This is a genomic window from Janibacter sp. UYMM211 (genome assembly GCF_040547045.1).
Lineage (GTDB): Bacteria > Actinomycetota > Actinomycetes > Actinomycetales > Dermatophilaceae > Marihabitans > Marihabitans melonis.
The window spans coordinates 443051-498975 of sequence record NZ_JBEPOY010000002.1 but is presented as its reverse complement, the minus strand read 5'-3'; the positions used below and the strand labels follow the sequence as shown (position 1 = coordinate 498975).

Below are 55925 nucleotides of genomic sequence, written 5' to 3'. Positions count from 1 at the left end.
GGTCCTCGAGACGGGCGACCTGGTAGCCCTCCATCGCGGCCTGCAGCGCGCAGATGGGGTCGACCTCGGTGACGATGACGCGGGCGCCCTGGCCGCGCAGCGCCTCGGCGCAGCCCTTGCCGACGTCGCCGTAGCCGCAGACGACCGCGACCTTGCCGGCGATGAGCACGTCGGTGGCGCGGTTGAGGCCGTCGATGACGGAGTGGCGGCAGCCGTACTTGTTGTCGAACTTCGACTTCGTGACGGAGTCGTTGACGTTGATCGCCGGGAAGAGCAGCTCGCCCGCGCGGGCCAGCTCGTAGAGCCGGTGCACGCCGGTCGTCGTCTCCTCGGTGACGCCCTGGATCTCACCGGCGACGGTGGTCCACTTCTGGGCGTCCTGCTCGAGGGTGCGGCGCACGAGCGCCTTGAAGACGGAGAACTCCTCGGAGTCGTCCTCGGTCGTCGGGGGCACCTGACCGGCGGCCTCCCACTCGCGACCCTTGTGGACGAGCATCGTGGCGTCGCCGCCGTCGTCGAGGATCATGTTCGCGCCCTCGCCGGGCCAGGTGAGGATCTGCTCGGTGCAGTCCCAGTACTCCTCGAGGGTCTCGCCCTTCCAGGCGAAGACCGGCACGCCCTGGGGGTCGTCGGCCGTGCCGTGCGGGCCGACGACGACGGCCGCGGCGGCCTCGTCCTGGGTGGAGTAGATGTTGCACGAGGCCCAGCGGACCTCGGCGCCGAGCGCGGTGAGCGTCTCGATGAGCACGGCGGTCTGCACGGTCATGTGCAGCGAGCCGGCGATGCGCGCGCCCGTGAGGGGCTGGCTGTCGCCGTACTCCTCGCGCAGGCTCATCAGGCCGGGCATCTCGTGCTCGGCGAGACGGATCTGGTGGCGGCCGGCCTCGGCGAGGCCCAGGTCGGCGACCTTGTAGTCGAAGGACACGGGTGTGCTCCTTGGGTGTCGGGTACACGGACCCGGCGCGCCCCTCTGGGCTCCACGGGTCATCACCCACGCCGGCCCCTCCAGTGTAGGACCGGCGACGGGGTGCCCCGTCCGCCCGCGGGCGAAGGGGGCTCCCCTTCGCCCGACCCCTCCGACAAAACCCTGCTGGCTGCCTTTCGACGAGCCAGGACCCCTTCGAGACCCTGCTGGGTCGTCAAGACCCAGCCAGCAGGGTTTCGTAGCACCACGGATCCCCGGCGAAGGGGGTGTCGCGCACCATCCGCAGCTCGTCGGCGCCGATCGCGGTGGCCACCCCGCGACGCTGATGCGCCGGGTCGACGGAGAGCGACCACATCTCGAGCAGGGCAGGTGCGTCCTCGTCGCGGGGCGATCCGGTCGTGCACCACCCCACGGGCCGACCGTCGAGGCGGGCGACGAGGGTCCGGGCGCCCGCGGGCGACAGGGAGCGGGCGACGGGTGGCTCCCCCTTCGCCGCGGTTCGAAGAAGGATCGTCACCTCGAGGTGACGATCCTTCTTCGAACGACCGCTGCCGGTGGGGGCCGGCCCCCGTCAGTGGGTGCGGGGCGTCGTCGGCTCGGCGGGGGCGTCGTGGCCGGCGTCCTTGCCCTTGCCCTTGCCGAAGGGCAGGACGTGCATGACGGCGACGATGACCGCGCCCCACGCGACGCCGAGGAGGAAGGAGAAGAAGGTGTTGGTCAGCCAGCCGAGCACACCGCCGAGCGCGCCCGTCGCCTCGTGGACGGCCTCCTCGAGGTGGTGGACCCACTCGTAGGGCGCCGCCCACCAGCCCGACTCCTCGAGCCCGACGAGGATGATGTGCCCGCCGACCCAGAGCATCGCGACGGTGCCGATGACCGAGATCGCGGCGAGGACCTTCGGCATCGCGGCGACGAGACCGCGCCCGAGACGCTCGGAGCTGGGGTTCTTCGCCAGGCGCAGGCCGATGTCGTCCATCTTGACGATGAGCGCGACGACGCCGTAGACGACGAGGGTGATGAGCACCGCGACGACGGTGAGGATCACCGCGCGCGAGACGAAGCCCTCGGAGGCGACCTCCTTGAGCGCGATGATCATGATCTCGGCCGAGAGGATGAAGTCGGTGCGGATCGCGTTCGAGGTGACCGCGGCCTCCTGGGCCGCCGCGTCCTCCCCCTTCGCCGCGACCGGGTCGCCGTGCCCGCCGCCGTGGCCGGAGACCTTCTCCCAGATCTTCTCGGCGCCCTCGTAGCAGAGGTAGGAGCCGCCGAGCATGAGGATCGGGCTGATGATCCACGGCACGAACTGGCTGAGCAGCAGCGCCGCCGGGAGGATGAAGAGGATCTTGTTGCGCAGCGAGCCGATGGCGATCTTCTTGATCATCGGCAGCTCGCGGCTGGGGTCGACGCCCTGGAGGTACTGCGGGGTGACCGCCGTGTCGTCGACGACGACGCCGGCCGACTTCGCCGAGGCACGACCGGCCGCCGCGGCGACGTCGTCGACGCTCGCCGCGGCGAGACGGGCGAGGGCCGCGATGTCGTCGAGCAGGGCGAAGAGGCCGCCGCTCATCGCCGCGCCCCCGGGGTCAGCCGGCGGGCCGGCGAGAGGGGCGCGATGGCGAGCGGGTCCGTGAGCACGCTCGCAGGGTACTGCCGAAGGGGGATCAGCCCGGGGTCTGCGCGGAGGCGATGCTCTCCGGGTCCTCGGTCTGCATCGTCTCGAGCAGCCCGAGCGCGGCGTTCTCGACGACCTCGGTGAGCGCTGGGTGGATCCAGTACTGCCCACGGGCGAGGTCGAGCAGCGAGCTGCCGAGCGCGAGGGTCTGCACGACCGGCTGGATGAGGCTCGACGCCTGCGGCCCCACGACGTGCCCGCCGAGCAGCGCCCCGGTGCGGCGGTCGCCGACGAGCACGCAGCGGCTGGTCCGGTCCTCGAGGGCCCACCCGTACGCGGTCGAGCCGTACTCCTGGACCTTGACGACGACGTCGTGGCCCGCGTCGCGCGCCTCCTGCGTCGTCATCCCGACCGAGGCGACCTGCGGGTGGGTGAAGACGGCGTACGGCACGGCGTCGTGGATGAAGCAGTGGAGGTCCTCGGGGTGGGCGAGGTTGTGCGCGACGACCCGGGCCTCGTGGTTGGCGACGTGCTTGAGCATGTACGGCGACGAGACGTCGCCGAGCGCCCACACGCCCTCGGCCGTCGTGCGGCCGTGCTCGTCGACGACGACCCGGCCGTCCTGGCGCAGGTCGACACCGGCGAGCTCGGCGCCGAGGTCGTCGGTGCTCGGGCGGCGGCCGGTCGCGACGAGTACCTCGTCGACGACGACCTCGGCGCCGTCGGTGAGGGTGGCGTGGATGCCGTCGTCCTCGCGCCGCAGCGCGGCGACGTTCACCCTCGTGCGCACGTCGTAGCGCTCCCGCGCAGCGGCGGTGACGACGGCGCGCACGACGTCGTCGGCCTCGCGCAGCAGGTCCTCGCCGCGCACCGCGAGGGTGACGGCCGACCCGAAGGCCTCGAAGACGTGGGCCATCTCGAGCGCGATGTACCCGCCGCCGACGACGAGCAGGCGCTCGGGGAGCTCCTCGAGACGCATGATCGTGTCCGAGGTGTGGGTCTCGACGTCGCTCTGCGCGATCTCCGGGGGCACGAAGGCGTGCGACCCGGCGGCGATGACGACCTGGTCGGCCGTGACCTCGACCGCCCCCTCGGGCAGGTCGACGACGAGGCGCCGCGGCCCGACGAAGCGGGCGTGCCCGCGGTAGAGGGTCGTGTGCTCCCCGTCGCGGCGGTAGGCCTCGCCGGAGGCGGCGATGGGGTCGATCCGCCCGAAGACCCGGTCACGGATCGCCGGCCAGTCGGCGCCGTCGAAGCGCGTGCGCACCCCGAGGCGCTCCCCCGTCTGCGCGTCGATCGCACGGTCGGCGGGCAGGACGAACATCTTCGTCGGGATGCAGCCGACGTTGAGGCAGGTCCCGCCGAACCACGGTGCGCCCTCGATGATCGCGATGTCGGCGTCGGCGAGCTCGGGCGTGACGAGCGAGTTGCCCGACCCTGACCCGATGATGACGATGTCGTGGTGGGGCATTCAGGCCCTCTCTCCTGTGATGTCGTCCAGACCGGGCACCCGGCCTGGGTCGAGCCCATGACCGAGCGCGAGGTAGGCGGTGGCGAGGTCGAGCATCGCCGCCAGCGAGGCGACCCGCACGAGGTCGGCGCCGGGGCGGGCGTACTGCTCGACGACCCGGACCCCGCTGTGCTCAGCGGCCCGGCGCACCGAGCGGGTGAGGCCGTGGTCGACGCCGTCGACCTCGACACCCTCGGGCTCGCGCAGGAGCACCAGGGCCAGGGGGCGGGCCGGGGCAGCGCCATCGAGGTAGGGGTCGGCGAAGACCCCGCCGCCGGACCCGTCGGGCGAGCCCGCGGCCGGCCCGGACAGGCAGGCGACGATCTCACCCGCGTCGTCGGGCAGCCGGCCCCAGGAGGCCGGCACCCGTGAGGTGCGGTGGAGCATCGCGGCCGCCCGGGAGGCGGCGACGGAGGTCACCGGCCCGTCGGCGAGGACGAGCGGCGAGCGGTCCGCGAGGTCTAGCGCGAGGGTCTTGGCCGGGTTGACGAAGTACTCCGCGTCCGGGCGGGCGCGCTCGGCGACCTCGTCGAGGGTGTCGGCGAGCTCGTCGAAGGGGGTGGCCCCCGCCTCGAGCAGACCGGCCAGCTGGAGGGCGCGCAGCACGGGCACGGCGGCGGCCCAGGCGGCGGTGCGCGAGCGGGCGACCCGGTGGGTGTGGTCGCTGCGGCCGGTGACCTCGACGTGCACGCCGCGGGCTCGGGCGGCGGCGTCGGCGAGCGGGCCGCCCGGCGCACCGACGGTGAGCACGCTCGCGCCGCGGCGGGCGGCCTCGTAGGCCTGGGCGACGGGTCCGTCCGCCGCGCCGCTCAGCGAGATCGCGACGACGAGGTCGAGCGGGCCGATCCAGCCGGGCAGGGCGCTGCCCGCACCCGTCGTCACGAGGACACCGGAGTGCCGGGTCAGCGAGCAGGCGAGGTCGGCAGCCAGCCGGGTGCCCCCGACGGCGACGACGTGCACGGCGCGCGGACGGTCGGCCGCGAGACGCCGCAGCGGCTCGGCGAGGTCGCCGTCGACACGACCGGTGACCTCGCGCACGAGCGCACCTGCCCCGGCGAGCGAGCGCAGGTAGTCCGTGCGGTCCACCTCGTCACGACGACCGGGGTCGTCGAGGAGGGTCTCGTCGAAGGGGTGCACGGCCTGGGGCCTAGGAGCCGTCGGTCCCGGGTCGGCGGGCCTCGTCGACGAGCAGCACGGGGATGCCGTCCTCGACCCGGTAGGCCAGACCGCACGTCGGGTCGACGCAGACGAGCTCGGGCCCGCCAGGCCCCTGCTCGTCGCGCAGCTCGCTGCGGCAGGCGGGGCAGCGCAGGATATCGCGCAGCCAGGGCTCGATGGTGGTGCTCATGGGTCGTGCTCCCTTCGTCGGTCGGGGCGCTCGCCCCGCCGCAGGTCAGGCTCGGACGCGGGCCAGGACCTCGTCACGGATTTGGGTCATGGTCGCCTCGTCGGCGGCCTCGACGTTGAGCCTCAGCAGCGGCTCGGTGTTGCTCGGGCGCAGGTTGAACCACCACATCGGCTCGCCGGCGTCCTCGCGGTGGGTGACCGTCATGCCGTCGAGCTCGTCGATCTCGACCGTGCTGCGCTGCTCGACCCAGGCGCGCACGTCGGCGGCGACCGCGGCCGCGTCGTCGACGGTCGAGTTGATCTCGCCCGAGGCCGGGTAGCGGTCGTAGGGCGCCATGACCTCGCTCAGCGGGGCCGGCGTCTCGCCGAGGGCGGCGAGGACGTGCATCGCCGCGAGCATGCCGGTGTCGGCGAAGAAGAAGTCGCGGAAGTAGTAGTGCGCCGAGTGCTCGCCCCCGAAGACCGCGTCGTGCTCGCTCATCTGCGCCTTGACGAAGGAGTGCCCGACCCGGCCGCGCACGGGCCGGGCGCCGTGCTCGGCGATGATCTCGGGCACGGCCGCCGAGGTGATCGCGTTGTGCACGACGCGCACGTCGGCGGCGGAGCGGCCGGCGGCGACCTCACGGGCGATCTCGCGCGCGGCGATCATCGCGGTGATGGCGCTCGGCGAGACCGGCTCTCCGCGCTCGTCGACGACGAAGCACCGGTCGGCGTCGCCGTCGAAGGCGATGCCGATGTCGGCGCCGTGCTCGCGCACGGCGGCCTGCAGGTCGACGAGGTTCTTCGGCTCGAGCGGGTTGGCCTCGTGGTTGGGGAAGGTGCCGTCGAGGTCGAAGTACATCTCCTCGACGCGCAGGGGCAGCTCGGGCAGCCCCGCCGCGGTGCCCAGGACGGCGGGCACGGTGAGCCCGCCCATGCCGTTCGCCGCGTCGACGACGACGTGGAGCGGGCGCGACCCGGACAGGTCGACGAGCGAGCGCAGGAAGCCGGCGTAGTCGGCGAGCACGTCGCGGTGGCTCATGCGGCCGTGCGGGCCGTCGAAGCCGGACCGGCCGGCGTCGAGGTGCCCCTGGGCGACCTCGCGGATGCGGTCGAGACCGCTGTCCTGGCCGACGGGGCGGGCGCCCGCGCGGCACAGCTTGATGCCGTTGTAGCGGGCCGGGTTGTGGCTCGCGGTGAACATCGCGCCGGGCATGTCGAGCGCACCGCTGGCGTAGTAGAGGCCGTCGGTGCTCGCCAGGCCGATGAGGACGACGTCGACCCCGCGGGCGGTGATACCGGCGGCGAGGGCCTCGACGAGCTCGGGCGAGGAGGGCCGCATGTCGTGGCCGACGACCACCGTGGACGCACCCTCGGCCTGCGCGACGACCTCGGCGAAGGCGGCGCCCAGCGCCCACACGACGTCGACGTTCAGCTGGTCGGGCACCGTGCCCCGGACGTCGTAGGCCTTGACGAAGGCCCGCAGGTCGATGCTCACGTCGACAGCCTAGACGGCGGCCGGAGCGCCTCCGGCACGCGCCTCAGCCCTGGTCGCGCAGGACCCGCAGGTGACCGCGACGGCCCGTCTCGCGCAGACCGCTCGCCTGCTCGCTGGCCTGCGAGGTCGGGCGGGCGGTGGCGGGTGCGGAGGTGGCGACGGGGCCGCGCGACGACGGCGCGGCGCCCGGCCGACGGCGCACGGCCTCGGCGATGGCGACGAGGTCGTCGTGCGAGTCGGGGGCCGGGGCACCGGAGTCCAGGCGCACGACGTCCCACCCGCGCGGTGCGGTGAGCCGGGCGGCGTGGTCGGTGCACAGGTCGTAGGCGTGCGGCTCGGCGTAGGTCGCCAGCGGTCCGAGCACGGCGGTCGAGTCCGCGTACACGTAGGTGAGGGTCGCCGTCGCCGGGAGGGAGCAGGCGGCTCGGGAGCACAGACGGGAGACACTCACGCCGGTCAATGTAGGCCACGACGGCGACAGCCGTGGGCGGCGCGCCGGGCGCACCCGGCGCGGGACCTCCCCGGGGGCGCCCCGGCGACCTAGGGTGGCCCGGTGAGCACGGGCAGGGACCGACGCGGTCGCGGGCGACGCGGACCGCTCGCGTGGCCGGCGGTCCCGGCCATGGTGAGCCGGGCCGTCGCCTTCGACGAGCTCGTCCTCGACTGCGCGCAGCGCTACGAAGGGGTCCTCGGCGCCCGGTGGGCGGACGTCGAGCTCGCCGTCGCGGACGTGCCCCCGACCGACCCCGCACCGTGGGAGGACGGCCCCGCGCTGGCCCGGATCTTCCCCGCCGAGGGCGCGCACCCGCACCGGGTCGTCGTCTACCGCCGTCCGGTCGAGACCCTCGCCGCGCGCGAGGGCGACCTGGCCAGCGTCGTCGAGCTCGTCGTGGCCCGCCAGCTCGCCGAGCTGCTGGGCGTCGACGTCGAGGACATCGACCCCGAGCTCGGCTGAGCCGGGCTCACTGGACGGGCAGCACCTCGACGGTGCGGTCGGCCACCCGGGCGCGCAGGAGCGGCGTCACCGAGAGCACGGGGGTCCCAGGTCCGGTCTCCCCCTTCGTCAGCAGCGACGCGTGCACGTCGCCGGAGACCCGCCGCACCCAGACGGCGTCGACGTCCTCGAGCGGCACGACCGTGCTGCGGTCGCGCTCGAGCGAGACCGTCCTCGTCGTCGCCTCGCCGGCGTACACGCTGACGACCTCGGCCTCGGCGGCGCCGGACGGCGCGGTGAGCTGGACGTGGCGCGGCAGCCCCGCGACGGCGTTCGGCACCACTGCTCCGACGAGGTCGCGCACGGCCGGGGTCGCGGTGCTCCACGACATGTCCTGGCCGCCCGTGCGCGACGCGGAGCCGACGACCTCGGCCGCGGCGACGACCGGCTCGTCGGAGGTGACGGTGTAGGCGACGACGCCGCTCTCGACGTCGACGTCGACGCTGCGGCTGGTGCCGGCGGGCACGGTCGCCACCGCGACCGAGCGGGCCCGGTCGGAGCCGACGGCACGCACCTTGACGACGGCGTCCCGGCTGCCGGGGGCGCCGACGACGACGCGGGCCGACTCCCCCTTCGAGATGGCGCCGAGGACCTGCTCACGGCTCGGGCCGCCGGTCGCGGGCACGACCTCGAGACCGCGCGGCTCGAGGCCGTCGACCCAGTGGTCGACCACCCAGGCGGCGACGGGCCCGCCGGTCGTGCGGACGCGGACGACCTGCGAGGCGCTCGCCCCGGTGATGCCGTCGAGGAGCAGCGCGACCCGCGAGCGCGGCGGCACGGTGACGTCCTGGCCGGCCGGCGGGGTCTGCGGGCGACGCTCGCCGAGACCGGTGACGTCGACGGAGACGGGGTTCTCGCCCGGGTTGCTCACGAGGAGGCGCTCCTGACGGCCCGGCCCCGAGCCGCCCGCGACGAGCCACTGGTCGGCGCTCGTCACCACGCACGGCGCGGTGCTCGCACCGCGCACCTGATCGTTCGACGCGACGACCTCCTCCGCGCCGACGAGACCCGGGGCGTGGTCGCCCGTGCCGGTGATCGTCGCCCCCTGGGCGAGAGACCCGCCACGGGCGACGCGGTCTCGCTCGACGGGTCGGTCGGCCTCGCCGCCGCCGAGCGGGCTCACCTGGAGACGGCCCTGCTCGTCCGGCGGGCGCACGAGCCGGCGCACGAAGTCGTCGGGGGCGACCTGACCGGCGACGACGCCCGACGTGCGCACGTCCTCGACGCCGTCGACGCCTGCGAGCGGCGAGCCCGGGCAGACGAGCTCGGCCTGCGTGGCCGGCACGCTCGCGCGCGGCGCGGCCCCCGTCGGGCCCGCGGGCTCGGGGCGGGTGGCGGCCTGGGCACCGGCGACGGTGCCGCCGGCGAGGACGGCGACGAGGACGAGCCGCAGCGGCTTCACTGCTCCTCCTGCGGGTCGGGTCGGCGCTCGGTGGGCAGGGCGAGGTAGAGACCGACGACGAGCGAGCCGAGGACGAGCCACTTCCAGGCTGCGTGCCCGGTGCGCACGTCGATCTCGACCTCACGGGTGCCGGCGGGCACGGCGTAGGTGGGCACGCTGCTGCGGGTGTCGAGGACGAGCGGCACGCCGTCGCCGGTGACGACCGCGTGCTCGGTCCAGCCGATGGGCTCGCCGACGACGACCCGGCCCTGGCCGGGTACTCGCAGGACCCCGGTGCTCTCGCTGTGGTCGCGCAGCCCGACGAGGTTGCGCGCGCCGTCGGCTCCCCCGACGTAGCGCACCCGCGAGGGCGTCGTCGACCCGGTCGACTCCGGGCGCACGGACCACGTCGTCGTGCCGGCGCTCGTCGACAGCCGACGCAGACCGGGGGTGGCGTCGACGGCGACCTGGTCGTCGCTCGAGGGGTCGTGCATCGTCACGAATCCCACGCCCCACGCCCCGAGCGCGGCGTCGACCGGGGTGCGACCGGACGGCCCGACACCGAGCAGCGCCGCGACGTCGTCGCTCAGCCCCTCGTCGACGAGGGGTGCCGGCAGGTCACGGACGAGATCGGGTGCCTCACGGCCGACGAGGCGGTAGGTGATCGCGCCGTCGTCGGTGCGGCCGAGCGAGAGGGTCCGGCCGGCGAGCGGGCCCTCGGCGGCGTCGACGGCGATCTGCGGCCGGTCGTCGCGCCATGTCGTCAGCTCGTCGCCGAAGCCGGTGTCAGCCACGAGCGCCGCGCTGCCGACCACCCCGCCGGCGAGGACGAGCACGGGCAGCACCTGCAGGGCGCGACGGGCGCGTGAGGTCGCGGCCGGCAGGGCCGCGAGGCCGAGCCCGGCCAGCGAGAGCACCCCGAGCGCGACGATCAGCCCGCCGACGCCCGGCCACGGGTGCACCTCGGCGCCCGCGTCCGCCAGCCCGGCCGGGACCTCGCCGAGGACGACGAAGGGAGACCCGACCGCGGCGGCCGCCCCGAGGACGACGACGAGACCGGCCGCCCAGGGCACCGGGCCGCGGGCGAGGAGGAGACCGAGCAGCGCGAGGAGGGCCACGGGCAGGTACCACCACAACGGGATCTCGCCGGGGCCCCCGGGCGCTGCGGCGGCGAGCCGCCAGGCCTCCGGGAGGGGACCACGGGCGGTGGCCCCCCAGCCGGCGAGCAGCCGCTCGGGCTCGGCGCGCAGGGAGAGCAGCCAGGGGCCGGCGAGCAGGAGCGGGAGCGCGAGGAGGACGACCCCGCGCCCGCGCCGGCCCGGTCGGCCGAGGAGGAGCAGGGCGACGCCGACGAGGAGCACCGGCACGGCGAGGGCGGGCACGAGAGAGCCGAGGACGGCGGCCCACAGCGCGGTGCGCACGGCGTCGCTGATCCCCGGGCCACGGCGGGCGGCCCGGACGAGACCGGCGGCGACCCGCGGCAGCAGGACGACGGCGAGCAGCGGGCCGACCCGGCCCTCGCCCGCGGCGGCCGCGGCGGCGGGGGTGCTGATCCACCCGAGGGCGAGCAGGGCGCGCACCCACCGGGCGGACGTGACGACGCGGGCGCTGCGGTAGGCGACGACGGCACCCAGGGGCAGCGCGGCGAGGACGAAGAGGCTGAGCGCGACGCCTGCGGGCGAGTCGGCGTCACCGCCGCCGGGGACGTGCTCGACGACCCAGCTGGCCGCCGCCAGCAGCAGCAGCGCCGGGCTGCGCTCGAGGTCCGACCCCGCGCCGGCACCGGACCACGCGTCGCGCCAGCTCGCGAGGAGGGACCCCGAGGTCGCCCGGCCGCCGAGCAGCTCTCCGCCGACGAGCCCCGCGTCGAAGCGGTGGCGCAGCTCACCGGTGATCTGGCGACCGGCCCAGGCAGACATCGCGACTGCGGCGAGGAGCAGGAGGGGCACCGGGCTGCGCAGCACCCCGGTGGCCTCGGCGCCGGACGCGGGGGCGCCGACGCCGGCGCCGGGGTGATGACCGCGGATGTCGTCGGCCAGGCGCTGGCGGGCCTGGGCGGCCGGCACGAAGAGGGTCGCGAGCTCGCGCCGGTCGACGGTGGCGCGCCCGCCGCGGCGCCGCAGCGAGGCGAGGGTGCGGGGGTCGAGCGAGCCGCGCACGAGCGCGAGCTCTTCTCGGGCCAGCCCGGGGCGCTTGAGCAGCAGCAGGCCGAGCGCGGTGAGCAGCGCGAGCAGCGCACCGCCGAGCGCCCGGACGGGCGCCGCCCACAGCGGGCCGCGAGCCAGGGCGACGCGGCGGACCTGGGCGCGGTGGCGCAGCCCCGGCCGGCGCTCGACCGGCCACGGGCGGACGGCGAGGACGGCGGTCGGCACGGCGACGACGCGGTGCCCGCACCGCTGCGCTCGCCAGCCGAGGTCGAGATCGCCCCCGAGGTCGCCGAGGGCGGGGTCGTGACCGCCGAGCGCGAGGTACTCGTCGCGGTCGAGGAGCAGACCGTCGAGGGGGCCTGCGAGCACGTCGACGGAGTCGTCGTGCTGGCCCTGGTCGCGCTCGCCGCACACGGGTGTCGGGACGAGGCGCCCGGCCCGGGTCACCTGCAGGCCCTGGCGCACGAGGACACCCTCGTCGGCGACGTCGACGACCTTCGGCGTCGCCATGACCACCCCGCGGCTGACGGCGGCGACGAGCGCGTGGAGGGCGTCGGGGCGGGGCCGGCAGCGGCTCGTGAGGACCCACACGAGGTCACGGCGGTCGGCGTGGGTCGGCAGGCTCTCGACGAGCCCGGGCAGCGAGCGCCGCAGACCACGCCGGGGGTCGAGCCGGGTGGACAGGGCGGGCAGCCCGGCCTCGCGCACCGGGGCGAGGACGGCGTCGACGTCGAGCCCCGAGGGGCTGGCGTCGACGAGGAGCACCGTGTGCTGCTGACGGTCGGCGGCCCCGGGGGCGTCGCCGAGGTGCGACTGGGCCAGGAGGGCCGCGACGGTCTCTGCGGCGTCGTCCGCGGACCGTGCGAGCAGGACGGTCGCGACGGCAGGGGGCGCCTCAGGAGCGCGGCGGGAGGGGGCCGCGGTGGTCTCGGGCGCGTGCTGGGGTGGTGCCGGTGTCACGAGGAGCGCGTCAGACGGCGCGCTTCTTGAGCTTGCGACGCTCGCGCTCGGACAGACCGCCCCAGATGCCGAAGCGCTCGTCGTTAGCCAGGGCGTACTCGAGGCACTCCTGGCGCACCTCGCACCCGACGCACACCTTCTTCGCCTCGCGGGTGGACCCGCCCTTCTCCGGGAAGAAGGCCTCGGGATCCGTCTGAGCGCACAGGGAGCGCTCCTGCCAGGACATCTCCTCGGCCTCGTCGTCCTGGATCGGGTTGAGCATCAGCAGGTCGTGCATCCGGATCCCTCCTCGACATATCGCACCTCGACCCACGCGATCTCGCGCGTGCGATGTCCACGACCTGCTCGCAAGCAGAAAGACATCACCGAAATTACACGCGTGTCATCCACGATTAGTCAAGCCGAAGGGGTTATACGGTCCCCCTGTCCAGGGTCTGCGGCGCGGATCGGGTCGATCCGCGCGGACAGCCGGTCTCCAGGGCCCCGTGCGGTGCTGCGACGTGGTACTGGGCGCCCCGCGCGTCGGGAGAGACTGGACCCATGCACGTCGTCCTCATCGCCCCCTCGCCCACCAGCGCACCGGTCGTCGCCGCCCTCGTCGAGGGTCTCCTCGCGCGCGACGAGAGCACCGCGGTCGACGTCGTCGTCGCGACCGCCGAGGACGTCACCGCGCTCGGCCTGCGCGTGAGCGCGACGAGCGACGCGGTCCTCGACGCGCTCGCGGGTCGTCCCGAGCCCGTCGGCACGACCGTGCAGGACGGCCTGCGGGAGACCGGGTCGGGTCCGGGCTGGCTCGAGCTGCCCGACACCGCCGTGGCGACCCACCTGGCCCGCAGCGCGTGGCTGGCCCGGGGTGCGACGCCGAGCGAGGTCCTCGCCCGTCTCTGCCAGGCCGCGGGCCTGCCCGACCGCGTCCGGGTGCGCCCGGTGACCGACGTGCCCGTCGAGACCCACGTCGTCCTCGACGTGCCGGACGGCGAGGCGCCCCAGAGCGCCGTCCACGTGCGCGAGTGGCGTGAGGGGCTGGGCGGGCGGCCGACCCCCGCCCGTGTCGTCGTCGCCGGCCTCGACCGGGCCCCTGCGGCGCCGGGCGTGCTCGACGCCGTACGCTCCGCCGACGCCGTCGTCGTCGCCCCGGGCGACCCCGTCCTGCAGGTCGGCCCGGTGCTCGGGGTGCCCGGCATGTCCGACGCGCTGCGCGGCACCTCGGCCGACGTCGTCGTGCTCGACCCGCGCCTGGGCCCCGGCACCGCGCTCGTCGGCCTCGAGGTCGCCGGGCTGCCCGCGACCGGGCCGGCCGCCGCCGGCATCTACCGCGACATCGCCGACGTCTGGGTCACCCCGGTGCCCGAGACGGGCTACGCCCGCGCGCTGCGCGTCGTCCCCACCGCCGCGGCGACCCCCTTCGCCCTGGCCGCCGAGGTCCTCGCCCTCCTCTGAGCGCGGCCCCACCTCAGCTTTCCCGCCCAGGGCGGGAAAGTGCGACCTCGGGAAGGAACGGTTCTTGCCCGAGGTCGAAGCTTCCTTCCCGAGGTCACCGGACCACGGGCGAAGGGGATCAGAAGCGGGTCGGGAGGTGGGTCGGCAGCGAGCGGCGGGGGCCGCGGCGCGGGGGCGCTCCCCCGACGGCGCTGATGATCCGGCAGGCGCGGAAGCGGTGCCCGGCGTAGGGGGCGACGAGCTCGGCGAGCTCGTCGTCGTCGCCGATCCGACCGGTGAGCGACCACGTGACGTTGCGGGCGAGGTGGTAGTCGCCGAAGGACACGGCGTCGGCGTCGCCCAGGGCGCGCTGGGCGACCTCGGCGGTCGTCCAGACCCCGACGCCGGGCAGCGCCCGGAGCCGGCGGGTCGCGGCGTCCCGGTCGAGCTCGGCGCACTCCTCGAGCCGGCCGGCGACCTTCGCGGCGTTGACGACGACCCGGCTGCGCGCGCCCTCGACCCCGGCCTGCAGCCAGGCCCACGACGGCACGCTCCCCCACCCCGACGCCGTCGGCGGGCAGATCATGCCCTGCTCCCCTGCCGGCCCCGGCGCCGGCTCGCCGAAGCGCGTGACGAGCTGGCGGTAGGACGAGAAGGCCTCACGACCGGTGACCCGCTGCTCGATGACGGCGGGCACGAAGACCTGGAAGACGAGACGCGACGCGGGCACGCGGTAGCCCGACCACGACGGCCAGCCGGCCGCGACGAGGTCGTGGTGGGGCTCGAAGCCCGTGGGGTCGTCGCGCCCGCCGAGCAGGTCGGGCAGCGCGTCGAGGAACCACTGCGCACCGGCGCCCCACGCGTGAGCGGTGACCTCGTCACCGGGCACGAGGTGAGCCCCGACGGGACCGTCGGGCGTCGTCCAGGCGAGCCACCAGTCGCGCCCGACCCGGCGCGAGGTCGGGTCGCCGGCGCCCCGGCGGAAGGGCCCGAGCACGCGGTCCAGCGACACCGGGGCGTCCAGCCCCGGCGGCTGGTGGCGCCGGGTCGCGGTCATGCTCAGATCTTGCGGAAGGTCAGCAGGACGAAGGTGTAGTCGAGGTCGACCCGGGTCCAGTGCACGGGCCGCTCGTCGTGCGCGAGGAGCTCGTCGCTCAGCTCGCCGACGAGCTCGAGGCCGTGACGGCGGGCGGTCGCGACGAGCTCGCGGATCTCCCCCGGCGAGAAGATGTGCACCTGCGAGCCGTAGATGTGCTTGCCGGTCGTGTCCGGCGGGCTCTGGTCGTAGTCGGTGGACAGGACGAGGACGCCGCCGGGGCGCAGCACCCGGGCGGACTCGGCGAGGAAGCCCTCGACGGGGACCCCGTGCTCGATGACCGACATGCACGTGATCGCGTCGAGCGCCCCGTCCGCGAGCCCCGTCGCAGTGACGTCGCCGTAGCGGAAGACCACGCCGTCGCGGGTGACGACGTCGCCGAACTCGAGGTTGATGCCGAGGAGCGACTCCGGCTGCTCGCCGAAGCCGTAGAGGCGCAGCCAGGGCAGGACCGGCGAGTACCGGGCGCTGCCCGCGTCCATGACGCGCGCCCGGCGCGAGCCGTCGTCGACGAGCGAGAGGATCGCGCCGACGGCGCCGAGGGCGTCCCAGTTCTTCGGCAGGTCGCGGTGCAGCGGCAGGCGCAGCGAGCGGGCCTCGGCCGTCGCGCGCTCCCACGTCGCCTTGTCGCCGAGCACCGCCGTCGGCGCCACCGAGGTCGGCGCCGGGCGTCCGCCGCCGACCCCGCGCCGGCCCTCGAGCCGGCGCTGCCCCGCGACGCGGCCCCACAGCGCGAGCTCGGCACCGCGCTTGGCGACGGCGAGCAGACGACCTCCAGGAGGTGCGGCCACCTGGCCGGTCGGCTCCGCGGCAGGGGTGCCGGTAGGTCGGTCGGGGTGGACGTCAGACATGGGTATCAACCTTCGAGTCGGGCAGGAGGTGGTGCGCACGTGCCCAGAGCCAGCCGATACCGGCCCAGGCGACGTCGGCGACGACGCTGTAGAAGCGTGCCACGACGACGACGGCGGTCGCCGCGGCGACCGGCATCGACGTCGCGAGGAGCACGACGAGGACCCCGTCGCGCACGCCGACACCGGCGGGCACGACGAAGGAGAACATGCCGATGCCCGCGGCGAGGAGGTAGCCGCAGATGCTCACGAGCGCGAGGTGACCGGGGTCGGCGCCGGCGTCGGCGAGCGAGGTCGCCATGACCCAGATCGACGCGCCACCGGCGAGCCACGACAGCGTGAACCACATCGTCGACAGCGCGACCGCGGCGAGCGAGAGGTCGTGCTCGAGCGGCTCGCGGCGCAGGAGGCGGAAGAGCAGGGCGATCGCCCGGTTGAGCACCGGGGGCCACAGCGCGACGAGCAGCCCGCCGACGACGAGGACGAGGAACCACGTCGGCAGGTTGGCCTGGCCACGGGTCAGCAGGGCCGGCAGCGCGGGCAGGCCGACGACGATGCCGCACAGCGCCGACAGCGCGATGGTGATGAGCCCGACGACGGCGGTGCGGCGGCGCGGGACCCCGAGCCGCCGGGCCATGTCGGCCTGGGCGACGACCGACCACACCGAGCCGGGCAGGTACTTGCCGAGCTGGCCGACGAAGAAGACGCCGCTCGCCGGGGCGAGGTGCAGCCGTGAGCCGAGGTCGGCGAGGAGCACCCGCCAGCCGAGCACGGTGAGGGCCGGCGACACGAGGGCGAGGACGAGCCCGAGCGCGAGCGACCCGGCGCCGATCCGTCGGAAGGACGCGGAGACGTCGTCCCAGCCGCGCGTCAGGGCGTAACCGACCGCGAGGAGGACGAGGGCGAGGAAGGCGACGCGCACGGCGTCGACGACGCGCTTGCGGGTCGAGCGGGTGGCGGGCGGGGCCGGCTCGGTGGCGGGCGCGGCCGCTTCAGCAGCACCCGGCTCGGGCGCGACGGGCTCGCTCATCGGCGGCGCAGGGTCAGCCGGACGACGGCGTAGGCGTCCTCGGCGTCGCGGCCCGAGGCGCCCCCGGCGACGTCGGCGGCCCGGCGCAGCCGCGCGGTGAGATCGCCGTCGAGGTCGCCGACGAGCGCGAGACCGGCGTCGTCGGCCCGGGCGATGACGCCGCGCAGGTCCGCGGGCCCGACCGCGCCGTCGTCGGAGCCGCCGACCGCGACGGTGAGCACGAGGATCCCGCGGGCGCGCAGCGCCCACGAGGCCATGGTGACGAGCTCGTCGACGTCGCCCGCCGCGGCCCCACCGGGGTGCAGGGCGGTGATGACGTCGAGGCTGGCCGTGTCGAGGTCGAGCAGGTCGAAGGGCGAGCGCCCGCCGGACAGCTCGACCTCGACCGGTGCGTAGCCGAGCGATCGGGCCCACCGGGCGAAGGGGGACCTGGGCCCGGAGGAGTCGAGGACCGTCGCGGAGCGGGCGGTGTCGCCGCCGACGGACAGCAGCGCCGACACCGCGCCGAGCGCGGCCCAGCCGGCGATCCGGTCGCCGCGGCCGGGCAGGCCGAGCGAGCCCGCGAGCTCGTGGGCCGCCTCGGCCTCGTCGTCGATGCCGAGCACGTCGGTGGGGCGCACCCAGTCGGGCAGGTCGCGGTCGCGCAGGTCCAGGCGCGGCTCCCGCCGGCGCCGGGCCGCCCGGGCGAGGTCGCGCACCGCGCCGAGGCGACGGGCGAAGGGGGCGGCCGAGGGCGCCTCGTCCGGCCGGTCGGAGGCGTCGGGGATCGCCACGGCGCCGTCTGCGGCGACCGCCTCGAGGGTGCCGACGTAGCGGGCCCACGGGCCGGAGAGGTCCGGCGGGCGGACCCCCGCGCGCAGCCGCTCGACCTCGTCGGGGTCGGCGAGGCGCTCGAGGGCGGTGACGAGCGCGTCCTCGTCGTCCGGTGCGACGAGCAGCCCGTCGACGTCGTCGCGGACCTGCTCGGCGAAGGTCCCCACCCGCGAGGCGAGCGCGGGCAGCCCGTGCTGGTGGGCGAGCAGGACGTTCTGCGAGGCGGTCGCGCTGCGGTAGGTCAGGGCGAGGACGTCGTGGTCGGCGAGCAGGGGCGCGATCCGCTCGGCGGGCACGTACCCGCCGTGGATCTCGACCCGCCCGGCGAGCCGGGGGTCCTGCGCGAGCTCACGGATCTGCGCGCCCGCGTCGCCCCACATCTCCCCGGCGACGGTGAGGCTCACGCCCGGCACCCGGGTCATCGCGCGCATGAGGACGTCGATGCCCTTGTAGCCGCGCACCAGCCCCAGGGCGAGGATGCGGGCCGGGCCCCGGTGGGCGGGCCGCTCGACCGGTGCTCCCCCGGGCAGGTGCGGGGGCAGCTCGGAGACGACGACGTGCGAGGCACCGAGCTCGCGCGCGAGCCGGGCCTGCTCGCCGGAGTGCACGACGACCGCATCGACCCGGGCGAAGAGCCCGCGCATGATCGCGGCGTCGCCGGGGTGCGGCTCGTGCGGCAGCACGTTGTGGCAGATGACGACGCTGCGCGGGCCGCGACCCGTGCTCGACGTGCGCCCGGCGCCCGCCGCCCGCAGGAGCAGCAGGTGGAGCGGCACGACCGGCGGGATGACGTGGACGACGACGACGACGTCGACGTCGCGCAGCGCTCGACCGGCCCGCACGAGCGTGTCCGGGCGCGCCCACGACAGCGAGTGCTCGGTGCCCGGGAAGGGCTCGACGTCGGGCGCCCCGCCCGCGGGGACCGACTGCTCCCCCGGGTAGAGGAAGCTCGGGTACAGGTGCCGCCACGAGACGAGCCGGACGTCGTGCCCGGCGTCGCTCAGCTCGTGGGCGAGCGTCGTCGTGTGGCTGGCGACCCCGCCCTTGTACGGGTGGGTCGGCCCGACGACGGCGACCCGCAGGCGCGCCTGGTCGCTCACGGGCTAGACCGCGTCGCGCGAGCGGACGAGCAGGTCGGCCATGAGCGCGAGGGACCCGATGAGGATGCCGCTCACGACGAGCAGGATCGTGCTCGCCGGGACGTAGAAGGGGTGGCGCACCATGTCGACGACGAGCTTGAGCCCGCCGATGAGCACGAGCCACAGCGCGGGCGGCATGAGCACCCGCAGCGGGTCGAAGTACATGACCATGCGCAGCACCTGGAGGATGTAGCGGTAGGCGTCCTTGAAGAACTTGAACTTCGAGGTGCCGGCCCGCTTCGCGTACGACGTGTAGACGTACTTGATGTCGTGCTGGTTCATGAGGAAGGCCAGCGTGATCGTCGTGACGCACGAGAAGCCGGGGGGCAGCAGGCGCAGGTAGGGCAGCGCGACGGAGCGGCGGATCGCCCGCAGACCGGAGTTGAGGTCCGGGATCCGCTGGCGCGAGAGCCACTCGGCGATCTTGCGGATGACGAACTTCGCCGGGACGCGCGCCCACTTGTGGGTGCCCTCCTCGGTGGTGCGCGCGCCGACGACCTGGTCGTAGGACGGGTCGTCGAGGAGCACCTGGACGAGCTCGGGGATGCGCTCGTTCTCGTAGGTCATGTCGGCGTCGGTCCACACGACGATCTCGCCGCGGGCCTGCTGGGTGCCGATGCGACGCGCGGTGCCCGAGCCGCCGTTGCGGCGGAAGGCGAGGATGCGGATGGCCGGGTAGTCCACGGCCGCGGCGGTGAGCACCTCGAGGGTGTCGTCCGTCGACGCGTCGTCGATGCACAGCAGCTCGTAGCTCAGCCCGCTCTCGTCGAGGACGCGGCTGATCCGCTCGATCTCGAGCATGACGTGCTCGGCCTCGTTGTAGCAGGGCAGGACGACGGTGACGAGCGGGTCGCCCGGCTCGCGCTCGACCGGCTCGCCGGCCCCGACGTGCTCGACGACAGGGTTGCGCCGACCGGGGTGACCGGCGACGGCCGGCGTGACGACGTGGTCCCCGTCGTCGCGCACGGCACCGCTGCGCCCCGGCTGCGGGACCGGGACGGTCGGGTCGGACGACGGGACGGGGGTGGGCCCGGGGCCCTGCATGTGCTCGCTCATCTCGTGAGCGAGGGTATCGCCCGCCGGGTCGGCGGGCCGCATCGTGCCCGAAGGGGTGGTCGGCCCGCCGTGCTCAGCCGGCCGGGGCGAGCCAGACCTGGAGGGGCAGCGGGGTCGTCCCGTCGGGGCGGTCCTCGAGGATGCGCATGTCCTCCTGAACGGTGACGTCGAGGACGAGCTCGCCCGCGGGCAGACCGAGCTCAGGCAGCGACTGCGGACCGCGCGAGGCGACGAGGACGAGACGCCCGCCGGAGGCCTCGACCCGCTCGGCGAGGTCGTCGACGGCGGCCCGCAGCTCCTGCGGGTCGTCGCGCAGCAGGCCCTGGGTGGCGACGGCCGGCACGTCGCACATGCCCCGCGTCACCTGGGCCCACTGGTTGACCGCCCAGTCGTCCGCCGCGAGCACGAGCGTGGCCCCGCTGTCGTACACGGCACGGCAGTAGGTGTCGACCGCGGCCAGCTCGCCCTGCTCGATGCGCTCGGAGCGGTGCGGCCAGGTCGCCGCGGCGGTGGGGACGGCGGCGGCGAGGAGGACGACCGCGACGGCCGCTGCGGCCAGCCCCCGACCCGCGGCCCCCGGGGCAGTCGCGAGCAGCCGGCGGCCGAGCCAGGCGGCCGCCACGACGACGAGGAGGAGCACGAGGGGCAGGACGACGAGGAGCCGGCGGTCGGCCCACGGGTGGTCGGGGGTGATGCCGGGTCGCCACAGGGTGAGCAGGCTCGACCCGGTCGCGACGAAGAGCGGGCCGGCCCAGGACGGGTAGGGGTCCCCCTTCGCCCACGTCGAGCCCAGCCGCCCCCACAGGGCGGCGAGCGCGAGGAGGGCGACGACGAGGGCCACCGGGCCCACCCACCACGACAGCCACTCGACGGAGTGCTCGGCGTAGGTGCGTCCGCCGTCGACCGGCAGGCCCTGCGCGGCCTGCATCCGCGCGACGTACATCGCGCCGGGGTCGCTCGGGTCCTGGCGCACCGTCATGACGAGCGGGCGCAGCGCGAGACCGACGCCGACGAGGACGACGAGCGGCGCGAGCACGCGCGGCAGGGTCGTCGTGAGGCGCGCCGGCAGCGACCAGCCGCGCGCCGAGCGGCGCAGGAGGTACCAGCACAGCAGTCCCATGAGGACGACGAGCCCGACGAGGGGCAGCAGGGAGGCGCCGATCTCGCCGAGGTAGCGCCAGCTCATGACACCCGCGACGGCGAAGCCCGCGAGCGTCGCCCCGACGGAGCCGACGAGCAGCGGCCGCCCCCACGACCGCCCGCGCGCGAGGAGCAGTGCGGCGACGGGGACGAGCAGCATCGTCTCGCGCAGGGCGTCGATGCGCACGATGCTCGTGCCGCCGACGAGCACCCCGGCGAGCAGCGCGGTGCGCGCGACGCGCACCGCCGCCGGGCCGGAGGCCCCGCGGCCGTCGTCTCGCGTCGCGAGAGCCAGGGCGAGGAAGCCGCCGGCGAGGGTGAGCGCGGCGAGCGGCTCGGAGTACGTGCTGCGCGAGGTGTGCAGCCACGGGAAGCACGCCCCGACGAGCAGCACCCCCGGCGTGGCGAGCCAGGCGCCGGCTCGGCCCCGGATGCCGAGGGCGAGGAGCAGCCCGAGCCCGAGCAGTGCGGGACCGGCGAGCACGGCCGGCGCCCACATCGCGAGGTCCGGCCCGCCGAGACGAAGGGGGATCGAGTACGTCAGGGCGGGGCCGGGCATGAACTGCGGCTGGACCGAGGGGTCGTCCGGCGAGCCGATCTCGTAGAAGGCCGGGGACTCCAGCGTCAGCCCCGGCACCGCGAGGGTCTCCGGGCCGCCGATGTCGGCCGGGTCGACGGGCACGGGCCGGCGCGACTCACGGGCCAGCTGCTCGGTCGCCTGGTAGTAGCTCGCGGAGTCGCGGCGGGGCAGCACCTGCTCGCTGCGTGTCGTACCGGTCCACACCGTGATGGCGAGGACGGCGAGGACGAGGAGCGCCGCGGGGGCCGCCGGCATCGCGACGGCGGGCAGGTCACGGGTCCCCCGCACCGCCGCGGCCGCGGCGACGACGGCGGTGACGACGCCGACGAGCGGGGTCCAGGCCCCGACCCAGGCGAAGACCGCTCCGACGAAGCCGAGCAGCACGAGCCACAGGGCCGTGGCGAGCACGACGCGGGTGAGCACGCCACCGGCGTCGGCCGTGCTGCGGGAGGCGGTCCGCTCGCGGTCGTCAGGAACGGTCGCGGCGGCAGTCACGCGCGCCACGGTATCCCGACCACCTCGACGCGACGTGGCACGGTGGTGCCATGCCAGCCCCCTCCCCCGCCGACCTCCTGCCCGCCCTCCTGGCCGACGACCCGGCCCGCCCGCGGATCACCTGCTACGACGACCTGCCCGGCGCGACGGCCGGCGAGCGGGTCGAGCTGTCCGCCCGCGTCCTCGACAAGTGGGTCTCGAAGGCGGCGAACGCGCTCCAAGAGGAGTGGGACGTCGCCCCCGGCTCGGTCGTCGTGCTCGCCGCCCGGCCGCACTGGCGCGCCACGTACTGGGCGCTCGCGACATGGGCCGTCGGCGCGACGCTCTCGCTCGTCGAGGTCGACGACGCCGAGGTGGCCGTGAGCGACACCCTGCCCGGCCCGGACGCGACGACGAGCGTCTACCTCACCCGCGCCTCGCTCGCCCGCTCGAGCGACGTCGCGCTGCCCCCGGGCGTCGTCGACGAGGCGGCCGACGTGTCGGGCTACGGCGACTTCTTCGCCCCCTGGGCGACGCCCGAGCCCGACGGCACCGCGCTCGTCACCGGCTCCGGCGAGATCACCTACGGCGAGCTCGTCGACGCGGCAGCGCGGCGCTGGCCCGACCTGCCCCGTGGCGGCCGGGTCGACGTCGCGCCCGCGAGCACGCAGGACCTGCTGCTCGCGCTCGTCGCCGCGTGGTCCGCCCGAGGCTCTCTCGTCGTCCACGTCGGCGGCACCGACCCCGCCGTGCGGGCGCGGCGGGCCCAGGACGAAGGGGTGGACCACCAGATCGAGGTCGACCCGGCCTGAGCCGGGTCGACCTCGTCGTGGGTACGGGGGTGCGTCAGCCCGCGCGGCGGGCGCGCAGCTCGTGCTCGAGGGCCTGCCACGTCATGCCGCCGACGACACCGGTGCGGGCCATGCCCCGTCGGCCCTGGAGCGCCTTGACCGCCTCGACGGTCTTCGGCCCGTAGGAGCCGTCCGCCCGGACGCCGAGGTAGCGCTGCAGGGTGGTGACGGCATACCCCTTCGAGCCGGGCTTGATGACCGTGGTGCGGTACTTGAGGAAGGGGTAGTCGCGGGCCTCGAGCGCGTCCCACGTCTTGGCGTCGACGACGCCGGTGACCTTGAGCTTGCTCGCCCACTGGAAGGAGCGGACGGCCTTCTCCGTGGCCTTGCCGTAGGCACCGTCGACGCCGATGGCGAGAGCGCGCTGGAGGGTCTTCACCGCGGCACCGCGAGCGCCGGGGGCCAGGACCGTCGACTTCAGGCCGGAGTACTCCGTCGTCGAGCGCACGGTCGGGGTGACCGGGGTCGGCTTCGGCGTCTGGACCGATCCGTTCTTCTTGTACGGCAGCCCGGCGAGCGCGCGCCAGGCGTTCTCGCCGACGACGCCGTCGACCTTGAGGGTCATCTTGCGCTGGAAGGAGCGCACGGCGGTCGCGGTCTTCTCGCCGTAGCTGCCGTCGGCGGCGATCCCGAGCTTCTTCTGCGCGGCCTTGACCGCCTCACCGGTCGAGCCGAGGCGCAGGGTGGTCTTGAAGTACTTCGCCAGGCTCTCCATGCCCCCGCGAGCGGGTATCTCGCCCAGCGCCACCATCCGCTCCCACGTGCGGGTGTCGAGGACACCGGTGACCGGGATGGACTGCGCCGACTGCCAACGGCGCAGCGCGGTCTCCGTCGCGGGGCCGAAGGCGCCGTCGGCGGTGACGCCGATGACCTTCTGCGCGAGCTTGACGTCGTCCCCCTTCGCGCCGACCTTGAGGGTCGGGTAGCTGTCCGGGGTGGCGACCGGGGGCGTGACGGGGGTCCCGCTCGACCCGCCGGGGGTGCTCGTGACGCTCGTCCACGCCTTGCCCGTCCACCACGACGTGCGCTGCATCGCGCCGTCCCAGCTGAAGGAGAAGTGGATGTGGTCGGTGTGCGGGCTCGACCCGTAGTACGGGCGCCAGCCGACGCCCATGTTGTACGTGCCCCAGATCTTGCGGTCCCAGATGATGTACATGACGCCGAAGCGGCGGGCCATCGCGCCCGGGCGGCCCTGCGCGTCCGGGGCGACGAGCCAGGCGACGACCGAGTCGGCGATCTCCTGCTGACGGGGGTCGTTCTTGTTGAGCATCCAGTCCAGCGCGCGCCCCTCGGAGTGCTCCGTCAGACCGGCGTTGCAGTTGCGGCTGATGCCGTAGTTGAGCTGGCTGTAGTGCTGGGACATGAGACGGGCGAAGGCGGTGACGCCCGGCTTGGCCACCGGGTCGCAGACCGTCTGCGGCAGGTACGGCGAGGCGACGTCGAGGTCACCGGGCAGGTTGTTGTTGACGGGCGGCCTCGGGGCGTCCGCCGCGGCGAGCGGGGCCATGACGGGGATGGTCACGGCGGGGACGACGAGGGCACCAAGAACGCGGGCGCTGAGGGACACGCCGGATCCTCCGTTTCAGCAGGCAGATCCGCTGGGCCAGGGGGAGCCCAACGGCGTCTGGCATCAGGTGTCACAGAGGTCCCTGGCGCCACAACGTGCACAGATATCTCACGGGGCACTCCCGACGCGCCAGACCCTCGGGGTGAATTACGTCCCTGTCGTTCCGTGGACGAGCCCACGGCGCGGTGCTGCGGGAGGACACTGCTGACCGGCCCGCCGGGCCCGCGCACCCCGCCCGGGACCGTCCGTCGACGGCCACTAGCCTGGCGCCATGGACAAGGTCGTCTCCACTGCTGCCGAGGCCGTCGACGGGATCCGTGACGGCGCCTCCCTGGCCGTGGGCGGGTTCGGGTTGTGCGGTATCCCGAGCGTGCTCATCGCCGAGCTGCGACGGACGGGGGTGAAGCACCTGCGCTGCGTGAGCAACAACTGCGGCGTCGACGACTGGGGGCTGGGCCTGCTCCTCGCCGGTGGTCAGATCGACCGGATGACATCCTCCTACGTCGGGGAGAACAAGGAGTTCGCCCGCCAGTACCTCTCCGGCGAGCTCGAGGTCGAGCTCACCCCTCAGGGCACGCTCGCGGAGAAGCTGCGGGCCGGTGGCGCCGGGATCGCTGCCTTCTACACCCGCACCGGGGTCGGCACGCAGATCGCCGACGGCGGTCTGCCGTGGCGCTACGACGCCGAGGGCGGCATCGCCCTCGCCTCGCCGCCGAAGGAGGTGCGCCCCTTCGCCGTGACGAGCCGCGACGCCGAGGCCGAGGACGGCCGCCGGGTCGAGGAGCACGAGTTCGTCCTCGAGGAGGCGATCTCCACCGACTTCGCCCTCGTGCGCGCCTGGAAGGGCGACCGCCACGGCAACCTCGTCTTCCGCACGAGCTCGCGCAACTTCAACCCGCTGTGCGCCATGGCCGGCCGGCTGACGATCGCCGAGGTCGAGGAGCTCGTCGAGCCCGGCGAGCTGGACCCCGACGAGGTGCACCTGCCGGGCATCTACGTCCAGCGGGTGCTGCCGCTGACGGCCGAGCAGGCCGCCGACAAGCGCATCGAGAAGCGCACGGTCACCCCCACTCCCACGACGCAGGAGGCCTGAGATGCCGCTGACCCGTGTGCAGATGGCCGCACGTGCCGCCCAGGAGCTCGCCGACGGCGACTACGTCAACCTCGGCATCGGGCTGCCCACGCTCGTGCCGAACTACGTGCCCGACGACGTCGAGATCGTCCTGCAGTCCGAGAACGGCATCCTCGGCGTCGGGGCCTACCCCGCCGAGGACGCCGTCGACCCCGATCTCATCAACGCGGGCAAGGAGACGGTCACCCTGCGCAAGGGGGCGAGCATCTTCGACTCCGCCACGTCCTTCGGGATGATCCGCGGCGGCAAGGTCGACGCGGCGATCCTCGGCGCCATGCAGGTCGCCGCCAACGGCGACATCGCCAACTGGATGATCCCCGGCAAGATGGTCAAGGGCATGGGCGGCGCGATGGACCTCGTCCACGGCGCCCGCAAGGTCATCGTCCTCATGGAGCACGTCGCCAAGGACGGCTCGCACAAGATCGTCGCCGAGTGCGACCTGCCGCTCACCGGCAAGGGCGTCGTGCAGCGGGTCATCACCGACCTCGCCGTCATGGACCTCACCGAGGACGGCGTCGTCGTGCGCGAGCTCTTCGACATCTCCCCCGCGGACCTCCAGGACAAGACGGGCGTGGCGCTGACCTTCGACCTCGAGGGCTGACCCCCTCGCCGGTCGAGGTGCGACGAAGGAGCCTCGAGACACCCAGCCACCTTCGCTGGTCGAGGTGCGAGACCACCCAGCCCTCCTCGCTGGTCGAGGTGCGAGGGCGCCCTGCGCCCGAGCCTCGAGACCAACCGAGGCGGCTCACGACTCCCGCGCGGCCCACAGCCAGGCCGTCGGCACCTCCTGCGTCGTGCCGACGGCCCGCACGCGGGTCCACGACGGGGCGCGCTGCAGGGCGGCCGCCGTGGCACCCGGCAGCGGGGCAGCCCCGACGAGCACGACCTCGCCGAGCCCTCCGGCGACCGCCCGGTGGAGGACCCGGGCCGAACCCGCCGGGGCGAGGACGACCTCGGTGCCGCCGACGGAGCGCACGAAGTGCTCCCCGACCCGCCCGGCGACCTCGGCGTCGTCGTCACCCGGCAGGCGCACAGTGCTCAGGCCGGCCCCGGTGAGCGAGTCCTCGACGGCCTCGGAGACGTGCGCGGTGCTGCCGAGCAGGTGCGCCGACGTCACCCCCGCTCGGCCCACCGCCGCCCGGGTGCGCCACGGCAGCTGCGTGCTGCCCGCGACGACGACCGGCTCGCGCAGACGTCGCGCCGTCCCGGAGAAGGCCGCGCCGGCCGAGCGCCCCGTCGTCGTCGTCACCGCGACGGCCCGCACGGTGCGCCTCGCCGAGATCTGCTGCAGGACCGCGGCGGCCACCGAGTCGACGTCCGAGCCGCCGAGACGCACGACGACGAGACCCCGCGAGCGCAGCGCGCGCAGCACCCCGTCCTCGACCGTCGCGGGCCCGCCGACGACGTAGGCGGTGCGTACGCGGCTCCCCCGCCGGTCCAGCTCCGCCGTCGTCGCAGACCCCAGGCCGCGGCGACCGGTGAGGAGCAGCGGGGCGTCGAGGGTGCCGGCGAGCGGCTGGGCGACGAGGGCGTGGAGCGCGTCCTGCTCGTACTGGCTGGCGAGGACCACGCTCGTCGCGCTCGTGGGGACCGACCGCGCGATCGCGACGGCCAGCCCGGGGGCGCCCGCGCCCGACGTCCGCGCGTCGGCGCGGCGCAGCGCCGTCGACGGGAGGCCGAGGGCCTGACGGAGCGCGACCCCGGTCAGCGTCGCCGTCGCGCCGCCCGAGGAGGTCGCCCTCGCGGTGGCCACGGCGTGGCCGGTCGCCCGGTCGGACAGGTCGAGGCGCACGACGTCGGGCAGGCCGAAGGCCGCCGCGAGGCTCGACTGCGAGATCGTCCGGGTCCACGAGCGGTAGGGGTTCTCCGAGCCGAGGCTCGCGGGGTCGTAGCGGCTGCGCAGGTAGGGCCGCGCCGCTCCGAAGACCTCTCCCCCGTCGAGCGACCACCCGCCGTTGCTCGACGAGTACAGCGCCTCGATCACCTGGCCGCCGTAGCGCGGGACGTACCCCGTCGAGGACGAGCCGGTCGCCCGCACGGCCGCCTGCCAGCGCGGCCAGGCGGCGAGCTCGCCGCCCGTGGGCACGGGGTGGAAGACCTGGTCGGCGACGGTGTCGGTGACGTGGCAGGCGCACTCCGGGCGCAGCCCGGCGGAGATCTTGCGCATCGCGTAGGCCCGCGCCGCAGCGGCCTGCGCCTGGAGGGCCGACGACGGCCAGCTCCACGGCACCTCGCGGATCTGGTCGAGGTACTCGTCGTGCAGCCGGACCCAGAGGACGGCGTGCACTCCCGCGCCGGCCGAGGGGGTGAGGACGAGGCGGCCGTACCGGTAGAGCGACCCCGAGACCTCGAGATCGGTCCGGGCCGCCCAGGTCGTCGCGGTGATGCTCGACCCGGTGAGCGGCGCCCAGGAGCAGGACGAACAGCTCGCGACGACCGACGAGCCGCTGCGGGTGACGACGACCGTCGCCCCGCCCGGGGCGCTCACGGTGCGCGAGCCGGCGGTGAGGGTGAGGGTGCCCCCTCCGCTCGCCGTCGCGCGCCCGACGAGCCGCGACCGCGCCACCGACTGCTCGAGCGAGACCGCGACCTGCTGGGTGTCCGGGACGGCGTCGTAGGTCGTGCCGGCGTAGTAGTGCGCGAGGATCTGGCGCGCGCTCCAGCCCTCGTCGGCGAGGTGCTTCGCCCCGTACTGGCTCATGCCCACGCCGTGCCCGAAGCCCGACCCGCTGATCTGCCACTGCGCCGGCACGACGACCGCCGCGTCCGCGGCCGGCGCACGGCCCGGTGGCGCGGCGGAGGTCGGCGCCGCCAGCGGCACGAGGAGCACGGCGGCGAGGAGCAGGGCGGGCAGTGTGCGAGGCGAGATCATGGCGGGACCGGCTGGCTCGAAGGGATCTGCGGGGCATCGATCGTAGTCCCGCGGGCCGCCCCGCGACAGGGCCTCAGCGGGTCTGGTCGTCCCCGTCGGCGGCGAGCGAGGCGGGGCTGGTGAGGAAGCCGATCCCCCACGCCCAGTGCATCGTCGCGATCGCCAGGGGCACCCGGGCCCGCACGGCGGGGGTCTCCCCCTTCGCCACCACCCAGCCGCCCACGGTGACGGCCGCGGCGTAGCCGAGCGGCACGACGAGGGCGGGCCGCCAGCGCAGCCCGACGACGGTCGCGGCGAGGGTGCCGGCGACCATGACCGGCGGGGCGAGGTAGCGGGCGTTGGCCGTGCCCGGGTGACGACGGGCGACGACCCGGCGCCACCGGCCGTAGCCGCGGTACTGCTCGGCGAGCCGGCGCACCGTGCTGCGCGGGCGGTAGGTGACGACGAGGTCGGGGGTGAACCACACGCGGCGGCCCTGCTGGCGCAGGCGGTGGTTCATCTCCCAGTCCTGGGCCCGCGAGAAGTGCGGGTCGTAGCCGCCGACGGACTCCAGGGCCTCTCGCCGGAAGACCCCGAGATAGACCGTGTCGGCCTCGCCCGCGCCCCCGCCGACGTGGAAGCGGCTGCCGCCGACGCCGAGCGGGCTGCGCATCGCCGTCGCGACCGCCCGCTCGAAGGGGGTCGTCCCCCGGGCGTCCATGATCCCGCCGACGTTGTCTGCGCCCGTCTCGTCCAGGACGCGCACCGCCGTGGAGATGTACGACGGGGGGATCTCGGCGTGGGCGTCGACGCGGGCGACGACGTCGCCGGAGGACGCGGCGATGGCGGCGTTGAGGCCGTCGGGGGTGCGTCCGCTGGGGTTGGGCACGGAGAGCACCCGCGGGTCGGCGGCGGCCAGACGCGCGGCGAGCTCCTCGGTCCGGTCCGAGGAGGGCCCGACGGCGAGGACGACCTCGACCCGTCCCTCGTAGTCCTGCTCGAGGACCTGGCGCACGGAGGCCTCGAGGTGACGCTCCTCGTCGAGGACGGGCATGACGACGCTGACGGCGGGGAGGGGGTGCGGCACGGGCCCAGTATGGCCGTCCACGGTGTTGCTGCGAGCGAGCACACGGCTGCGCCTCGTACCCTGTCCGGCATGCCTGAGCACCCCCGCCGGCCCCGCCGCCCCGAGGACGGACGTCGCGACGACGACGCGATGACCTTCGACGTGCGGCGCGGCCGCTCCCGCTCCACCGGGGGTTCGCCGACCCCGCGCGAGCGGCCGCAGCGGCCTCAGCGCCCCGCCCAGGGCGCGGCCAAGCCCGCCCCCAAGCCCACATCGAAGCCCGCGCCGAAGCAGCCCGCCGACCGCCCGCGCCGCCGTCCTGAGCCGGGCTCAGCACGCGCCGACGACACCGCCCGCGCCATCCCGACCGGCAGCCGCGCCGCCCGTCCGGCAGGGTCACGCCCCCAGGGGCAGTCCCGTCCCCGCCAGCAGGCCCGGCCCGACGAGCGGGCCGAGCCGCGCACCCGGGTCATGCCGGTGGCCGGCCAGGGCCAGTCGCCGCGCCCGGAGCGGCCCCGCCGTCCGGAGCGGCCCGCGACCGACGACCGGGGTCGTCCCGGGGGCCCGACCGGCCCGACGCGCACCGGTGGGGGCCGGCGCCGCCGCCCCCTTCGCACCGCCGGGATCGTGCTGCTCTGCCTCGCCCTCGTCTGGGGCGGGGCGACGTACTGGGCCGTGAGCTCGGCGTGGGGCGAGGTCAACAAGGTCGACGCGACCCCGAGCGGCGAGCGCGTCGCCGAGGGCGACGGGCGCAACGTCCTGCTCGTCGGCAGCGACTCCCGCGAGGGCATGACCCGCGAGGAGCGCAACCGGCTGGGCACCGGCCAGGCCGAGGGCAAGCGCACCGACTCGATCATCGTGCTGCACACCGGCGGCGACCGGCCGGTCCTGCTGTCGATCCCCCGCGACTCCTACGTCGAGATCCCCGGCCACGGGATGAACAAGATCAACGCCGCCTACTCGATCGGCGGGGCCAAGCTGCTCGGCGAGACGATCGAGGCCAACACCGGTCTGCACATGGACGGGTACATGGAGATCGGCTTCGGCGGCTTCGCGCAGGTCGTCGACGCCGTCGACGGGGTGTGGATCTGCGTCCAGCGCGACATGGACGACCCCAAGGCGCACATCGACCTCAAGAAGGGCTGCCAGACCCTCGACGGCAAGACCGCGCTCGGCTACGTCCGGGCGCGCTACTCCGACCCCGAGGGCGACATCGGCCGCGCGAAGCGTCAGCGGCAGTTCCTCGGCTCGCTCATGGGCGAGATCGCGACGCCGGGCACCCTGGTCCAGCCGTGGAAGCTGCGCTCCCTGGGCCAGCAGTCGGGCGGCGCCCTCACCGTCGGCGAGGACGACTCGATGATCGAGACCGGTCGTGCCTTCTGGGCGATCCGCTCGGTGTCGAAGGGGGAGGGCGACTCGATCGTCGTCCCGATCTCGAACAGCAACCTGCCCACCCCGGTCGGCTCCGCCGTGCAGTGGGACACCGAGAAGGCCCCCCAGCTCTTCGACGACCTCAACCACAACCGCCCCCTGAGCATCGACCCCTCGAAGGGCTGACCCGTCAGACCCTGGCGGGCCGTCGCACCTCGCCCACCACGGCCCCCTTCGGTCTCCACCCGATGTGCTCCGCGCCACGACTGCCCGGTAGCGTCGCGCCCATGCAGAAGATCGGTGTCGTCGGGTGCGGGCTCATGGGTGCGGGCATCGCGGAGGTGTGCGCGCGAGCAGGCAGCGAGGTCGTCGTCGTCGAGTCCGACGACGCGCGCGCCGAGTCGGGCCGCGCCCGCCTCGAGAAGTCCCTGCGCCGGGCCCAGGAGCGCGGCAAGCTCGACGACGCCGGCGCCGTGCTCGAGCGGATCCGGGTCGTCACCGATCTCACCGAGCTCGCCGACCGCGACATGGTCGTCGAGGCGATCCTCGAGGAGGAGTCGGCGAAGGTCGCCCTCTTCAAGCAGCTCGACGAGATCGTCACCAGCCCGGACGCGATCCTCGCCTCGAACACGAGCTCGATCCCGATCATGAAGCTCGCGACGGTCACCAAGCGCCCGAGCCACGTCCTCGGCGTCCACTTCTTCAACCCGGTCCCGGTGCTCAAGCTCGTCGAGCTCGTCCCCTCCCTCATGACCGACGCGCAGACCACCGAGCGTGCCCGCGACTACGTCGACAACACCCTGGGCAAGCAGGCCATCACCTGCCAGGACCGCGCCGGCTTCGTCGTCAACAGCCTGCTCATCCCCTTCATCCTCAGCGCGATCCGGATGTACGAGTCCGGCTTCGCGACCGCCGAGGACATCGACTCCGGCCTCGTCCTCGGTGCCGCCCACCCGCAGGGCCCCCTCGCCCTGGCCGACCTCATCGGTCTCGACACGACGATGGCCGTCGCCCAGTCGCTCTACGAGGAGTTCAAGGAGCCGCTCTACGCTCCCCCGCCGCTGCTCGCGCGCATGGTCGACGCCGGCCTCCTCGGTCGCAAGACCGGCCGCGGCTTCTACACCTACGAGCAGTAGGCCGAAGGGGGACGCCCCAGGTCGCGCAGAAGCCCCCGCCGGTCTCGGCGGGGGCTTCTGCGATGTCCGACGAAGGGGTGTCGGGCACACCGGGGTCTCGGCTGGGCGGGGAGGACGCCGGTCAGGCGCGAGCCGGCTCCACCGGGCTCTCGATGCTCTCCTCCGCGGCGCGTGCGGCGCGCTGCGGGATGAGCAGGGCGACCCCCGCAGCGAGCGCGGCCGCCGCGGCGCCGAGCAGCAGCCCGACGCGGAAGCCGGACTCGCTGGGCAGCGGCACACCCCCGAGGTCGGTCGTCATGTGCGACAGGACGACGCCGATGACCGCGGACGACACGGTGGTGCCGATGGAGCGCATGAGCGTGTTGACGCTGTTCGCCGACGCGGTCTCGGAGATCGGGACCGAGCCCATGATGAGCGCGGGCATGGCGCCGTATGCGAAGCCGACACCGGAGCTCATGAGGCACACGGCGACGAGCAGCCCCCACGTCGAGCCCATGAGCGCGATCGCGGCGAGGTAGCCCACCGACACGACGAGCGCGCCGAGCGCGAGGGTCGTGCGCGGACCACGGGCGTGCGAGAGCCGGGCGCCGACCGGCGAGACGAGCATCATGACGATGCCGCCCGGGGCCATCCACAGCCCCATCTGGAGCATGTCCTGGCCGAGCCCGTACCCGGTCTGGGTGGGCAGCTGGAGCAGTTGCGGGATGACGAGGCCCTGGGCGTACATCGCGAAGCCGACGACGACCGAGGCGAGGTTGGTGAGCAGCACGACCGGCCGGGCGGTGACCCGCAGGTCGACGAGCGGCTCGGGCGTGCGCAGCTCGTAGGCGCCCCAGACGAGGAGGACGACGACGCCGGCCACGAGCGGGACGAGGGTCCGGCCGCTCGCCCAGCCCCAGTCCGCCCCCTTCGTGATCGGCAGGAGCACGCAGATGAGGCCGACGCCCAGGCCCAGCGCGCCGACGACGTCGAAGCGACCGCCCGCGGTCACCCCGGACGCGGGCAGGAAGCGGTGGACGAGGAAGGCCACGACGAGCGCGAGCACCGCCGCGCCCCAGAAGAGACCGCGCCAGCTGCCGTACTCGGCGACGGCCGCGGCCGCCGGCAGGCCGAGCGCGCCGCCGATGCCGAGCGAGGCGCTCATGAGGGCGATCGAGCTGCCCAGCCGCTCCGGCGGCAGCAGGTCGCGCATGACGCTGATGCCGAGCGGGATGAGACCCATCGCGGCCCCCTGGAAGGCGCGCCCGACGATCATCGGCACGACGCTCGAGGCGGTGGCGCACACGAGGGACCCGACGACGAGTAGCGCGGTGCACCCGAGCATCACCGGTCGCTTGCCGTAGAGGTCGCCGAGGCGTCCGCTCACCGGCGTGACGACGGCGGCGGCGAGCAGCGTCGCGGTGATGACCCACGTCGCGTCGGTGGCCGTCGTGCCGAGCAGCTGCGGGAGGTCACCGATGAGCGGCACGACGAGGGTCTGCATGAGGGCGGCGACGATGCCGGCGAAGGCGAGGACGGGGACGATCGCGCGCGGCGACGCCGCGGGTGCGGGGAGGGTCTGTGACACGGATGTGTACCGTACATATGATGTGCACGATGCACAAAGCCGGGCGGGTGCACCCGCACCCGCACCCGCTCCGACGACGAGGGACGAAGCCATGACGCACGACGGGCGCCACGAGGCGCTGGAGCTCGAGACGATGCTCCTCAGCCGCTACCTCCTGCCCGGACGGCGCCCGCCGAAGCGGGTGCGCCACCTCGAGCGCAGCGCCTACACGCTGCTGCGCCGCCTCCAGGCCGAGGGCCCGATGACCATCGCCGAGCTCAGCGAGGCCCTCGACCTCGACGTGTCCACCCTCAACCGGCAGACCGCAGCGATGCTGCGCTGCGGAGACCTCGAGCGCGTGCCCGACCCCGATGGCGGGGTCGCACGCAAGTTCCGCCCCACGCCGGCCGGCGAGGAGCACCTGCAGCACGACCTCGGCGCGAACGTCGACGGCCTTCGCCGGGTCGTCGGCGACTGGCCCGAGGAGGACCTCGACGACCTCGTCCGGCTGCTGCGCCGCTTCAACGGCGACATCGAGCGCCTCCACGGGCGCCCCTGGCCCCGCGGCTGACGCGGCCCACGCAGGACGGTCTCCCCCGTCAGGACGGCGAAGGGGTGCCCCCTCGCCTCAGGCCTTCGGCAGGCCCTGCAGGAGCTGACGTGCCATGACGACCCGCTGGATCTGGTTGGTGCCCTCGTAGATCTGGGTGATCTTCGCGTCGCGCATCATCCGCTCCAGCGGGAAGTCACGGGTGTAGCCCGCCCCGCCGAGGAGCTGGACCGCGTCCGTCGTGACGCGCATCGCCATGTCCGAGGCGTAGGCCTTCGCGGCCGCGCCGAAGAAGGTGAGGTCGGCGTCGCCGCGCTCGGACTTCGCGGCCGCGACGTAGACCATCTGGCGAGCGGCCTCGAGCTCCATCGCCATGTCGGCGAGCATGAACTGGATGCCCTGGAAGTCGGCGACGGCCTTGCCGAACTGCGAGCGCTCCTTGACGTAGGCCAGCGCGTGGTCGAGCGCGCCCTGGGCGATGCCTACGGCCTGCGCGCCGATGGTGATGCGGGTGTGGTCCAGGGTGCGCAGGGCGATCTTCAGCCCCTCGCCCTCGGCGCCGACGATGCGGTCGCCGGGCAGACGCACGTCGTCGAAGTGCAGCTCACGGGTCGGGCTGCCCTTGATGCCGAGCTTGCGCTCCTTCTCGCCGAAGGTGAAGCCCTCGTCGGACTTCTCCACGACGAAGGCGCTGATGTTGCGCCCGCGCTCGCCGTCGGGGTCGGTGACCGCGAGCACCGTGTAGTACTCCGAGACGCCGGCGTTGGTGATCCACGCCTTGCTGCCCCGCAGCACCCAGTCCTCGCCGTCCTTCGTGGCCCGGCAGCGCATGCCCGCGGTGTCCGAGCCGGCCTCGCGCTCGGAGAGCCCGTAGGAGAAGAAGCCCTCGCCGGAGGCGAGCTTGGGCATGTACCGCGCGTTGATCTCCGGCGAGCCGCCGAGGATGACCGGCAGCGAGCCGAGCTTGTTGACCGCGGGGATGAGCGAGGAGCTCGCGCAGACCCGCGCGACCTCCTCGATGATGATGCAGACCGCGAGTGCGTCCGCGCCGACGCCGTCGTGCTCCTCGGCGACGTGCGCCGCGTGGAAGTCGGCCGCGACGAGGGCGTCGTGCGCCTCCTGCGGGTAGCGGCTCTCCTCGTCGACGGCAGCGGCGAAGGGGGCGATCTTCGCCTCGGAGACGGCACGCACCGCCTCACGGAGGGCCTCGTGGTCCTCGCTCGTGCGGAAGAGGTCGAAGTCGGCGTCAGCGCTCACGAGCCCGATGCTACGTCCGGCCTGCACGAGACCGGCACGCCCCCCGCCCAGAGGTGAGCAATCGCTCACTCACCGGGTCGAAGAAGGAGCGTCACCTCGAGGTGACGCTCCTTCTTCGAACCAGGGCGGGTCGGCTCAGGAGTCGGAGCCGAAGAGGTCGCGGGTGTAGATCTTGTCGTCGACGTCGGCGAGGTCGTCGGTGCGGCGGTTGGCGACGATGACGTCGGACATGGCCTTGAACTCGTCGAGGTCGCGGATGACGCGCGAGCCGTAGAAGGAGTCGTCGGTGAGCTCGGGCTCGAAGACGACGACGTCGACGCCCTTGGCCTTGATCCGCTTCATGATCCCCTGGATCGAGGAGGCGCGGAAGTTGTCCGAGCCGGCCTTCATGATGAGGCGGTGGATGCCCACGACACGGGGGCTGCGGGCCAGGACGTCCTCGGCGACGAAGTCCTTGCGGGTGCGGTTGGAGTCGACGATCGCCTGCATGAGGTTCTGCGGGACGTCCTGGTAGTTCGCGAGCATCTGCTTGGTGTCCTTGGGCAGGCAGTACCCGCCGTAGCCGAAGCTCGGGTTGTTGTAGTGCGTGCCGATGCGCGGGTCGTGACCCACGCCCTCGATGATCTGGCGGGTGTTGAGCCCGTGGGTCGCGGCGAAGGTGTCGAGCTCGTTGAAGTACGCGACGCGCATCGCGAGGTAGGTGTTGGCGAAGAGCTTGATCGCCTCGGCCTCGGTGGAGTCGGTGAGCAGCACCGGGATGTCGCTGTCCTCGGCGGCCTCGACGAGCAGGTCGGCGAAGCGGCGCGCACGGTCGCTGATCTCGCCGACGACGATGCGCGAGGGGTGGAGGTTGTCGTACAGGGCCCGGCCCTCGCGCAGGAACTCCGGCGAGAAGATGACGTCGGGGGTGCCCAGGCGCTCGCGCACGCCGGCGGTGAAGCCGACGGGGATCGTGGACTTGATGACCATCGTCGCGCCCGGGGCGTGCTCCATGACGTCGGCGATGACGCCCTCGACGGTGGAGGTGTTGAAGTAGTTGGTCTGCGGGTCGTAGTCCGTGGGCGTGGCGATGACGACGTACTCGGCGCCGGCGTAGGCCTCGGCCTTGTCGAGCGTGAAGCGCAGGTCGAGCTCGCGGTGGGCGAGGAAGTCGACGATCTCGGGGTCCGCGATCGGGCTGCGCCGGTCGTTGAGGGCCTCGACCCGGTCGGGCGCGATGTCGAAGCCGACCACCTCGTTGTGCTGCGCGAGGAGGACGGCCATGGACAGGCCGACGTAACCGGTGCCGACGACGGCGATGCGAGTGCTCACGGGGTCCCTGTCTACCTGGGGGTGCGGACACGGCATTATCACCCGCCCCCCGACCCGCTCCGAAATGACCCGGCGCGCCCCTCCCCACGACCGGGTCGGAAGGCAGAGACTGACCGGATGAGCCTGACCCATCAGAACGACGACGACCTCATGCGAGAGCTCATGGCCGACCCGGGCATCTGGGTGGTCGTGGGGCTGTCCAACAACACCGAGCGTGACGCCTACCGCGTCGCCCGCTGGCTGAAGTACGAGCTCGGCAAGGGCATCATCCCGGTGCACCCCGACGCCGAGGACGTCGACGGCGACACGGGCTACGCCTCGCTCGCCGACATCCCGGACGACACCGACGTCAAGGTCGTCGACTGCTTCGTCAACAGCACCGAGGTCGGGTCGGTCGTCGACCAGGCGATCGCGCACAAGGACCGGCTGCAGATCGACGCGATCTGGATGCAGCTCGGCGTCGTCGACGCCGCCGCTGCCGACCGCGCCCGCGCCGCCGGTCTCGACGTCGTCATGGACACGTGCCCGAAGATCCAGGCCCGTCGGCTGCGCACCATGGGCTCCCACCGCTAGGACACCGGCGGCGAAGGGGGGTCAGCGCTGCGCGCGCAGCGCCTCCCCCTTCGCCCGGGCGGACGACTCGAGGTCGGCGGCGAAGGCGACGAGCGCCGAGCGCAGGCGCGCCGCCTCCTCGCCCTCGCCCGCCCCGAGCATCCGCGCGGCGAGCAGGCCCGCGTTGCGGGCCCCGCCGACGGCGACGGTCGCGACGGGGATGCCCGCGGGCATCTGGACGATGGAGAGCAGGCTGTCCATGCCGTCGAGGTACTTCAGCGGGACCGGCACGCCGATGACCGGCAGAGGCGTGACCGACGCGAGCATGCCCGGCAGATGGGCCGCTCCCCCGGCGCCGGCGATGATGACGCGCAGCCCGCGCTCGGCGGCCTGCTGGCCGTACTCGATCATCGCCGTCGGCATGCGGTGCGCCGAGACGACGTCGGCCTCGTGGGCGACGCCGAGCTCGTCGAGCACCTCGGAGGCGGCCCGCATGACGGGCCAGTCGCTGTCGCTGCCCATGACGACCCCGACGACCGGCTGCTGCTCACTCACGGATGGCTCCTTCGATGTAGTCGGCGGCGTGCCGGGCCCGCTCACGCAGGTCGGCGAGGTCCTCGCCGCTGAGGTTGACGTGCCCGATCTTGCGGCCCGGGCGGACCGCCTTGCCGTAGAGGTGGACCTTGAGCTCGGGGTCGCGGGCCATGACGTGGCGGTACGTCGGGTAGAGGTCGGCGTCGACCCCGCCGAGCACGTTGGCCATGACCGTCCAGCGCGCCCGGGCTCGCGGCGAGCCGAGCGGCAGGTCGAGGACCGCCCGCAGGTGCTGCTCGAACTGCCCCGTCGTCGCGCCGTCCATGCTCCAGTGGCCCGAGTTGTGGGGGCGCATCGCGAGCTCGTTGACGACGACGTGGCCCTCGGGGAGCTCGAAGAGCTCGACGGCGAAGACCCCGGTGACGTCGAGCTCGGCGGCGATGCCGAGCGCGACGTCGCTCGCCCGCTCGGCGAGCTCGGGCGTGAGCCCCGGTGCCGGGGCGAGCACCTCGGTGCAGATGCCCCCGGACTGGACGGTCTCGACGACCGGCCACACGCTGGCCTGGCCGGAGGGCGCGCGGGCGACGAGGACGGCGAGCTCGCGCACGAAGGGGACCCGCTCCTCGACGAGCAGCGGCTCGCCGGCGGCGGCCGCCCGGGCGAGCCACTCCGTGGCGTCCTCGGGCTGGGTCGCGACGAGCACGCCGCGGCCGTCGTAGCCGCCGCGCGGGGTCTTGAGCACGACCGGCCAGCCGTGCTGGTCTGCGAAGGCGAGCAGCCCCCCTTCGTCACGCACCTCCGCCCACGCCGGGCACGGGATGCCGGCCCGCGAGAGGCGCTCGCGCATCGCGAGCTTGTCCTGCGCGTAGCGCAGCGCGGAGGGGCGCGGGTGGAGGGTCGCGCCGTCCGCCTCGAGGGCCGCGAGCACCTCGGCAGGGACCTGCTCGTGGTCGAAGGTCACGACGTCGCAGGCCCGGGCGAAGGCCCGGACGGCCTCGAGGTCGGTGTGCCCGCCGACGGGCGCGCTGGGGACGACGAGGGCGGCGCTGTCGTGGGCGTCGGCGGCCAGGACGGACAGCGTCACGCCCAGCTCGACGGCCGGGCCCGCGCACATCCGGGCGAGCTGACCACCACCGATGATGCCGACGACGGGGAAGCCTCCAGGAGCACGGCGCGGTGATGTCACGAATCGCAGAATAACGAGGTCACGCACTAGGCTCCCCCGGTGCCCACCACGCCAGACACCCCGACAGGGGACGCACCGGCGCCGGGCCCTGCCCGCACGGGTCTGCGTGGCCTCGTCGACACCATCTGGCACGAGGTCGCGAAGTTCGGGGTCATCGGCCTCATCTCCTTCGTCATCGACCTCGGCGGGATGAACCTCCTCACGCACACCGTGCTCGAGGAGAAGCCGACGACGGCCCGCATCCTCAGCGGTGTCGCGGCGACGATGTTCGCGTGGTTCGGGAACCGCAGCTGGACCTTCGCCCACCGGCGCAGCCGCCCGGTCGCCCACGAGGTCACCCTCTTCTTCGTCGTCAACGGCATCGCGCTCGTCATCTCGACGCTCACGCTCGTCATCTCGCACTACGTCATGGGCCTCGAGTCGCGCCTGGCCGACAACATCTCGACGATCTTCGGCATCGGGCTCGGCACGCTCTTCCGCTTCTGGGCCTACCGACGCTTCGTCTTCGCCAACGAGCCGCTCGACGTCGACACCTCTCCCCTGGCGGAGGACGAGCCCGTCAGCGGGTGACGTGCCCGTCTGAGAGGTAGACCTCGAAGACCGCCGGCTGGGTCTGCACGAGCTGGAGGCGACCCCCGTTGCGCTCGGCGAGGTCGCGCGCGAGCGCCAGCCCCAGGCCCGTGCCCTGCGAGGTCACCGAGCGCTCGAAGATGTGCGGCGCGATCGCCATGGGGATCCCCCGGCCCTCGTCGCGCGCCTCGACGACGATGCTCGGCCCGCTGCGCCGCGGCACGACCGAGACGGTGCCCGCACCGTGCTTGAGGCCGTTCTCGACGAGCGCGCCGATGATCTGGCTGAGGTCGGAGGGACGCACCCGGACCATGAGCCCGCGCTGGCCGGCGACCCGGATGCTGCGCTGCTCCGCGGCGAAGGCGGGCAGGTACTCGCGCTGGATCGAGGCGAGCACCGAGTCCAGCGAGATGACCGGCAGCTCGACCTCGTCGGTGCGCGTGCGGGCGCGCAGGTCCTCGACGACCCCGCCGAGACGCACCACCTGGGCGATGGCGACCTGCGCCTCCTCGTGCACCTCGTCGACGTCGTCCATGATCGCCAGCTCCTCGAGCCGCATGAGCAGCGCGGTGAGCGGGGTGCGCAGCTGGTGCGCGGCGTCGGCGGTGAAGTCGCGGTCGGTCGCGGTGCGTCGGCTCAGCTCGACGTCGCGCGCGGTGATGACCTGCGCCAGCCGGTCGATCTCGGCGACGTCCGAGCGGGGGGCGGGCGCTCCCCCTTCGCCCAGGGTGCGCACGCGCTGCGTGAGCTCGCCGATGGTGCCGGTGAGCTCGTCGGCGAGCCGGTCGCTCGCCCGGCGGGCGAGCATCGCGCTGCCGGCGACGACGAGGGCGACCCAGGCCAGGCCGACGGCGGCCCACCCGGCGAGGTGACCGGGCTCGACCTGCAGGGCGCGCTCCGGGTCGCTCGCGGCGACGAAGAGCGCGGCGACGAGCGGCAGGCCCAGCCCGACGGCGAGGACGACGAGGGGCAGCGTCGTCGCGGAGAGGGCGCGGCGCCTCATCCGGCGTCGAAGCGGAAGCCGACCCCCCGCACCGTCGTGATGTAGCGGGGGTTGGAGGCGTCGTCACCGAGCTTCCGGCGCAGCACGGAGATGTGCATGTCGAGGGTCTTCGTCGAGCCGAACCACTCGGTCTCCCAGACCTCCGCCATGAGGCGGTCGCGGGGCACGACGCGACCGGACTCGCGCACGAGGACGGAGAGGACCTCGAACTCCTTGACCGTGAGCGCGAGCTCCTCGCCGTGGAACCACGCGCGGCGGGCCTCGGCGTCGATGCGCAGCACGCTCTCGGCCGAGGCCTCCTCGGCGGAGGTGCGGCGCAGCAGGGCGCGCACGCGCGCCATGAGCTCGGCGAGCCGGAAGGGCTTGGTGACGTAGTCGTCGGCGCCGGCGTCGAGCCCCACGACCGTGTCGACCTCGTCGGCCCGGGCGGTGAGGATGAGGACGGGGACCGCCGAGCCGCTCGCCCGCACGCGGCGGCACACCTCGAGCCCGTCGAGCGTCGGCAGCCCGAGGTCGAGGATGAGCAGGTCGGGTCCCGAGGCGACGACGGCGTCCAGCGCCTCGCGCCCGTCGACGAACGCGTCGACGTCGTAGCCCTCACGACGCAGCGCACGGGTCAACGGGTCGGCGATGGCTGTGTCGTCCTCGGCCAGCAGCACTCGCGTCATGGGGCCTGAGTGTAGGGGCGGGATCTGCGATCCGCCGACCGGAGCGCTCAGGGGTGCGCGGTGACGTCGATGCGGTCCCGGACACCGGTGACGCGCACGAGCCGGGAGGGGGTCACGGTCCCGATCCCGCGCAGCGAGCGCTGCCGGGTGCGGATCGTCGTGAAGCCGCTGAGGGGGGCGAGCTGGCGCGCGAGGGAGTCGTCGACGAAGACGCCGTTCGAGGGTGCGACGGCGGTCAGCCGGCTCGCGCGGTTGACGGTCGTGCCGAAGACGTCGCCGAGCCGGCTGACGACCGGGCCGTGCGCCATGCCGATGCGCACCTCGGGCAGGAGCGGCTCCTCGGTCATCGCCTCGACGAGGTCGAGCGCGATGGCGGCGGCGGGCGCGGCGTCACCGGTGAGGTACATGACCTCGTCGCCGACGGTCTTGACGACCCGCCCGCCGTGGGCGGTGACGACGTCGCTGGCGAGGATCTCGAAGCGCTGGACCATGTCGGCGAGCTCGCGCTCGGACAGCCGTCGCACGACGGCGGTGAAGTTCACGAGGTCGGCGAAGCCGACGACCCGCGGGACGCCGGTGCCGTCCGCCTCGGGGGCGTCGGCGAGGCTGCGGTTGATCGCCGCGGTGAGCTGGCGGCGCCACACGTAGACGAGGAGCGGCTCGAGCTCGTCGGCGAGCTCGGCCATCCGCACCGCGGTCTCCTCGAGCACCGGCTGCGAGGACGCGAGGTCGTAGGCGGGCCGGTCGTCGCCGCCGAGCTCGGCGACCTCCTCGGCGATCGCCTCGGCGACGAGCTGGGTCTGCCAGATGGCGAGCCGGTCGAGGGTGCGGGCGAGCGCCCTGGCCATCGACAGGGCGAACTCCTCGGGGACCCCGCTGCGCACGAGCTCGGCGACCTGGCGCAGCGCCTCGAGGTCTGCCTCGGTGAACATCGCGTCCTCCTCCCCCACGAGGGGGAAGCCGAGCGCGTGCCAGAACTTGCGGGCGGAGCGGATCGAGACGCCGGCGCCGCGGGAGACCTCGCGGCGCCCCATCGACGCGGGGCGTCCGAGGAGGGCGCGCTCGAGGGCGTCGGGGTTGGGGTCGAGGACCGCGGGCGGGTCGAGACCGGGGTCGGGCTCGGGGTGCGGGTCCGCGCCGGGTGCCGGGGGCCGGGCCTGAGGCATGGCGCTCCCTTCGGGCCTACGACGGTGGTTGGTGACGCAGGTGGTGCACGTCACCCGCGCTCACCGTAGCCGAGCCCTGCGGGCCGGCGACACGGAGCCGACCGTCGTCGTCGACCCCCTCGGCGCGGGCCCGCAGCACGCTGCCGTCGGGCAGGTGGACGTCGACCTCGCGCCCCAGGGTCGCGGAGGCCTCGCGGTAGTCGTGGCGAAGGGAGGTGAGGTCCAGCGGGTCGAGGCGGTCGCGCAGCGCGTCGAGGAGGGCGGGGACGACCTCGTCGCGGGTGGGGGCGGGCCGGCCGGCCGCCCGCGCGAGGAGGCGAAGGGAGGTCGCGGTCGGCACCGGCAGGTCGGCGGCCTCGTGGTCGAGGTTGACGCCGACGCCGACGACGACGCGAGGTCGCTCCCCCTTCGCACTGGGAGGGAGGGCCTCGCAGAGGATCCCGCAGACCTTCTGCTCGGACGGGCCGGCGAGGACGTCGTTGGGCCACTTGAGGGCTGCGTCGAGACCGAGCGAGACGAGGCAGTCGCGCACGGCCAGCCCGGTGGCCAGGGGGACCCAGCCGAGCGCGCCGTCACCCTGGCCGTCGACGTCGACCTCGGCGAGGAGGGAGCAGGCGATGCCGTGGCCCTCGGTGTCGGACCACGCACGGCCGCGGCGACCGCGTCCGGCGCTCTGGCGGCGGGCGACGACCGCCGACCAGACCGGCAGGCCGCGCACCTCGAGGTTGGTCGAGCCCACCTCGTCGACGAGGCGGACCTCGCCCCAGGCGCGCCCCGGGCGCAGTGCGGCGAGGGTCTCACGGACGACAGGTGTGGGCTCCACACGACAAGGCTAGGCTCCGGCCCATGTCCCAGAGCACCGACACCGCAGCGTCCCTCGGCGGCACCGACGTCCCCGCCGACATCGACGTGCACACCACGGCCGGCAAGCTCGCCGACCTCAAGCGGCGCGTGGCCGAGGTGGCCCACGCCGGGTCCGAGCGCGCGGTCGAGAAGCAGCACGCGAAGGGCAAGAAGACGGCACGCGAGCGGATCGCGCTGCTCCTCGACGAGGGCACCTTCGTCGAGATGGACAAGTACGCGCGGCACCGCAGCGTCGCCTTCGGGCAGGAGGCCAACCGGCCCTACGGCGACGGCGTCGTCACGGGCTACGGCACGGTCGACGGGCGCACGATCGCGGTCTTCGCGCAGGACTTCACCGTCTTCGGCGGGTCCCTCGGCGAGGTCTTCGGCGAGAAGATCACCAAGGTCATGGACTTCGCGATGAAGGTCGGCTGCCCCGTCGTCGGGCTCAACGACTCCGGTGGCGCGCGCATCCAGGAGGGTGTCGTCTCGCTCGGGCTGTACGGCGAGATCTTCCGCCGCAACGTCCACGCCTCCGGCGTCGTCCCGCAGATCTCGCTCGTCATGGGCCCGTGCGCCGGCGGCGCCGTGTACTCGCCGGCCGTCACCGACTTCACCGTCATGGTCGACCAGACCTCGCACATGTTCATCACCGGCCCCGACGTCATCAAGACGGTCACCGGCGAGGACGTGGAGTTCGAGGACCTCGGCGGTGCCCGCACGCACAACACGAAGTCCGGCGTCGCGCACTACATGGGCAGCGACGAGGAAGACGCGATCGAGTACGTCAAGGCGCTCCTGTCCTACCTGCCGAGCAACAACCTCGAGGACCCGCCCGTGCTCGGGGACGAGCTCGACCTCGAGGTCACCGACCTCGACCGCGAGCTCGACACGATCGTGCCGGACTCGGCGAACATGCCCTACGACATGCACAAGGTCATCGAGGTCGTCCTCGACGACGGCGAGTTCCTCGAGACCCAGCCGCTCTTCGCGCCGAACATCATCTGCGGCTTCGGCCGGGTCGAGGGTCGATCGGTCGGCGTCGTCGCTAACAACCCGATGCAGTTCGCCGGGACCCTCGACATCGACGCGTCCGAAAAGGCCGCGCGCTTCGTGCGCACGTGCGACGCCTTCAACGTGCCGGTGCTGACCTTCGTCGACGTGCCCGGCTTCCTGCCCGGCACCGACCAGGAGTGGGACGGCATCATCCGCCGCGGAGCGAAGCTCATCTACGCGTACGCCGAGGCCACCGTGCCGCTCGTCACCGTCATCACGCGCAAGGCGTACGGCGGCGCGTACGACGTCATGGGCTCCAAGCACCTCGGGGCCGACATCAACCTCGCGTGGCCGACCGCCCAGATCGCGGTCATGGGGGCGCAGGGCGCCGTCAACATCCTCTACCGCAAGCAGCTCGCCGCCGCGCAGGCCGCGGGCGAGGACGTCGACGCGGCCCGCCAGGCCTTCATCACCGAGTACGAGGACGCGCTGGCCAACCCCTACGTCGCGGCCGAGCGCGGGTACGTCGACACCGTCATCACCCCGAGCAACACCCGGCTGAACGTCAGCCGCGCCCTGCGGGCCCTGCGCACCAAGCGCGAGACCCTGCCGGCGAAGAAGCACGGGAACATCCCGCTGTGACGGCCGACGACATCTCTGCGGAGGAGACGTCTGCGCAGGCCGTCGAGATCGTCGGCGACGCGACGCCCGAGCAGGTCGCCGCGCTCGTCGCCGTCCTCTCGGGCCTCGGTGGCGGCGAGGAGGAGCCCGCCCCGGCGAGCACCTCGCGCTGGACCAGCCGCGAGCGGCTCGTGCGCCGCGACGTCCACCCCGGCCCCGGCGGCTGGCGCGCCTCGGCCTTCCCCCGCTGACCCCCCTTCGCCCCCTCCCCCTTCGCGCGTTCGAAGACGCCCCGCACGTCCAGGCGTGCAGGGTGTCTTCGACTCATCGCGGTGCCCGCCCCCGCAGGAGCGCGAGGGCTGCCTCGACTTGGTCGACGAAGGCGTCCGGCTCGAGCCTCATCCCCAGCAGAGGGATCCGCAGGACGACGTCGCCTGACATGCTCACGGAGTTCTGGCGCAGCATGTCCTGGACCGGAGCCAGCCCCTCGAGGTGGCGGCGTCCGTCGACCTCGACCACGAGCCCCTCACGCCAGCGGACGTCGAGGTAGCACCGGCCCCCGAAGCCGGTCACGACGACCTGCCTCTCGGGCTCGGGCAGACGACGTCGGCGGCACAGCGCGGCGAAGTCGAGCTCCCCGAGCGAGTGCGCTCCGTCGACGAGGTCGGCGACGATCGTCGCCACGAAGGCCCGACGCCTCCGGCCCGGGTACTGGTCCAGTGCTGCCTCCAGCTGAGCTCCGGTCACGAGACGCTGCTGGACCGGCACGGCGAGGTAGAGGGCGGCCTGCCGATCGCTCACCGCCCACTGGGCCGCGCGCAGGGCAGCGATCGCCGGCCGGGTGCGCGGGAGACCGGCTCCCGCCGCTTCCCCCTCGACGCGCCTCGACACCTTGTGCACGGCGACGCCGTCCACGCTGGGTGAGCGCTGCAGGCTGTGGACCGAGACATGCACGACCGAGCCGTCGAGCCCGCTCACCCCTGCGGCGCGCAGCGCGCTCACGCCGTCGACGAGGGCACCCCCGCCGACCTCGTGCACCGCGCGCCAGCACGCACCGACGAGCTCCACCTCGGCGCAATGGGTCACCACGCTGTGCCGCCCCCATGCCGCCCACCGGCGGTCACGCACCAAGCGCGCGGTCACCCCTCGCTCGATGCCCAGGCTGCGCAGCTGGCCCCGGCTCAGCACTCCGCCATGGTCGAGCGAGAGACGTTCGGCGCGCTCGACCCGTCGACGGGTGGTCTCCGAGATCATGCGGCGAGGATGGAGCGGCCGGCCACCGCGCGCGGGTGGCCACCTCGTGCCTGGGGAGGGCGGCAGTCCGAGACGGCCCCCTGTGGACGACGCAGTCGAAGACGTCGTGCACGCCCGGCCGTGCGCACCGTCTTCGACCCGCGGATACTCTCGCCCCCATGCAGCCCCAGGTCATCTCCGTCAACGTCGGGCGGCCGATGCACCAGCGGGTCCCGAAGGACAAGGCCACCGGCATCGGCAAGGTCCCCGTCGACGTCGTCACCGTCGCCGACCCCGGGCGCAAGCGCGTCGAGGACGGGCACGGCGTCTCGGGGGTCGAGGGGGACTTCATCGGCAACGGCCGCCACCACGGCGGGAGCGACCAGGCGGTCTACGCCTTCGCCCGCGAAGAGCTCGACCGGTGGGGCGCAGAGCTCGGCCGCGACCTCGCCCCCGGCCTCTTCGGCGAGAACCTCACGACGCAGGGCCTCGACGTCGACGCCGCCGAGATCGGCGACACGTGGCGGGTCGGCGGCGCGGTGCTCCAGGTCTCCGGGCCCCGGGTGCCGTGCGCGACCTTCGCCGCCCGCATGGAGGAGCGCGGCTGGGTCAAGCGTTTCGCGCAGCGCGGCCGCTCCGGCGCCTACCTGCGCGTGATCGAGCCCGGCGACATCCGCCCCGGCGACACCGTCGTCATCGAGCCGTCCGCCAGCGGCCTCGACGTGCCGACGACGCTGCGGGCGCTCATGGGCGACCCGGACGCCGCTCGACTCGTCCTCGCGACCGGCCTCTTCGAGGGCAGCACCGAGGCGACGACGATGCGGCGGGTCGTGCGCACGAAGGGGTAGCGTCCGCCGCGTGACGTCACCCACCGACACCCCGCGCCAGCGCACCGAGATCGACCGCATCGCCGAGGACTACCTCGACGCCTCCGTCGAGCTGAGCCCGCTCGAGGCGACCTACCTCGGGGTACCGGGACGCGAGGACGCCCTCGACGACCTCTCCCCCACGGGCCTGGCCGCCCACAGCGAGCTGCGCCGCCGCACCCTCGCCGAGCTCGAGGCCGCCACCCCCGTCGACGACGTCGACCGCGTCACGGTCGAGGCCATGCGTGAGCGGCTCGGCCTGGCCGAGGAGATCCACGCCGCCGGCCTCGACGCGATGGAGCTCAACAACATCGCCTCGCCCATGCAGGCCGTGCGCGACGTCCTCGACCTCATGCCCACCGACACCGAGGAGCAGTGGGCGACGATCAGCCGTCGCATCGCCGCGATCCCGAAGGCGCTGTCGCAGTACGCCGAGTCGCTGCGCCACGCCGCCGACCGCGGTCTCGTCGCCTCGCGCCGCCAGGTCGACGTGTGCGCCGAGCAGGCCCGCGAGCTCGCCGCCGACGACTCCTACCTCGGGACCCTGGCGAGCAGCGCCCGGGTCGGCGACGCGGAGCCGAGCGCCCCCCTTCGCTCCGATCTCGAGACCTCGACGGCCGCCGCGCGCCAGGCCTACCTCGACCTCGCCGACGCCCTCGTCGCGCTGCGCGAGCAGGCGCCCGACACCCTCGGCTGCGGCCGCGAGCGCTACGCCCTGCACTCCCGCGCCTTCCTCGGCAGCGAGGTCGACCTCGAGGAGACCTACGCGTGGGGCCAGGAGGAGCTCGCCCGCATCACCGCGCAGATGGAGCAGGTCGCCGAGCAGATCCGCCCCGGCGCGTCGGTCAAGGAGGCGATCGCGATCCTCGAGGAGGACCCCGCGTACCGCCTCGAGGGGACCGACGCCCTGCGCGAGTGGATGCAGGGCAAGGCCGATGAGGCCGTGAGCGCCCTCGGGGGCTCGCACTTCGACATCCCCGAGCCGGTGCGCACCATCGAGTGCCGCATCGCGCCGACGCAGACCGGCGGCATCTACTACACCGGTCCCAGCGACGACTTCGCCCGCCCCGGCCGGATGTGGTGGTCGGTGCCGAAGGGGGTCACGACCTTCGGCACGTGGCGCGAGCTGACGACCGTCTACCACGAGGGTGTCCCGGGCCATCACCTCCAGGTCGGCCAGACGGTCTACCGCCGCGAGCTGCTCAACCGCTGGCGCCGCCTCGCGGCGTGGACCTCCGGGCACGGCGAGGGCTGGGCGCTGTACGCCGAGTGGCTCATGGCCGAGCTCGGCTACATGGACGACCCGGGCAACCGCATGGGCCTGCTCGACGGGCAGAGCCTGCGGGCCGCGCGCGTCGTCATCGACATCGGCGTGCACTGCGGCTTCGAGGCGCCCGCCGAGGTCGGCGGTGGCGAGTGGACCTACGAGAAGGCCTGGACCTTCCTCGACACGCACGCCAACCAGGGCACCGAGCAGCTGCGCTTCGAGCTCGACCGCTACCTCGGCTGGCCGGGCCAGGCCCCGAGCTACAAGATCGGCGAGCGGCTGTGGATGGAGCTGCGCGACGAGGTCGCCCGCCGCGAGGGCGACGACTTCGACCTCGCCGCCTTCCACCGTCGCTCGCTCGACATCGGCGGCGTCGGCCTGGACACCCTGCGCCGGGCGGTCCTCCAGGAGCTCTGAGAAAAGCCCTCGGGGACAGGCGGCACCCCAATACCGTGGGCTGACACACGCCACGACCCTGAGGTGCTCCATGCCTGAGCCGCACATGATCCTCGTCCCCTGCGCAGTGTTCATCGCACTGGCCGGGTGCTCGTCGGGCTCCGGCCCGCAGGCGACCGCTACCCAGACCGTCATCGTCTCTGAGCGGACCGTGACGGAGACGGCGGCGCCGAGCAGCACGTCGTCTCGGCCCACCACGCCGAGGAGCACGTCGGCCTCTCGAAGCACGACGACCACCGCAGTCCCCGCAGCGAACCTGCCGACAGCGGCAGGCGCCTACGCGGACGAGCTGGTCCAGGCGTGGGGCATCGGTGACCGCGCGGGGGCAGACACGTACGCGACGAGCGACACGGTCGCCACGCTCTTCGCGAGCTCGTCACGCGGCGGGAGCGACTGGGTCCGTGGAGCAAGCCTCGTCCAGGACGCCCGGACCCAGGTGAAGTACGAGCGCACCAGCACCGACGAGGTCATCTACCTCGTCGTCGACACCGCGACCGCCGCACGAGGTGACGAGGACGCCGTCGTCGGCCTGAGCTTCGACTGGGAGGGTGCCGACTACTCCGCCGAGGACTACTCGGAGAACTACGTCGCAGCCGGGCTCCCGACGGGCGTCGGGGAGTACTCGGACGGCTTCGTCCGCGCATGGGGCGCGGGTCGCACGACGGACGCCGACACCTACGCGTGGTCCTCGGTCATGGACACCGTGGGGGCGTACGACGGACCGGGCGGCGGCGACTGGGCGCGCACGGGAACAGGACCAGGTGAGGTCACGTCGGCCACGTACAAGAACTCGTCCGGGTGGACCCTGACCCTCTACCTGGACCCGTCCGCCCTCGCCGTCGGGGCGCAGGACGCGATCACCTACGCGGAGTTCACGCACTGACCCGACCACCCCATGACGAAGGGGGACCCCCACGACCTCGTGGGGGTCCCCCTTCGTCGTCCGCGGGGTGCGGGTCCCTCAGAGCCGCCAGCAGCTGCTCGGCTGGTTGAGCCCGGCGAAGCGCGCCTCGAAGAAGAGCATCGACTTCTCCACGTGCGGGAGGAAGCCGCCGAGGTGGGTCGGGTTGATGCCGGCGTTGAAGGTCACGCGCGTGCCCCGGTCGCACCAGTCGCTGCCGAGCTGCTTGCCCCCGGCGTAGGGGATGACGTCGTCGGCGACGGCGTGGTTGATGACGACCGGCGCGTTCGGCGTGCGCCGCCCGATGCGCTGCTCGTCGACGACGCTCGCGAAGGGCTCCCGCCCGAGCAGCTCGGTGAGCGAGGACCCGTCGGCGGTGTACCTGCGGCTGTCCTTGAAGGAGTAGTCGAAGAGGTCGAAGACGCATGCACCCTCGACCTTCGAGGTCAGCGCCACGCCATCGCTGTTGAGGTACGGCTTGGGGTCGATGCCCGCGTCCTGGGCGACGCCCAGGAGCGCGAAGGTCGCGAAGGCGAAGTAGAAGGAGCTGTCGATCTTCGCCCCCACCGAGGCGAGGTCGGCCGTCGGGGCGCCGATCGCCGAGCCCTTGATCGCGAGCTCCGGCGCGTACGTCGCCGCCAGCTCGGCCGCCGAGGCCGCCGCGCCGCCGCCCTGCGAGTAGCCCATGAGGCCGACGGGCGTCGAGCTCGTCACGCCGCTGCCCTGGAGGTTGCGCGCGGCGCGCGCCATGTCGAGCACTGCGTGGCCCTGCGCCCCGCGGGCGACGTACGTGTGGGTGCCGGGGGTGCCCAGCCCCTGGTAGTCGGTGATGCCGACTGCGTAGCCGCGACCGATCGTGCGCGTGAGCCCGATGCCCTCGTACTCGACGAGCTCGGCCATCTGGCGCGACGGGGCGCACCGGTCGGCCATCCCCTGGGTGCCGGGGGCGTAGGAGACGAAGGGGCGACGCGACGCCCCGACGTAGGGGGTCTTCGGCACGAAGATCGTGCCCGTCACGGCGATCGGGCGGCCCGCGCTGTCGGTCGAGGAGTACATCACCCGGGTCGCGGTGACGACCGAGCTCGACAGCCGCAGCGGGTCGAGGAGCAGCGGCGCCGGCTCCGAGCGGATGATCGTGCCGGGGGTCGAGGGGATCGTCGCCGGCGGCTCGTAGAAGGCCGGGCGGGCCGGCTCGGGCGTGCCCGTGAGCGTCTGCGCGCCGGCGGTGCCGGGGACGTCCCCGGGTCCGGCGCTCGCCACCGGGGCGGCGACGAGGGCGAGGGCGGCGGCCACGGCGAGCGCGGGCACGGTACGGCGGCGTGTCTTCATCGACGGTCCTCCACGGTGAGGCAGCCCGGTGGTCCGAGCCGGCCCGCTCGACGTTACTGACGGGTCACAAGACCGGCAACCGCTCGTGACGTGTCCCGCGTCATACGGTGCAGGCGTGCGCCCCCTCGTCCTCGCCTCCGCCTCCCCTGCCCGCCGCGAGCTCCTCGAACGCGCCGGCGTGCGCCCGACGACCCGGCCGAGCGCGGTCGACGAGGACGCCGTCGAGCGAGCCGCCCGCGCCGCGGACCCCGGGCTGGATGCCGCCGGCCTCGTCGTCGAGCTCGCCCGGGCGAAGGGCGAGCACGTCGCCTCGTCGTGGCCGCAGGAGGACGACGCGCCCGTCGTCGTCGCGTGCGACTCCGTCCTCGAGGTCGGCGGCGCGGTGGTCGGCAAGCCCCACGAGCCGCACGTCGCCGTCGAGCGGTGGCGGCAGATCCGCGGTGGCGAAGGGGTGCTCCACACCGGTCAGTGGGTGCGAGACCTCGCCACCGGCGCGACGACCTCGGCGGCGGCCTCGACGCGGCTGCGCTTCGCCGAGCTCTCCGACGACGAGATCGAGGCCTACGTCGCGACGGGCGAGCCGCTCGAGGTGGCGGGCGCCTTCACCATCGACGGGCTCGGCTCCCCCTTCGTCGAGGTGCTCGAGGGCGACCACGGCACGGTCATCGGGCTGAGCCTGCCGCTGCTGCGCCGGATGCTGCTCGACCTCGGCGTCGGGTGGTTCGAGGTCGTCTCGCGCTGACGTCGCCGCGGTCCACCACCACCAACTACTTTCCAAAGACGAAAGTAGTTGTTACCGTGCTTCCCATGGACACCGAGCAGCCGACCCCCACCCCGGAGCAGGCCCGCAGCGCGCTCGCCGAGGCCGAGGCCAACGCCGTCCGCGACCGCCGCGACGTCCAGGTGCACGCCCTGGCGGTCGCGGGCTTCGGCACACTCATCGGGCTCTTCGTCGCCGCCCGAGAGCTCTTCAGCGGCCCGTGGACGGGTCTGCTCACCGCCGCCTACCTCGCCGGGCTCGTCGGCCTGGCCACGTGGCAGACCCGGGCACCGCGCTCGGCGCCGCGCCACAGCAAGCGCACCGGCTACCTCGGTCTCGCCGGCACCCTCGTCATGGTCGTCGTCTCGGTCGGGCTGCTCAACTGGCGCGGCCACGGCCGCCAGCCCGAGCTGTGGCTCGTGCTCCTGTCAGCCCTGCTCGTCGCGGCCCCGATGCTCCTGGCGGCCGCCCGCATCCACCGCGCCGCGCGTCGATGAGCGCACCCGGCCGGCACGCCCGCCACCGGCTCGACGAGACGATCCACGCCCCGGTGCGCTTCAGCATCGTCACGACCCTGGCCGGGTCCGACGAGGTCGAGTTCTCCGCCGTGCGCGACACCGTCGAGGTGAGCGACTCGGTCCTCTCGCGCCAGGTGAGCACGCTCGAGGCCGCGGGCTACGTCAAGGTCCGCAAGGGCTACGTCGGCAAGCGTCCCCGCACCTGGCTCTCGCTCACCGCCGCCGGACGACGCGCGCTCACCGCCCACCTCGACGCCCTGCGCGAGATCGCCGGCGGCCGTCCCTGACCCTGACCGGGACCGACGGTCAGACCGGGGGGATCCCCCGACGCCGCTCGGAGAAGCGGCGGTCCCGCCCGCGCGCGTGCGCGAGCCGCCGCACGATGTCGGCACGCAGCTGCTCGGGCTCGACGACGTCGTCGATGACGAGGTCGGCGGCGAGCCGCTCGAGGTCGACGTCCTCCAGGTACTCCGCCCGACGGGCCTCGACGAAGGCGTCGCGGGCCTCCACCCCTTCGCTGCTCTCGATCTCGGCGATCTTGTTCGCGTAGACCGCGTTGATCGCCGCCTCGGGACCCATGACGGCGATCCGCGCGGTCGGCAGCGCGATCGTCGCGTCAGGCCCGAAGCCCGGGCCGCCCATCGCGTACAGCCCCGCCCCGTAGGCCTTGCGCACGACGACGCAGAGCTGCGGCACGGTGGCCGACGAGACCGCGGAGACCATCTTCGCGCCGTGCCGGATGATCCCGGCGCGCTCGACCTCGGAGCCGATCATGAAGCCCGGCACGTCGGCGAGGTAGACGAGCGGGATCGAGTACGCGTCGCACAGCCAGATGAAGCGGGCCGCCTTGTCGGCGCTGTCGGAGAAGAGGACGCCCCCCTTCGCCATCGAGTTGTTCGCGACGATGCCGACGCTCTCGCCGGCAACACGACCGATGCCCACGACGAGCTCGGGCGCGAAGAGCGGCTTGACCTCGAAGAAGGAGTCGTCGTCGACGAGCCCGTCGATGACGTCGTGGATGTCGAAGGGCTGGCTCTCGCGCTCGGGGATGTCGGCCGCGGTGAGCGGGCGCGCGGGCTCCTCCGGCTCGTAGGTCGGCAGGTCGGAGCGCCAGCTGAGCGGCAGGTAGGAGAACCACAGCCGGGCCAGCTCGATCGCCTCGGCGTCGTCCTGGACGAGGAGGTCGCCGACGCCGGAGACGGTGCAGTGCATGCGCGCCCCGCCCATCTCCTCGAGCGAGACCCGCTCCCCCACGACCATCTCGGCCATGCGCGGGCTGCCGAGGTACATCGAGGCGTTGCCCTCGACCATGATGACGAGATCGGTGAAGGACGGGATGTACGCGCCACCGGCCGCGCTCGGCCCGAAGAGGCAGCAGATCTGCGGCACCTTGCCCGACAGCGCGACCTGGTTGTGGAAGATCCGTCCGGCACCGCGTCGACCGGGGAACATCTCGACCTGGTCGGTGATCCGCGCACCGGCGGAGTCGACGAACCAGAAGACGGGCAGCTCCTCGCGCAGCGCGGTCTCGGTGGCGCGCACGATCTTCTCGACCGTGCGAGCGCCCCACGACCCCGCCTTGACCGTCGGGTCGTTCGCGATGACGATCACGGACCGGCCGTCGACGAGGCCGCGTCCGGTGACGACGCCGTCGGCGGGCAGCCCGCTCGCCAGGGCGTTCGCGTACCGCCCGTCCTCGACGAAGGTCCCCTCGTCGAGGAGGAGGTCGATCCGGTCGCGGACGTAGAGCTTGCCCTGGTCGTCGAGCTTGGCCCTCGCGCGCTCGGTCGGCGCGGCCGAGGCCGCGTGCGCGGCACGCAGCCGCTCCCGCACCTCGGCGACCTTCCGGTCGGCGGGGTACCCGGGCGAAGGGGGCGTCACGCCGGCAGCCCGAGGTGGCGGGCGATGACCATGCGCTGCACCTCGGAGGTGCCCTCGCCGATCTCGAGGATCTTCGCGTCGCGGTAGAAGCGGGCGACCGGGTACTCCTCCATGAAGCCGTTGCCGCCGAAGACCTGGGTGGCGATCCGGGTCGCGGAGACGGCAGCCTCGGAGGTGTAGAGCTTGGCGATGCTCGCGGCCTTGGCGACCTCGGTGGCCGAGCGGCGCCCGCGGTCGTGCTCGTCCTTGAGCCACGCGGCCTTGTAGGTGAGCACGCGTGAGGTCTCGGCCATGAGGGCGAGGTCGGCGACCTGGAAGCTCACGCCCTGGTTGGCGCCGATGGGGCGGCCGAAGGCGGTGCGCGTCTTCGCGTACTCGGTCGACAGCTCGAGCATGCGCTGGGTGAGCCCGCACGCGAGCGCGGAGATCGCGATGCGCCCGTCGTCGAGGGTCTTGAGGAACTGGCGGAAGCCGCGCCCCTCCTCGCCGAGGAGGTTCGCCTCGGGCACCCGGCAGCCGGCGAAGGTCAGGCCGTGCGTGTCGGAGATGTGCCAGCCGAGCTTGTCGTAGGGGGCCTCGACCGTGAAGCCCGGCGTGCCGCTCGGCACGAGGATCGCGCTGATCTGGGGGCGGCCGTCCTCGCCGGTGCCGGTGCGCGCGGTGACCGTGACGACCGAGGTGATGTCGGTGCCGGAGTTGGTGATGAAGGCCTTCGCCCCGTCGATGACCCAGTCCTCGCCGTCGCGCACGGCGCGGGTGCGGGTGCCCCCGGCGTCGGAGCCGGCGTCGGGCTCGGTGAGGCCGAAGCCGGCGAGGGCGCGCCCGGCGACGAGGTCGGGCAGCCAGGTCTGCTTCTGCTCGTCGGTGCCGTACGTGAGGATCGGGTTGATGCCCAGGCCCACGCCCGCCGAGAGGGTGATGCCGATCGACTGGTCGACGCGGCCGAGCTCCTCGATGGCGACGCACAGGGCGGTGAAGTCGCCGACGACCCGGCCGTCGCTCGTCTGCTCGTCGGCGCTGCCGCCGTACTCCGTCGGCACGACGAGGCCGAAGAGCCCCAGCTCACCCATCCGCGGCACGACCTCGGTCGGGAAGTGGTGGTCACGGTCCCACTGCGCGACGTGCGGCTCGACCTCGCTCTGCGCGAAGTCGCGCACCGCGGCGCGGAAGTCCTCGTGGTCCTGGCTCAGCTCGAACATCGTCGTCCTCACGCTCTCTCTGGGGTCGCCAGTGCTTGACGTTGACGTCAACGTAAAGCACGATGCGGGCCATGACAAGTCGTCCCACTCCCCCGTCGTCGCACCCCGACGAGCGGTCCCGGACGTGGACGATCCGCGAGATCGCCGAGGAGTTCGGCATCACGCATCGCACGGTGCGCCACTACGAGGAGCTCGGTCTCATCAGCCCCGAGCGGGTGGGCACAACCCGCGTCTACCGGCGCCGTGACCGCACCCGGCTCGCGCTCGTGCTGCGCGGGCGGCGCCTGGGCTTCCCGCTGGACGAGATCGCCAAGATCATCGACCTCTACGACGCGCCGCGCGGGCGGGCCAGCCAGCTCGAGTACGTCCTGGGGCAGATCGAGGAGCGCCGCGACGACCTCGAGCAGCGCCGCCGCGACATCGAGGACGCCCTCGCCGAGCTCGACACCTTCGAGCGGCGCTGCCGCGAGGACCTCGGGTCCCTCGCCCGCTGACGCGACTTTCGTCGACGGGGCACGAGGCCCCCCGTCGCGCGCGTAGGGTGCGACGACATCGTGACGGCCGGACCCACCGGGGGGAGACGGCCGTCGAAGACGAAGGAGTCACGATGCGTCCTGCAGTCTTTGCTGCCCTCGCGGTGCCGACCGCGGCCACGCTGCTCGTCCTCGGGGGGACGAGCGCGAGCGCCGAGGACCGCTACACGATGACGCTCCGCGACACGATGGGCAACGGCAGCGGCGCCACGGCCACCGTGATCATGGACATCCACGACGACGAGATGACCCTGAAG

General features: G+C 73.9%; 53 protein-coding genes (2 of these 53 running past the window's edge). 20 read left to right on the top strand and 33 right to left on the bottom strand.

The window, feature by feature from the left end:
• The 8 genes from ahcY to ABIB53_RS07465 all read right to left on the bottom strand — a co-directional run.
• A protein-coding gene (ahcY, locus tag ABIB53_RS07500; RefSeq protein WP_123091100.1) for an adenosylhomocysteinase crosses the window boundary here: on the bottom strand, nucleotides 1–925 show its 5' portion. It extends 509 nt beyond the left edge of the window; the window shows 925 of its 1434 coding nt (coding positions 1–925); it begins with the start codon at nucleotides 923–925; the stop codon falls past the left edge of the window.
• A 214-nt stretch (nucleotides 926–1139) separates the two neighbouring features.
• A complete protein-coding gene (locus tag ABIB53_RS07495; protein WP_354587713.1) occupies nucleotides 1140–1442 on the bottom strand; it encodes a GNAT family N-acetyltransferase in 303 nt (100 codons plus the stop codon).
• Between the two features lie 54 nt (nucleotides 1443–1496).
• The gene (locus tag ABIB53_RS07490; protein ID WP_354587712.1) at nucleotides 1497–2492 is read right to left on the bottom strand and encodes a DUF808 domain-containing protein; all 996 of its coding nucleotides are present in this window, start codon (nucleotides 2490–2492) and stop codon (nucleotides 1497–1499) included.
• A gap of 94 nt (nucleotides 2493–2586) precedes the next feature.
• Nucleotides 2587–4008, bottom strand: coding sequence for a mycothione reductase (locus ABIB53_RS07485; RefSeq protein ID WP_354587710.1), 1422 nt, complete (start codon nucleotides 4006–4008; stop codon nucleotides 2587–2589).
• The gene (locus ABIB53_RS07480; protein WP_354587709.1) at nucleotides 4009–5184 is read right to left on the bottom strand and encodes an SIS domain-containing protein; all 1176 of its coding nucleotides are present in this window, start codon (nucleotides 5182–5184) and stop codon (nucleotides 4009–4011) included.
• A gap of 10 nt (nucleotides 5185–5194) precedes the next feature.
• Nucleotides 5195–5395 carry a Trm112 family protein gene (locus tag ABIB53_RS07475; protein ID WP_354587707.1) on the bottom strand — a complete coding sequence of 67 codons (201 nt, stop codon included), beginning with the start codon at nucleotides 5393–5395 and terminating at the stop codon, nucleotides 5195–5197.
• A 45-nt stretch (nucleotides 5396–5440) separates the two neighbouring features.
• Nucleotides 5441–6871: a phosphomannomutase/phosphoglucomutase gene (locus ABIB53_RS07470; RefSeq protein ID WP_354587706.1), complete on the bottom strand. Its 1431-nt coding sequence runs from the start codon at nucleotides 6869–6871 to the stop codon at nucleotides 5441–5443.
• A gap of 43 nt (nucleotides 6872–6914) precedes the next feature.
• Nucleotides 6915–7322 carry a DUF3499 domain-containing protein gene (locus ABIB53_RS07465; RefSeq protein WP_191681278.1) on the bottom strand — a complete coding sequence of 136 codons (408 nt, stop codon included), beginning with the start codon at nucleotides 7320–7322 and terminating at the stop codon, nucleotides 6915–6917.
• 102 nt (nucleotides 7323–7424) lie between these two features.
• Between ABIB53_RS07465 and ABIB53_RS07460 the strand changes: the two genes are divergently transcribed.
• The gene (locus ABIB53_RS07460) at nucleotides 7425–7826 is read left to right on the top strand and encodes a metallopeptidase family protein (protein ID WP_224766748.1); all 402 of its coding nucleotides are present in this window, start codon (nucleotides 7425–7427) and stop codon (nucleotides 7824–7826) included.
• A gap of 7 nt (nucleotides 7827–7833) precedes the next feature.
• Here ABIB53_RS07460 and ABIB53_RS07455 read toward each other — a convergent pair whose 3' ends face one another.
• From ABIB53_RS07455 to ABIB53_RS07445, 3 genes are read right to left on the bottom strand one after another with little or no spacing between them, the layout of a single operon-like run.
• Nucleotides 7834–9267, bottom strand: coding sequence for a DUF5719 family protein (locus ABIB53_RS07455; protein WP_354587704.1), 1434 nt, complete (start codon nucleotides 9265–9267; stop codon nucleotides 7834–7836).
• Nucleotides 9264–12353: a glycosyltransferase gene (locus ABIB53_RS07450; protein WP_354587702.1), complete on the bottom strand. Its 3090-nt coding sequence runs from the start codon at nucleotides 12351–12353 to the stop codon at nucleotides 9264–9266. Before ABIB53_RS07450 ends, ABIB53_RS07455 begins: the two co-directional genes overlap by 4 nt.
• A 10-nt stretch (nucleotides 12354–12363) precedes the next feature.
• The gene (locus tag ABIB53_RS07445) at nucleotides 12364–12630 is read right to left on the bottom strand and encodes a WhiB family transcriptional regulator (protein WP_068273506.1); all 267 of its coding nucleotides are present in this window, start codon (nucleotides 12628–12630) and stop codon (nucleotides 12364–12366) included.
• A gap of 263 nt (nucleotides 12631–12893) precedes the next feature.
• Here ABIB53_RS07445 and ABIB53_RS07440 point away from each other — a divergent pair, with 263 nt between their 5' ends.
• Nucleotides 12894–13793, top strand: coding sequence for a 2-phospho-L-lactate transferase CofD family protein (locus ABIB53_RS07440; protein WP_354587699.1), 900 nt, complete (start codon nucleotides 12894–12896; stop codon nucleotides 13791–13793).
• A gap of 118 nt (nucleotides 13794–13911) precedes the next feature.
• Here ABIB53_RS07440 and ABIB53_RS07435 read toward each other — a convergent pair whose 3' ends face one another.
• The 6 genes from ABIB53_RS07435 to ABIB53_RS07410 all read right to left on the bottom strand — a co-directional run bounded on the left by ABIB53_RS07435 (nucleotide 13912) and on the right by ABIB53_RS07410 (nucleotide 21969).
• Nucleotides 13912–14829: a DNA-3-methyladenine glycosylase family protein gene (locus tag ABIB53_RS07435; RefSeq protein WP_354587698.1), complete on the bottom strand. Its 918-nt coding sequence runs from the start codon at nucleotides 14827–14829 to the stop codon at nucleotides 13912–13914.
• A 2-nt stretch (nucleotides 14830–14831) separates the two neighbouring features.
• Nucleotides 14832–15719, bottom strand: a complete 888-nt coding sequence (locus ABIB53_RS07430) for a methyltransferase domain-containing protein (RefSeq protein WP_354587697.1) — start codon at nucleotides 15717–15719, stop codon at nucleotides 14832–14834.
• The gene (locus ABIB53_RS07425; protein WP_354587696.1) at nucleotides 15712–16746 is read right to left on the bottom strand and encodes a lysylphosphatidylglycerol synthase domain-containing protein; all 1035 of its coding nucleotides are present in this window, start codon (nucleotides 16744–16746) and stop codon (nucleotides 15712–15714) included. Before ABIB53_RS07425 ends, ABIB53_RS07430 begins: the two co-directional genes overlap by 8 nt.
• Nucleotides 16743–18659 carry a glycosyltransferase gene (locus ABIB53_RS07420; protein ID WP_354587695.1) on the bottom strand — a complete coding sequence of 639 codons (1917 nt, stop codon included), beginning with the start codon at nucleotides 18657–18659 and terminating at the stop codon, nucleotides 16743–16745. Before ABIB53_RS07420 ends, ABIB53_RS07425 begins: the two co-directional genes overlap by 4 nt.
• A 3-nt stretch (nucleotides 18660–18662) precedes the next feature.
• Entirely contained in the window at nucleotides 18663–19754 is a 1092-nt protein-coding gene (locus tag ABIB53_RS07415) for a glycosyltransferase family 2 protein (RefSeq protein ID WP_225212872.1), read from the bottom strand.
• 73 nt (nucleotides 19755–19827) lie between these two features.
• Nucleotides 19828–21969 carry a hypothetical protein gene (locus ABIB53_RS07410; protein WP_354587694.1) on the bottom strand — a complete coding sequence of 714 codons (2142 nt, stop codon included), beginning with the start codon at nucleotides 21967–21969 and terminating at the stop codon, nucleotides 19828–19830.
• A gap of 50 nt (nucleotides 21970–22019) precedes the next feature.
• On the opposite strand from ABIB53_RS07410, the gene ABIB53_RS07405 reads away from it, so the two are divergent.
• A complete protein-coding gene (locus ABIB53_RS07405) occupies nucleotides 22020–22760 on the top strand; it encodes a TIGR03089 family protein (RefSeq protein WP_123091113.1) in 741 nt (246 codons plus the stop codon).
• Nucleotides 22761–22794: 34 nt separating this feature from the next.
• Here the strand turns inward: ABIB53_RS07405 and ABIB53_RS07400 are convergent, their stop codons facing one another.
• Complete coding sequence (locus ABIB53_RS07400) at nucleotides 22795–24366, bottom strand: peptidoglycan-binding domain-containing protein (protein ID WP_123091114.1); 1572 nt, start codon at nucleotides 24364–24366, stop codon at nucleotides 22795–22797.
• Between the two features lie 271 nt (nucleotides 24367–24637).
• On the opposite strand from ABIB53_RS07400, the gene ABIB53_RS07395 reads away from it, so the two are divergent.
• Both ABIB53_RS07395 and ABIB53_RS07390 read left to right on the top strand, forming a co-directional pair.
• Nucleotides 24638–25459 (top strand): CoA transferase subunit A, encoded by an 822-nt coding sequence (locus ABIB53_RS07395; protein WP_251718601.1) that lies wholly within the window; start codon nucleotides 24638–24640, stop codon nucleotides 25457–25459.
• A 1-nt stretch (nucleotide 25460) separates the two neighbouring features.
• Nucleotides 25461–26099: a 3-oxoacid CoA-transferase subunit B gene (locus ABIB53_RS07390; RefSeq protein WP_354587693.1), complete on the top strand. Its 639-nt coding sequence runs from the start codon at nucleotides 25461–25463 to the stop codon at nucleotides 26097–26099.
• A 144-nt stretch (nucleotides 26100–26243) separates the two neighbouring features.
• On the opposite strand, the gene ABIB53_RS07385 is transcribed toward ABIB53_RS07390, so the two are convergent.
• Together ABIB53_RS07385 and ABIB53_RS07380 are read right to left on the bottom strand one after the other, a co-directional pair.
• Nucleotides 26244–28370, bottom strand: a complete 2127-nt coding sequence (locus tag ABIB53_RS07385) for a cell wall-binding repeat-containing protein (protein ID WP_354587692.1) — start codon at nucleotides 28368–28370, stop codon at nucleotides 26244–26246.
• Nucleotides 28371–28443: 73 nt separating this feature from the next.
• Nucleotides 28444–29436, bottom strand: a complete 993-nt coding sequence (locus ABIB53_RS07380; RefSeq protein ID WP_354587691.1) for a glycosyltransferase family 2 protein — start codon at nucleotides 29434–29436, stop codon at nucleotides 28444–28446.
• 69 nt (nucleotides 29437–29505) lie between these two features.
• Between ABIB53_RS07380 and ABIB53_RS07375 the strand changes: the two genes are divergently transcribed.
• The gene (locus ABIB53_RS07375) at nucleotides 29506–30972 is read left to right on the top strand and encodes an LCP family protein (RefSeq protein WP_354587690.1); all 1467 of its coding nucleotides are present in this window, start codon (nucleotides 29506–29508) and stop codon (nucleotides 30970–30972) included.
• A 101-nt stretch (nucleotides 30973–31073) separates the two neighbouring features.
• Nucleotides 31074–31922, top strand: coding sequence for a 3-hydroxybutyryl-CoA dehydrogenase (locus ABIB53_RS07370; RefSeq protein ID WP_068273482.1), 849 nt, complete (start codon nucleotides 31074–31076; stop codon nucleotides 31920–31922).
• A gap of 121 nt (nucleotides 31923–32043) precedes the next feature.
• Here ABIB53_RS07370 and ABIB53_RS07365 read toward each other — a convergent pair whose 3' ends face one another.
• A complete protein-coding gene (locus ABIB53_RS07365) occupies nucleotides 32044–33489 on the bottom strand; it encodes an MFS transporter (protein WP_354587688.1) in 1446 nt (481 codons plus the stop codon).
• 91 nt (nucleotides 33490–33580) lie between these two features.
• Here ABIB53_RS07365 and ABIB53_RS07360 point away from each other — a divergent pair, with 91 nt between their 5' ends.
• Nucleotides 33581–34039, top strand: a complete 459-nt coding sequence (locus ABIB53_RS07360; protein ID WP_191564563.1) for a MarR family winged helix-turn-helix transcriptional regulator — start codon at nucleotides 33581–33583, stop codon at nucleotides 34037–34039.
• A 57-nt stretch (nucleotides 34040–34096) separates the two neighbouring features.
• Here the strand turns inward: ABIB53_RS07360 and ABIB53_RS07355 are convergent, their stop codons facing one another.
• The gene (locus ABIB53_RS07355; RefSeq protein ID WP_123091125.1) at nucleotides 34097–35275 is read right to left on the bottom strand and encodes an acyl-CoA dehydrogenase family protein; all 1179 of its coding nucleotides are present in this window, start codon (nucleotides 35273–35275) and stop codon (nucleotides 34097–34099) included.
• A gap of 135 nt (nucleotides 35276–35410) precedes the next feature.
• A complete protein-coding gene (locus ABIB53_RS07350) occupies nucleotides 35411–36586 on the bottom strand; it encodes a nucleotide sugar dehydrogenase (protein WP_224766862.1) in 1176 nt (391 codons plus the stop codon).
• Nucleotides 36587–36703: 117 nt separating this feature from the next.
• On the opposite strand from ABIB53_RS07350, the gene ABIB53_RS07345 reads away from it, so the two are divergent.
• Nucleotides 36704–37159 (top strand): CoA-binding protein, encoded by a 456-nt coding sequence (locus tag ABIB53_RS07345; protein WP_354587687.1) that lies wholly within the window; start codon nucleotides 36704–36706, stop codon nucleotides 37157–37159.
• Nucleotides 37160–37180: 21 nt separating this feature from the next.
• Here ABIB53_RS07345 and purE read toward each other — a convergent pair whose 3' ends face one another.
• Together purE and ABIB53_RS07335 are read right to left on the bottom strand one after the other, a co-directional pair.
• Nucleotides 37181–37660: a 5-(carboxyamino)imidazole ribonucleotide mutase gene (gene purE / locus ABIB53_RS07340; protein WP_354587937.1), complete on the bottom strand. Its 480-nt coding sequence runs from the start codon at nucleotides 37658–37660 to the stop codon at nucleotides 37181–37183.
• Nucleotides 37661–37685: 25 nt separating this feature from the next.
• Nucleotides 37686–38858, bottom strand: coding sequence for a 5-(carboxyamino)imidazole ribonucleotide synthase (locus ABIB53_RS07335; RefSeq protein ID WP_354587686.1), 1173 nt, complete (start codon nucleotides 38856–38858; stop codon nucleotides 37686–37688).
• 39 nt (nucleotides 38859–38897) lie between these two features.
• On the opposite strand from ABIB53_RS07335, the gene ABIB53_RS07330 reads away from it, so the two are divergent.
• Nucleotides 38898–39428: a GtrA family protein gene (locus ABIB53_RS07330; protein ID WP_251718610.1), complete on the top strand. Its 531-nt coding sequence runs from the start codon at nucleotides 38898–38900 to the stop codon at nucleotides 39426–39428.
• On the opposite strand, the gene ABIB53_RS07325 is transcribed toward ABIB53_RS07330, so the two are convergent.
• The 4 genes from ABIB53_RS07325 to ABIB53_RS07310 are packed head-to-tail and all read right to left on the bottom strand — an operon-like array spanning nucleotide 39418 to nucleotide 43088.
• The gene (locus ABIB53_RS07325) at nucleotides 39418–40431 is read right to left on the bottom strand and encodes a sensor histidine kinase (protein WP_354587685.1); all 1014 of its coding nucleotides are present in this window, start codon (nucleotides 40429–40431) and stop codon (nucleotides 39418–39420) included. The two genes, ABIB53_RS07330 and ABIB53_RS07325, sit on opposite strands and share 11 nt — an antisense overlap.
• Nucleotides 40428–41099 carry a response regulator transcription factor gene (locus tag ABIB53_RS07320; protein WP_068273459.1) on the bottom strand — a complete coding sequence of 224 codons (672 nt, stop codon included), beginning with the start codon at nucleotides 41097–41099 and terminating at the stop codon, nucleotides 40428–40430. Before ABIB53_RS07320 ends, ABIB53_RS07325 begins: the two co-directional genes overlap by 4 nt.
• 47 nt (nucleotides 41100–41146) lie before the next feature.
• Nucleotides 41147–42265: an adenylate/guanylate cyclase domain-containing protein gene (locus ABIB53_RS07315; RefSeq protein ID WP_123091132.1), complete on the bottom strand. Its 1119-nt coding sequence runs from the start codon at nucleotides 42263–42265 to the stop codon at nucleotides 41147–41149.
• 16 nt (nucleotides 42266–42281) lie between these two features.
• Nucleotides 42282–43088, bottom strand: coding sequence for a biotin--[acetyl-CoA-carboxylase] ligase (locus ABIB53_RS07310; protein ID WP_354587684.1), 807 nt, complete (start codon nucleotides 43086–43088; stop codon nucleotides 42282–42284).
• A gap of 23 nt (nucleotides 43089–43111) precedes the next feature.
• Here ABIB53_RS07310 and ABIB53_RS07305 point away from each other — a divergent pair, with 23 nt between their 5' ends.
• Together ABIB53_RS07305 and ABIB53_RS07300 are read left to right on the top strand one after the other, a co-directional pair.
• Nucleotides 43112–44746, top strand: a complete 1635-nt coding sequence (locus tag ABIB53_RS07305) for an acyl-CoA carboxylase subunit beta (protein ID WP_201465885.1) — start codon at nucleotides 43112–43114, stop codon at nucleotides 44744–44746.
• Nucleotides 44743–44976: an acyl-CoA carboxylase subunit epsilon gene (locus ABIB53_RS07300; RefSeq protein WP_354587683.1), complete on the top strand. Its 234-nt coding sequence runs from the start codon at nucleotides 44743–44745 to the stop codon at nucleotides 44974–44976. The genes ABIB53_RS07305 and ABIB53_RS07300 overlap by 4 nt, the downstream gene beginning before the upstream one ends.
• A gap of 73 nt (nucleotides 44977–45049) precedes the next feature.
• Here the strand turns inward: ABIB53_RS07300 and ABIB53_RS07295 are convergent, their stop codons facing one another.
• Entirely contained in the window at nucleotides 45050–45979 is a 930-nt protein-coding gene (locus ABIB53_RS07295) for a putative endonuclease domain-containing protein (protein ID WP_354587682.1), read from the bottom strand.
• Between the two features lie 158 nt (nucleotides 45980–46137).
• Between ABIB53_RS07295 and ABIB53_RS07290 the strand changes: the two genes are divergently transcribed.
• From ABIB53_RS07290 to ABIB53_RS07280, 3 genes are all read left to right on the top strand, one after another.
• Nucleotides 46138–46806, top strand: a complete 669-nt coding sequence (locus tag ABIB53_RS07290) for an MOSC domain-containing protein (RefSeq protein WP_354587681.1) — start codon at nucleotides 46138–46140, stop codon at nucleotides 46804–46806.
• A gap of 10 nt (nucleotides 46807–46816) precedes the next feature.
• On the top strand, nucleotides 46817–48508 hold the full coding sequence (locus tag ABIB53_RS07285) for a DUF885 domain-containing protein (protein WP_354587680.1): 1692 nt from the start codon (nucleotides 46817–46819) through the stop codon (nucleotides 48506–48508).
• Nucleotides 48509–48578: 70 nt separating this feature from the next.
• Complete coding sequence (locus ABIB53_RS07280; RefSeq protein WP_354587679.1) at nucleotides 48579–49430, top strand: hypothetical protein; 852 nt, start codon at nucleotides 48579–48581, stop codon at nucleotides 49428–49430.
• Nucleotides 49431–49508: 78 nt separating this feature from the next.
• Here ABIB53_RS07280 and ABIB53_RS07275 read toward each other — a convergent pair whose 3' ends face one another.
• A complete protein-coding gene (locus ABIB53_RS07275) occupies nucleotides 49509–50777 on the bottom strand; it encodes a lipase family protein (protein WP_354587678.1) in 1269 nt (422 codons plus the stop codon).
• A gap of 115 nt (nucleotides 50778–50892) precedes the next feature.
• On the opposite strand from ABIB53_RS07275, the gene ABIB53_RS07270 reads away from it, so the two are divergent.
• From ABIB53_RS07270 to ABIB53_RS07260, 3 genes are all read left to right on the top strand, one after another.
• Complete coding sequence (locus ABIB53_RS07270; protein WP_354587677.1) at nucleotides 50893–51519, top strand: Maf family protein; 627 nt, start codon at nucleotides 50893–50895, stop codon at nucleotides 51517–51519.
• A gap of 65 nt (nucleotides 51520–51584) precedes the next feature.
• The gene (locus tag ABIB53_RS07265; RefSeq protein WP_354587676.1) at nucleotides 51585–52034 is read left to right on the top strand and encodes a hypothetical protein; all 450 of its coding nucleotides are present in this window, start codon (nucleotides 51585–51587) and stop codon (nucleotides 52032–52034) included.
• Complete coding sequence (locus tag ABIB53_RS07260) at nucleotides 52031–52342, top strand: winged helix-turn-helix domain-containing protein (RefSeq protein WP_068273435.1); 312 nt, start codon at nucleotides 52031–52033, stop codon at nucleotides 52340–52342. The genes ABIB53_RS07265 and ABIB53_RS07260 overlap by 4 nt, the downstream gene beginning before the upstream one ends.
• Before the next feature lie 19 nt (nucleotides 52343–52361).
• On the opposite strand, the gene ABIB53_RS07255 is transcribed toward ABIB53_RS07260, so the two are convergent.
• Together ABIB53_RS07255 and ABIB53_RS07250 are read right to left on the bottom strand one after the other, a co-directional pair.
• On the bottom strand, nucleotides 52362–53936 hold the full coding sequence (locus ABIB53_RS07255; protein ID WP_354587675.1) for an acyl-CoA carboxylase subunit beta: 1575 nt from the start codon (nucleotides 53934–53936) through the stop codon (nucleotides 52362–52364).
• Nucleotides 53933–55135: an acyl-CoA dehydrogenase family protein gene (locus ABIB53_RS07250; RefSeq protein ID WP_123091144.1), complete on the bottom strand. Its 1203-nt coding sequence runs from the start codon at nucleotides 55133–55135 to the stop codon at nucleotides 53933–53935. Before ABIB53_RS07250 ends, ABIB53_RS07255 begins: the two co-directional genes overlap by 4 nt.
• 71 nt (nucleotides 55136–55206) lie before the next feature.
• Between ABIB53_RS07250 and ABIB53_RS07245 the strand changes: the two genes are divergently transcribed.
• The gene (locus tag ABIB53_RS07245; RefSeq protein ID WP_354587673.1) at nucleotides 55207–55629 is read left to right on the top strand and encodes a MerR family transcriptional regulator; all 423 of its coding nucleotides are present in this window, start codon (nucleotides 55207–55209) and stop codon (nucleotides 55627–55629) included.
• Between the two features lie 113 nt (nucleotides 55630–55742).
• Nucleotides 55743–55925: the 5' portion of a GVDTG sorting domain-containing protein gene (locus ABIB53_RS07240; protein WP_354587672.1), read on the top strand. Its footprint extends 609 nt past the window's final position; the window shows 183 of its 792 coding nt (coding positions 1–183); the start codon lies at nucleotides 55743–55745; the stop codon falls past the right edge of the window.

What these genes read in the sequence shown, in the direction of transcription:
- ABIB53_RS07370 (WP_068273482.1), top strand. Translation starts at nt 31,074, where the DNA reads ATGCAGAAGATCGGTGTCGTCGGGTGCGGGCTCATGGGTGCGGGCATC.
- ABIB53_RS07405 (WP_123091113.1), top strand. Translation starts at nt 22,020, where the DNA reads ATGCCAGCCCCCTCCCCCGCCGACCTCCTGCCCGCCCTCCTGGCCGAC.
- ABIB53_RS07345 (WP_354587687.1), top strand. Translation starts at nt 36,704, where the DNA reads ATGAGCCTGACCCATCAGAACGACGACGACCTCATGCGAGAGCTCATG.
- ABIB53_RS07320 (WP_068273459.1), bottom strand. Translation starts at nt 41,099, where the DNA reads ATGACGCGAGTGCTGCTGGCCGAGGACGACACAGCCATCGCCGACCCG.
- ABIB53_RS07290 (WP_354587681.1), top strand. Translation starts at nt 46,138, where the DNA reads ATGCAGCCCCAGGTCATCTCCGTCAACGTCGGGCGGCCGATGCACCAG.
- ABIB53_RS07260 (WP_068273435.1), top strand. Translation starts at nt 52,031, where the DNA reads ATGAGCGCACCCGGCCGGCACGCCCGCCACCGGCTCGACGAGACGATC.
- ABIB53_RS07445 (WP_068273506.1), bottom strand. Translation starts at nt 12,630, where the DNA reads ATGCACGACCTGCTGATGCTCAACCCGATCCAGGACGACGAGGCCGAG.
- purE (WP_354587937.1), bottom strand. Translation starts at nt 37,660, where the DNA reads ATGGGCAGCGACAGCGACTGGCCCGTCATGCGGGCCGCCTCCGAGGTG.
- ABIB53_RS07390 (WP_354587693.1), top strand. Translation starts at nt 25,461, where the DNA reads ATGCCGCTGACCCGTGTGCAGATGGCCGCACGTGCCGCCCAGGAGCTC.
- ABIB53_RS07275 (WP_354587678.1), bottom strand. Translation starts at nt 50,777, where the DNA reads ATGAAGACACGCCGCCGTACCGTGCCCGCGCTCGCCGTGGCCGCCGCC.
- ABIB53_RS07385 (WP_354587692.1), bottom strand. Translation starts at nt 28,370, where the DNA reads ATGATCTCGCCTCGCACACTGCCCGCCCTGCTCCTCGCCGCCGTGCTC.
- ABIB53_RS07395 (WP_251718601.1), top strand. Translation starts at nt 24,638, where the DNA reads ATGGACAAGGTCGTCTCCACTGCTGCCGAGGCCGTCGACGGGATCCGT.
- ABIB53_RS07250 (WP_123091144.1), bottom strand. Translation starts at nt 55,135, where the DNA reads ATGTTCGAGCTGAGCCAGGACCACGAGGACTTCCGCGCCGCGGTGCGC.
- ABIB53_RS07375 (WP_354587690.1), top strand. Translation starts at nt 29,506, where the DNA reads ATGCCTGAGCACCCCCGCCGGCCCCGCCGCCCCGAGGACGGACGTCGC.
- ABIB53_RS07430 (WP_354587697.1), bottom strand. Translation starts at nt 15,719, where the DNA reads ATGTCTGACGTCCACCCCGACCGACCTACCGGCACCCCTGCCGCGGAG.
- ABIB53_RS07425 (WP_354587696.1), bottom strand. Translation starts at nt 16,746, where the DNA reads ATGAGCGAGCCCGTCGCGCCCGAGCCGGGTGCTGCTGAAGCGGCCGCG.
- ABIB53_RS07315 (WP_123091132.1), bottom strand. Translation starts at nt 42,265, where the DNA reads ATGCCTCAGGCCCGGCCCCCGGCACCCGGCGCGGACCCGCACCCCGAG.
- ABIB53_RS07265 (WP_354587676.1), top strand. Translation starts at nt 51,585, where the DNA reads ATGGACACCGAGCAGCCGACCCCCACCCCGGAGCAGGCCCGCAGCGCG.
- ABIB53_RS07325 (WP_354587685.1), bottom strand. Translation starts at nt 40,431, where the DNA reads ATGAGGCGCCGCGCCCTCTCCGCGACGACGCTGCCCCTCGTCGTCCTC.
- ABIB53_RS07360 (WP_191564563.1), top strand. Translation starts at nt 33,581, where the DNA reads ATGACGCACGACGGGCGCCACGAGGCGCTGGAGCTCGAGACGATGCTC.
- ABIB53_RS07305 (WP_201465885.1), top strand. Translation starts at nt 43,112, where the DNA reads ATGTCCCAGAGCACCGACACCGCAGCGTCCCTCGGCGGCACCGACGTC.
- ABIB53_RS07485 (WP_354587710.1), bottom strand. Translation starts at nt 4,008, where the DNA reads ATGCCCCACCACGACATCGTCATCATCGGGTCAGGGTCGGGCAACTCG.
- ABIB53_RS07475 (WP_354587707.1), bottom strand. Translation starts at nt 5,395, where the DNA reads ATGAGCACCACCATCGAGCCCTGGCTGCGCGATATCCTGCGCTGCCCC.
- ABIB53_RS07245 (WP_354587673.1), top strand. Translation starts at nt 55,207, where the DNA reads ATGACAAGTCGTCCCACTCCCCCGTCGTCGCACCCCGACGAGCGGTCC.
- ABIB53_RS07295 (WP_354587682.1), bottom strand. Translation starts at nt 45,979, where the DNA reads ATGATCTCGGAGACCACCCGTCGACGGGTCGAGCGCGCCGAACGTCTC.
- ABIB53_RS07280 (WP_354587679.1), top strand. Translation starts at nt 48,579, where the DNA reads ATGCCTGAGCCGCACATGATCCTCGTCCCCTGCGCAGTGTTCATCGCA.
- ABIB53_RS07440 (WP_354587699.1), top strand. Translation starts at nt 12,894, where the DNA reads ATGCACGTCGTCCTCATCGCCCCCTCGCCCACCAGCGCACCGGTCGTC.
- ABIB53_RS07490 (WP_354587712.1), bottom strand. Translation starts at nt 2,492, where the DNA reads ATGAGCGGCGGCCTCTTCGCCCTGCTCGACGACATCGCGGCCCTCGCC.
- ABIB53_RS07435 (WP_354587698.1), bottom strand. Translation starts at nt 14,829, where the DNA reads ATGACCGCGACCCGGCGCCACCAGCCGCCGGGGCTGGACGCCCCGGTG.
- ABIB53_RS07415 (WP_225212872.1), bottom strand. Translation starts at nt 19,754, where the DNA reads ATGAGCGAGCACATGCAGGGCCCCGGGCCCACCCCCGTCCCGTCGTCC.